Origin of the sequence: Burkholderia semiarida, from assembly GCF_029268935.1 — a bacterium.
Taxonomy (GTDB): domain Bacteria; phylum Pseudomonadota; class Gammaproteobacteria; order Burkholderiales; family Burkholderiaceae; genus Burkholderia; species Burkholderia semiarida.
The window spans coordinates 373,692-428,846 of the sequence record NZ_JAHLCL010000003.1 but is presented as its reverse complement, the minus strand read 5'-3'; the positions used below and the strand labels follow the sequence as shown (position 1 = coordinate 428,846).

Annotated in this window: 51 protein-coding genes and 3 pseudogenes (1 of these 54 cut by a window edge); 26 read left to right on the top strand and 28 right to left on the bottom strand. The window is 68.8% G+C overall.

Features of this window, described 5'->3' with window-relative positions; all coding sequences use genetic code 11:
* Positions 1–749, top strand: partial view of an aldehyde dehydrogenase gene (locus KPB06_RS05740; protein ID WP_059576383.1) — the 3' portion only. Its footprint begins 742 nt before the window's first position; the window shows 749 of its 1,491 coding nt (coding positions 743–1,491); its start codon lies off the left edge, out of view; the stop codon is at positions 747–749.
* A gap of 58 nt (positions 750–807) precedes the next feature.
* Here the strand turns inward: KPB06_RS05740 and KPB06_RS05735 are convergent, their stop codons facing one another.
* Positions 808–1,008 carry a heavy-metal-associated domain-containing protein gene (locus KPB06_RS05735; protein WP_059576472.1) on the bottom strand — a complete coding sequence of 67 codons (201 nt, stop codon included), beginning with the start codon at positions 1,006–1,008 and terminating at the stop codon, positions 808–810.
* Positions 1,009–1,339: 331 nt separating this feature from the next.
* Between KPB06_RS05735 and KPB06_RS05730 the strand changes: the two genes are divergently transcribed.
* Positions 1,340–1,672: a cupredoxin domain-containing protein gene (locus KPB06_RS05730; protein ID WP_006488047.1), complete on the top strand. Its 333-nt coding sequence runs from the start codon at positions 1,340–1,342 to the stop codon at positions 1,670–1,672.
* A 12-nt stretch (positions 1,673–1,684) separates the two neighbouring features.
* Complete coding sequence (locus tag KPB06_RS05725) at positions 1,685–2,521, top strand: FTR1 family iron permease (protein WP_059576386.1); 837 nt, start codon at positions 1,685–1,687, stop codon at positions 2,519–2,521.
* Positions 2,522–2,636: 115 nt separating this feature from the next.
* On the opposite strand, the gene KPB06_RS05720 is transcribed toward KPB06_RS05725, so the two are convergent.
* From KPB06_RS05720 to KPB06_RS05680, 9 genes and pseudogenes are all read right to left on the bottom strand, one after another.
* The gene (locus KPB06_RS05720) at positions 2,637–2,855 is read right to left on the bottom strand and encodes a hypothetical protein (protein WP_006477594.1); all 219 of its coding nucleotides are present in this window, start codon (positions 2,853–2,855) and stop codon (positions 2,637–2,639) included.
* Entirely contained in the window at positions 2,855–3,307 is a 453-nt protein-coding gene (locus KPB06_RS05715) for a hypothetical protein (protein WP_059576388.1), read from the bottom strand. Before KPB06_RS05715 ends, KPB06_RS05720 begins: the two co-directional genes overlap by 1 nt.
* A 69-nt stretch (positions 3,308–3,376) precedes the next feature.
* Positions 3,377–3,697, bottom strand: a complete 321-nt coding sequence (locus KPB06_RS05710; protein WP_059576393.1) for a helix-turn-helix domain-containing protein — start codon at positions 3,695–3,697, stop codon at positions 3,377–3,379.
* Positions 3,693–3,938 (bottom strand): annotated as a pseudogene (locus KPB06_RS05705) (type II toxin-antitoxin system RelE/ParE family toxin); the annotation flags it as partial. The pseudogene KPB06_RS05705 and the gene KPB06_RS05710, both read right to left, overlap by 5 nt.
* A gap of 131 nt (positions 3,939–4,069) precedes the next feature.
* The gene (gene glmS, locus KPB06_RS05700; protein WP_059576396.1) at positions 4,070–5,887 is read right to left on the bottom strand and encodes a glutamine--fructose-6-phosphate transaminase (isomerizing); all 1,818 of its coding nucleotides are present in this window, start codon (positions 5,885–5,887) and stop codon (positions 4,070–4,072) included.
* A gap of 54 nt (positions 5,888–5,941) precedes the next feature.
* Positions 5,942–7,303 (bottom strand): bifunctional UDP-N-acetylglucosamine diphosphorylase/glucosamine-1-phosphate N-acetyltransferase GlmU, encoded by a 1,362-nt coding sequence (gene glmU, locus KPB06_RS05695; protein ID WP_275906066.1) that lies wholly within the window; start codon positions 7,301–7,303, stop codon positions 5,942–5,944.
* 135 nt (positions 7,304–7,438) lie between these two features.
* Positions 7,439–8,434 (bottom strand): tRNA 2-thiocytidine(32) synthetase TtcA, encoded by a 996-nt coding sequence (ttcA, locus tag KPB06_RS05690; RefSeq protein WP_275906067.1) that lies wholly within the window; start codon positions 8,432–8,434, stop codon positions 7,439–7,441.
* Entirely contained in the window at positions 8,431–8,835 is a 405-nt protein-coding gene (locus KPB06_RS05685) for a dihydroneopterin aldolase (protein ID WP_059576406.1), read from the bottom strand. Before KPB06_RS05685 ends, ttcA begins: the two co-directional genes overlap by 4 nt.
* A 75-nt stretch (positions 8,836–8,910) precedes the next feature.
* Positions 8,911–9,654 carry an SDR family oxidoreductase gene (locus tag KPB06_RS05680; protein ID WP_226225899.1) on the bottom strand — a complete coding sequence of 248 codons (744 nt, stop codon included), beginning with the start codon at positions 9,652–9,654 and terminating at the stop codon, positions 8,911–8,913.
* Between the two features lie 13 nt (positions 9,655–9,667).
* Here KPB06_RS05680 and KPB06_RS05675 point away from each other — a divergent pair, with 13 nt between their 5' ends.
* Together KPB06_RS05675 and KPB06_RS05670 are read left to right on the top strand one after the other, a co-directional pair.
* Positions 9,668–10,858, top strand: a complete 1,191-nt coding sequence (locus tag KPB06_RS05675) for a class I SAM-dependent methyltransferase (RefSeq protein ID WP_059576412.1) — start codon at positions 9,668–9,670, stop codon at positions 10,856–10,858.
* A 44-nt stretch (positions 10,859–10,902) separates the two neighbouring features.
* Positions 10,903–11,097: a DUF2905 domain-containing protein gene (locus tag KPB06_RS05670; RefSeq protein WP_011546377.1), complete on the top strand. Its 195-nt coding sequence runs from the start codon at positions 10,903–10,905 to the stop codon at positions 11,095–11,097.
* A 58-nt stretch (positions 11,098–11,155) separates the two neighbouring features.
* Here KPB06_RS05670 and KPB06_RS05665 read toward each other — a convergent pair whose 3' ends face one another.
* From KPB06_RS05665 to KPB06_RS05640, 6 genes are all read right to left on the bottom strand, one after another.
* A complete protein-coding gene (locus KPB06_RS05665; RefSeq protein ID WP_059576415.1) occupies positions 11,156–11,377 on the bottom strand; it encodes a hypothetical protein in 222 nt (73 codons plus the stop codon).
* A gap of 120 nt (positions 11,378–11,497) precedes the next feature.
* On the bottom strand, positions 11,498–12,406 hold the full coding sequence (locus KPB06_RS05660) for a carbohydrate kinase family protein (RefSeq protein ID WP_059641250.1): 909 nt from the start codon (positions 12,404–12,406) through the stop codon (positions 11,498–11,500).
* Complete coding sequence (locus KPB06_RS05655) at positions 12,403–13,683, bottom strand: AGE family epimerase/isomerase (RefSeq protein WP_275906068.1); 1,281 nt, start codon at positions 13,681–13,683, stop codon at positions 12,403–12,405. Before KPB06_RS05655 ends, KPB06_RS05660 begins: the two co-directional genes overlap by 4 nt.
* The gene (locus KPB06_RS05650; RefSeq protein WP_059576424.1) at positions 13,680–14,699 is read right to left on the bottom strand and encodes a LacI family DNA-binding transcriptional regulator; all 1,020 of its coding nucleotides are present in this window, start codon (positions 14,697–14,699) and stop codon (positions 13,680–13,682) included. The genes KPB06_RS05655 and KPB06_RS05650 overlap by 4 nt, the downstream gene beginning before the upstream one ends.
* Positions 14,700–15,069: 370 nt before the next feature.
* Positions 15,070–16,914, bottom strand: a complete 1,845-nt coding sequence (locus KPB06_RS05645; RefSeq protein WP_060010414.1) for an EAL domain-containing protein — start codon at positions 16,912–16,914, stop codon at positions 15,070–15,072.
* A gap of 273 nt (positions 16,915–17,187) precedes the next feature.
* Positions 17,188–18,219 (bottom strand): bile acid:sodium symporter family protein, encoded by a 1,032-nt coding sequence (locus KPB06_RS05640; protein ID WP_059576430.1) that lies wholly within the window; start codon positions 18,217–18,219, stop codon positions 17,188–17,190.
* Positions 18,220–18,566: 347 nt separating this feature from the next.
* Between KPB06_RS05640 and KPB06_RS05635 the strand changes: the two genes are divergently transcribed.
* The 3 genes from KPB06_RS05635 to KPB06_RS05625 all read left to right on the top strand — a co-directional run bounded on the left by KPB06_RS05635 (position 18,567) and on the right by KPB06_RS05625 (position 21,627).
* On the top strand, positions 18,567–19,049 hold the full coding sequence (locus KPB06_RS05635) for a hypothetical protein (protein WP_059576432.1): 483 nt from the start codon (positions 18,567–18,569) through the stop codon (positions 19,047–19,049).
* Between the two features lie 344 nt (positions 19,050–19,393).
* A complete protein-coding gene (locus KPB06_RS05630; RefSeq protein WP_059576435.1) occupies positions 19,394–20,470 on the top strand; it encodes a porin in 1,077 nt (358 codons plus the stop codon).
* Positions 20,471–20,664: 194 nt separating this feature from the next.
* A complete protein-coding gene (locus tag KPB06_RS05625) occupies positions 20,665–21,627 on the top strand; it encodes a LysR family transcriptional regulator (protein WP_059576438.1) in 963 nt (320 codons plus the stop codon).
* A gap of 126 nt (positions 21,628–21,753) precedes the next feature.
* On the opposite strand, the gene KPB06_RS05620 is transcribed toward KPB06_RS05625, so the two are convergent.
* Positions 21,754–22,713: an NAD(P)H-dependent flavin oxidoreductase gene (locus KPB06_RS05620; RefSeq protein WP_059576442.1), complete on the bottom strand. Its 960-nt coding sequence runs from the start codon at positions 22,711–22,713 to the stop codon at positions 21,754–21,756.
* A 239-nt stretch (positions 22,714–22,952) separates the two neighbouring features.
* Here KPB06_RS05620 and KPB06_RS05615 point away from each other — a divergent pair, with 239 nt between their 5' ends.
* Positions 22,953–23,849: an alpha/beta fold hydrolase gene (locus KPB06_RS05615; RefSeq protein WP_060010411.1), complete on the top strand. Its 897-nt coding sequence runs from the start codon at positions 22,953–22,955 to the stop codon at positions 23,847–23,849.
* A gap of 76 nt (positions 23,850–23,925) precedes the next feature.
* Here KPB06_RS05615 and KPB06_RS05610 read toward each other — a convergent pair whose 3' ends face one another.
* The gene (locus KPB06_RS05610; RefSeq protein WP_059576448.1) at positions 23,926–24,417 is read right to left on the bottom strand and encodes an Lrp/AsnC family transcriptional regulator; all 492 of its coding nucleotides are present in this window, start codon (positions 24,415–24,417) and stop codon (positions 23,926–23,928) included.
* 112 nt (positions 24,418–24,529) lie between these two features.
* On the opposite strand from KPB06_RS05610, the gene KPB06_RS05605 reads away from it, so the two are divergent.
* A complete protein-coding gene (locus KPB06_RS05605; RefSeq protein WP_059576451.1) occupies positions 24,530–25,432 on the top strand; it encodes a DMT family transporter in 903 nt (300 codons plus the stop codon).
* A gap of 243 nt (positions 25,433–25,675) precedes the next feature.
* Here KPB06_RS05605 and KPB06_RS05600 read toward each other — a convergent pair whose 3' ends face one another.
* From KPB06_RS05600 to KPB06_RS05585, 4 genes are read right to left on the bottom strand one after another with little or no spacing between them, the layout of a single operon-like run.
* Positions 25,676–25,882, bottom strand: a complete 207-nt coding sequence (locus tag KPB06_RS05600) for a DUF1289 domain-containing protein (protein ID WP_006477621.1) — start codon at positions 25,880–25,882, stop codon at positions 25,676–25,678.
* Positions 25,879–26,385, bottom strand: a complete 507-nt coding sequence (locus KPB06_RS05595; RefSeq protein ID WP_059576453.1) for a YbaK/EbsC family protein — start codon at positions 26,383–26,385, stop codon at positions 25,879–25,881. Before KPB06_RS05595 ends, KPB06_RS05600 begins: the two co-directional genes overlap by 4 nt.
* 26 nt (positions 26,386–26,411) lie before the next feature.
* Positions 26,412–27,344: a hydroxymethylglutaryl-CoA lyase gene (locus tag KPB06_RS05590; RefSeq protein WP_059576456.1), complete on the bottom strand. Its 933-nt coding sequence runs from the start codon at positions 27,342–27,344 to the stop codon at positions 26,412–26,414.
* Between the two features lie 32 nt (positions 27,345–27,376).
* The gene (locus KPB06_RS05585) at positions 27,377–28,318 is read right to left on the bottom strand and encodes a 2-hydroxyacid dehydrogenase (RefSeq protein WP_059576459.1); all 942 of its coding nucleotides are present in this window, start codon (positions 28,316–28,318) and stop codon (positions 27,377–27,379) included.
* Positions 28,319–28,664: 346 nt separating this feature from the next.
* Between KPB06_RS05585 and KPB06_RS05580 the strand changes: the two genes are divergently transcribed.
* Positions 28,665–29,288 carry an RBBP9/YdeN family alpha/beta hydrolase gene (locus KPB06_RS05580; RefSeq protein ID WP_059576476.1) on the top strand — a complete coding sequence of 208 codons (624 nt, stop codon included), beginning with the start codon at positions 28,665–28,667 and terminating at the stop codon, positions 29,286–29,288.
* A gap of 223 nt (positions 29,289–29,511) precedes the next feature.
* On the opposite strand, the gene KPB06_RS05575 is transcribed toward KPB06_RS05580, so the two are convergent.
* Positions 29,512–29,799, bottom strand: a complete 288-nt coding sequence (locus KPB06_RS05575) for a hypothetical protein (protein WP_059576462.1) — start codon at positions 29,797–29,799, stop codon at positions 29,512–29,514.
* Between the two features lie 557 nt (positions 29,800–30,356).
* On the opposite strand from KPB06_RS05575, the gene KPB06_RS05570 reads away from it, so the two are divergent.
* Genes KPB06_RS05570 through KPB06_RS05560 form a run of 3 tightly spaced genes read left to right on the top strand, consistent with a single transcriptional unit; the run spans position 30,357 to position 34,353 of the window.
* Positions 30,357–31,112: a (2Fe-2S)-binding protein gene (locus tag KPB06_RS05570; protein ID WP_059576466.1), complete on the top strand. Its 756-nt coding sequence runs from the start codon at positions 30,357–30,359 to the stop codon at positions 31,110–31,112.
* Positions 31,113–31,129: 17 nt separating this feature from the next.
* Complete coding sequence (locus tag KPB06_RS05565; protein WP_275906069.1) at positions 31,130–32,131, top strand: FAD binding domain-containing protein; 1,002 nt, start codon at positions 31,130–31,132, stop codon at positions 32,129–32,131.
* A complete protein-coding gene (locus KPB06_RS05560; RefSeq protein WP_275906070.1) occupies positions 32,128–34,353 on the top strand; it encodes a xanthine dehydrogenase family protein molybdopterin-binding subunit in 2,226 nt (741 codons plus the stop codon). The genes KPB06_RS05565 and KPB06_RS05560 overlap by 4 nt, the downstream gene beginning before the upstream one ends.
* Before the next feature lie 9 nt (positions 34,354–34,362).
* On the opposite strand, the gene KPB06_RS05555 is transcribed toward KPB06_RS05560, so the two are convergent.
* A complete protein-coding gene (locus KPB06_RS05555; protein ID WP_275906071.1) occupies positions 34,363–35,283 on the bottom strand; it encodes a LysR substrate-binding domain-containing protein in 921 nt (306 codons plus the stop codon).
* A 112-nt stretch (positions 35,284–35,395) separates the two neighbouring features.
* Between KPB06_RS05555 and KPB06_RS05550 the strand changes: the two genes are divergently transcribed.
* Together KPB06_RS05550 and KPB06_RS05545 are read left to right on the top strand one after the other, a co-directional pair.
* The gene (locus KPB06_RS05550) at positions 35,396–36,043 is read left to right on the top strand and encodes a glutathione S-transferase family protein (protein WP_275906072.1); all 648 of its coding nucleotides are present in this window, start codon (positions 35,396–35,398) and stop codon (positions 36,041–36,043) included.
* Between the two features lie 138 nt (positions 36,044–36,181).
* Positions 36,182–38,383 carry a TonB-dependent receptor gene (locus tag KPB06_RS05545; RefSeq protein WP_275906073.1) on the top strand — a complete coding sequence of 734 codons (2,202 nt, stop codon included), beginning with the start codon at positions 36,182–36,184 and terminating at the stop codon, positions 38,381–38,383.
* 42 nt (positions 38,384–38,425) lie between these two features.
* On the opposite strand, the gene KPB06_RS05540 is transcribed toward KPB06_RS05545, so the two are convergent.
* Positions 38,426–39,694, bottom strand: a complete 1,269-nt coding sequence (locus KPB06_RS05540; RefSeq protein WP_104011842.1) for an MFS transporter — start codon at positions 39,692–39,694, stop codon at positions 38,426–38,428.
* A gap of 106 nt (positions 39,695–39,800) precedes the next feature.
* On the opposite strand from KPB06_RS05540, the gene KPB06_RS05535 reads away from it, so the two are divergent.
* The 3 genes from KPB06_RS05535 (at position 39,801) to KPB06_RS05525 (ending at position 41,558) form a co-directional block, all read left to right on the top strand.
* Complete coding sequence (locus tag KPB06_RS05535) at positions 39,801–40,853, top strand: LysR substrate-binding domain-containing protein (protein ID WP_275906074.1); 1,053 nt, start codon at positions 39,801–39,803, stop codon at positions 40,851–40,853.
* A 115-nt stretch (positions 40,854–40,968) separates the two neighbouring features.
* Positions 40,969–41,178 (top strand): hypothetical protein, encoded by a 210-nt coding sequence (locus tag KPB06_RS05530; protein ID WP_060010352.1) that lies wholly within the window; start codon positions 40,969–40,971, stop codon positions 41,176–41,178.
* Positions 41,178–41,558, top strand: a complete 381-nt coding sequence (locus tag KPB06_RS05525; RefSeq protein ID WP_059583178.1) for a type II toxin-antitoxin system VapC family toxin — start codon at positions 41,178–41,180, stop codon at positions 41,556–41,558. Before KPB06_RS05530 ends, KPB06_RS05525 begins: the two co-directional genes overlap by 1 nt.
* Before the next feature lie 56 nt (positions 41,559–41,614).
* Here KPB06_RS05525 and dapA read toward each other — a convergent pair whose 3' ends face one another.
* Positions 41,615–42,508 carry a 4-hydroxy-tetrahydrodipicolinate synthase gene (gene dapA / locus KPB06_RS05520; RefSeq protein ID WP_060966581.1) on the bottom strand — a complete coding sequence of 298 codons (894 nt, stop codon included), beginning with the start codon at positions 42,506–42,508 and terminating at the stop codon, positions 41,615–41,617.
* A gap of 451 nt (positions 42,509–42,959) precedes the next feature.
* Between dapA and KPB06_RS05515 the strand changes: the two genes are divergently transcribed.
* Together KPB06_RS05515 and KPB06_RS05510 are read left to right on the top strand one after the other, a co-directional pair.
* Positions 42,960–43,979, top strand: coding sequence for a sulfate ABC transporter substrate-binding protein (locus tag KPB06_RS05515; protein WP_104011845.1), 1,020 nt, complete (start codon positions 42,960–42,962; stop codon positions 43,977–43,979).
* 164 nt (positions 43,980–44,143) lie between these two features.
* Positions 44,144–45,112: an ion channel gene (locus KPB06_RS05510; RefSeq protein ID WP_275906075.1), complete on the top strand. Its 969-nt coding sequence runs from the start codon at positions 44,144–44,146 to the stop codon at positions 45,110–45,112.
* Positions 45,113–45,144: 32 nt separating this feature from the next.
* Here KPB06_RS05510 and KPB06_RS05505 read toward each other — a convergent pair.
* A pseudogene (locus KPB06_RS05505) lies at positions 45,145–45,758 on the bottom strand (glutathione S-transferase family protein).
* 365 nt (positions 45,759–46,123) lie between these two features.
* Between KPB06_RS05505 and KPB06_RS05500 the strand changes: the two are divergent.
* The 5 genes and pseudogenes from KPB06_RS05500 (at position 46,124) to KPB06_RS05480 (ending at position 53,338) form a co-directional block, all read left to right on the top strand.
* Positions 46,124–46,867 carry a LysM peptidoglycan-binding domain-containing protein gene (locus tag KPB06_RS05500; RefSeq protein ID WP_275906076.1) on the top strand — a complete coding sequence of 248 codons (744 nt, stop codon included), beginning with the start codon at positions 46,124–46,126 and terminating at the stop codon, positions 46,865–46,867.
* Entirely contained in the window at positions 46,855–47,298 is a 444-nt protein-coding gene (locus tag KPB06_RS05495) for a lysozyme inhibitor LprI family protein (protein WP_099316876.1), read from the top strand. The genes KPB06_RS05500 and KPB06_RS05495 overlap by 13 nt, the downstream gene beginning before the upstream one ends.
* Before the next feature lie 49 nt (positions 47,299–47,347).
* Positions 47,348–47,485: pseudogene (locus tag KPB06_RS05490) on the top strand (acyltransferase); the annotation flags it as partial.
* Positions 47,486–49,112: 1,627 nt separating this feature from the next.
* Positions 49,113–49,343, top strand: coding sequence for a hypothetical protein (locus tag KPB06_RS05485; RefSeq protein ID WP_275906077.1), 231 nt, complete (start codon positions 49,113–49,115; stop codon positions 49,341–49,343).
* A 422-nt stretch (positions 49,344–49,765) separates the two neighbouring features.
* Positions 49,766–53,338 carry an indolepyruvate ferredoxin oxidoreductase family protein gene (locus KPB06_RS05480; protein WP_275906078.1) on the top strand — a complete coding sequence of 1,191 codons (3,573 nt, stop codon included), beginning with the start codon at positions 49,766–49,768 and terminating at the stop codon, positions 53,336–53,338.
* A gap of 92 nt (positions 53,339–53,430) precedes the next feature.
* Here KPB06_RS05480 and KPB06_RS05475 read toward each other — a convergent pair whose 3' ends face one another.
* Complete coding sequence (locus KPB06_RS05475; RefSeq protein WP_060010340.1) at positions 53,431–55,098, bottom strand: Na+/H+ antiporter; 1,668 nt, start codon at positions 55,096–55,098, stop codon at positions 53,431–53,433.
* Positions 55,099–55,155 lie beyond the last annotated feature (57 nt).

Sequence of the window (55,155 nt, the reverse complement as noted above, 5' to 3'; positions counted from 1 at the left end):
GCAAGCTGATCATGCAGTACGCGGCGCAGTCGAACCTGAAGCGCGCGTGGCTGGAGCTCGGCGGCAAGTCGCCGAACATCGTGCTGCCCGACTGCCCCGATCTCGACCGCGCGGCGCAGACGGCGGCCGGCGCGATCTTCTACAACATGGGTGAGATGTGCACGGCGGGCTCCCGGCTGCTCGTGCATCGCGACATCAAGGATGCGTTCATCGAGAAGCTCGTCGCGGCCGCGCGCGCCTACGTGCCGGGCAATCCGCTCGATCCGTCGGTGTCGATGGGCGCGATCGTCGACGGCATCCAGCTCGAGCGCGTGCTCGGTTACATCGAGGCGGGGCGCGGCGAAGGCCGGCTCGTTACCGGCGGCGCACGCGTGCATGCGGAAACGGGCGGCTTCTACGTCGAGCCGACGGTGTTCGAGGTGAAGCCCGATGCGAAGATCGCGCGCGAGGAAATCTTCGGGCCCGTGCTGTCGGTGATCGTGTTCGACGACGTCGACGAGGCCGTCAGGATCGCGAACGACACCGAGTACGGGCTGGCCGCGGCCGTATGGACGTCGAACCTGACGACCGCGCACGACGTGTCGCGCCGGCTGCGCGCGGGCACCGTGTGGGTGAACTGCTATGACGAGGGCGGCGACATGAACTTCCCGTTCGGCGGCTACAAGCAGTCGGGCAACGGCCGCGACAAGTCGCTGCACGCGCTCGAGAAGTACACCGAACTGAAGTCGACGCTGATCCGGCTGCGCTGACGTGTGGCCGGCTGCCGGCGCCTCGCCGTTCGGCGGTGCGCCGGCGATCGCAAGCGCGTTACGCGCTGCGCAGCGCGGGATGGAAGCCGGCGGCTTCGATGATCGACCGCACGCGTTCGGCGCCTTGCGCCGACTCGACCTTGACGATCTTCGCCGCGACATCGATGTCGAGCTTCGCGGCGGGATCGGCGGCCGTCACCGCGCGCGTGATCGCGTTGGCGCAACCGCCGCAGGTCATGTCCTGGACTTCGAATTCCATCGTGTGTTCTCCGGATTGGTGGTTGACGAATACGTTCAGCATGAAGCTTGCCACGGTAGGAAGGTCAAGCGCCGCATACGGCGGTGGGCATCGCATCAGCCATTTGTAATGCTGAGGTCTGACGAATGGGCATTTGCATGCGTGCGTCAGTCCGAATCTTTCCCGATTGACGGCCGTGCATTGCCGGAAAAACCCGGCAAAGCCTTGCGCGGCAACGCGCGCGTCGCATCGACGGTGCACGATCTCCATGCCGCGAGTAAGGGTACTTCGGGGTGAAAATGCGAATCGATCTTAGTATCGATTCCCTTCCATATTTCAAACGATTACGCACATGACCCGTTTCGCTATCGGTTTCGCACTGGCCCTGCTGGGCGCGTCGGCCACGTCCGCCTTCGCTGCCGACGACGTCGTCAACCTCACGCTGAAGGACCACAAGTTTTCGCCGGACGGCGTGACGATTCCTGCCGGCAAGAAGGTGAAATTCGTCGTGAAGAACCTCGACGCGACGCCCGCCGAATTCGAGAGCGACGACTTCAAGGCGGAGAAGGTCGTGCCGGCCGGCAAGTCGGTCGAGATCCTCGTCGGGCCGCTGAAGGCCGGGACCTACGAGTTCCACGACGAGTATCACGAAGCGCAGTCGAAGACGCATCTGACCGTCAAGTAAGCCGATACCGACATGCTGTCCACTGCCCTGATCGTCTTTCGTGAAGTGCTCGAGGCCGCGCTGGTGGTCTCGATCGTGATGGCCGCCACGAAGGGCGTGCCGCGGCGCGGCTGGTGGGTGGGCGGCGGGCTGGTCGGCGGCGTGGTCGGCGCCGGCCTGATCGCGGCGTTCGCCGACGTGATCTCGCAATGGGCGTCCGGCATGGGGCAGGAGGTCTTCAACGCGGGCGTGATGTTCGTCGCGACGCTGATGCTCGCGTGGCACTGCATCTGGATGAGCCGGCACGGCCGCGAAATGGCGCTGCACATGGGCGAGGTCGGCCGCGCGGTCGCGGCCGGCCGCCGGCCGCTGACCGGGCTCGCGATCGTGGTCGGGGTCGCGGTGCTGCGCGAGGGTTCCGAGGCCGTGCTGTTCCTGTACGGGATCGCGGCGGGAGACCCGGGGCAGACGCCGCAGATGATCGCGGGCGGGCTGCTCGGCGTGCTCGGCGGCGCGGGCCTCGGCTATGCGATGTATGCGGGCCTGCTGCAGATTCCGCTCAAGCGCCTGTTCTCCGTCACCAACGGGTTGATCGTGTTGCTGGCGGCGGGCATGGCAAGCCAGTGCGTCGGCTTCCTGCTGGCCGCGGGCCTCGTGCCGTCGTGGGGCGATGCGGTGTGGGACACGTCGTGGCTGCTCAAGGAATCGAGCATCGTCGGCAAGGCGCTGCATACGCTCGTCGGCTATACCGCGCGCCCGGCGGGTATCCAGATCGCCGTGTACGTCGCGACGCTGGTGGCGATCGTCGTGCTGGCACGGCTCGTCGGCCGGCCGCGGGAGACGGTGAGGCCGCCGCACGCCGCGGCGTGAGTCGAGGGGTTCGAATGAAAGAAGGGGCGTCGCGGACGCCCCTTCTTCATTTGCGGTGCGCGCCGCACCTGCGCGGCCTCATCGGTGACGGCCGTGGATGCGCGCTTGCGTTCGGTCAGCTGTGGTTGTCGATCCACGCGCGCGCCCATTCGAGCCCTGCATCGCGCGCGTCGTCTTCGGTGTCGAATACGCCGAGCACGCCCGACGCCTCGACCAGCCGGTTGTTCTGCGTGATCGTGCCGCTCGCCGCGAAGCGCTCGGGCTGCATGATCTCGTCCTGCTGCAGGATCGCGTGGCCCCAGATCTGGTAGCCGTGGTAGGTCTGCGCTTCCATTATCGAGTCACCTCCGCGGAGCGGCCGTGCGTGCCGACCTGCAGCACGTTGCCGTCCGGCGTGTATTGACGCGGGATGTCGGAGAACGTGAGCGCATGCGTCGCGTCCGGTGCGCCCGGCTGCATCACCGTGAGATGCCCCGGCGCGGGTTGCGCCACGGGGCGCGGGGCGGCCGGCGTGTCGGTCGCGGTGGCGGCCGGGCGGTGCGGGCCGGCTTTCACGGCCTGCGCGACGCGGCGCTTGTGCGGTTTCGCGGCGGCTTTCGGCGTGGCGCTCGCGTGCTTCTCCGCGCTCTTGCCGGTACGCGCGTCGGCGCCCGGGCGCGCAGCCGGCGTGCGAGCCGCGGGTTGCCGCGCCTCGGGCGGGTTCCAGACCTCGACATAGTGCTCGGCGGCCCAACTCGTCGACGCGAACGTCAGCGCCAGCAATCCGCATCCAAACAGTCTTACCATTGTCTCTCCGTCACATTCGTTGCGGCGCGCGTGCGGCCGGGCCGTGCATGGGCAGTCGGGGAAGCCGGCTCAGGAGAACACCTCGAGCCCGTGTTTTTCGACGATCTGAAGCATGCGCGCGGCGATGCCGCTCGGCCGCTTGTCGCCCTGTTCCCATTGGCGGATCGTCGACGTCGTCGTGTTCAGGTAGAGCGCGAACACGCTCTGGCTGACGTTGACCGACTTGCGGATGCGGGCGATCGCTTCCGGATCGAATTGCGGCGCGGCTTCGATGCAGAGATCGTCGTATTCCCGCATCGTCTTCTTGTCGAGCAGGTTGGCGCGATAAAGCCCCGACGCGGCGCTGTGGATCGCCTCCGTTGCGTCGCTCTTGAATCGACCCTTGGCCATTGCAAATCTCCACAAGCGCTTTCAGTGCGACCGGCGTCGCGATGTCGCTGTCGGTGTGTCGACCTACGTCCGCGGCGAGCTTTCCGAGGCGCCTCTTCCAGACATTGCCGCCGGGATCGACGCCCTGGCCGCGGGCCAGTTCCCGCACCGCGCGGCAGAGCTCGCCATCGGCGATTCCCGCTTTCCCGGCTGCCTGGTGAAACCCCTTCGTCTTGAACACGCGTCGTACGGATGCAGGCATGTCGAGCCGGTCGAGTCAGCACCGGATTATATACCACTACGTGGTACATATTTCGACCTGGCCGAATGGCCTGCCTTGCGCGCGCACGCGGTCGGGACGGCCCGGCGAGGGGGCCATCCCGTCGCGCGGCATTACTCCACTGTCACCGATTTCGCGAGGTTGCGCGGCTTGTCGACGTCGGTGCCGCGCGCGCACGCGGTGTGATACGCGAGCAGTTGCAGCGGCACGACGTGCAGGATCGGCGACAACTGGCCGTAGTGTTCCGGCATCCGGATCACGTGCAGGCCGTCGTCGTTGACGATCTGCGTGTCGGCATCCGCGAACACGTATAGCTCGCCGCCGCGCGCGCGCACTTCCTGCATGTTCGACTTCAGCTTCTCGAGCAGCGTGTCGTTCGGCGCGACCGTCACCACCGGCATCGCTTCGGTGACGAGCGCGAGCGGCCCGTGCTTCAGCTCGCCGGCCGGATAGGCTTCGGCGTGGATGTACGAGATTTCCTTCAACTTCAGCGCGCCTTCGAGCGCGATCGGGTAGTGCAGCCCGCGGCCGAGGAACAGTGCGTTTTCCTTGCGCGCGAATTCCTCCGACCACGCGATGATCTGCGGCTCGAGCGCGAGCACGCTGTTCAGCGCGGCCGGCAGGTGGCGCAGCTCCTTCACGAATTGCGCTTCCTGCGCGGCGTCCACGTGCCCGCGCAGCTTGCCGAGCGTCGCGGCCAGCACGAACAGCGCGACGAGCTGCGTGGTGAACGCCTTCGTCGACGCGACGCCGATCTCGGTGCCCGCGTGCGTCAGGAACTGCATCTCGGTCAGGCGCACCATCGCGCTCGTCGCGACGTTGCACACCGCGAGCGTATGCGTATGGCCGAGCGACTGCGCATGCTTGAGCGCCGCGAGCGTATCGGCCGTCTCGCCCGATTGCGAGATCACGAGCACGAGCTGGCGCGGGTTCGGCACCGACTCGCGGTAGCGGTATTCGCTGGCGATCTCGACCTGGGTCGGGATCTTCGCGATCGATTCGAGCCAGTACTTCGCGGTGAGGCCCGAGTAGTAGCTCGTGCCGCACGCGAGGATCAGCAGGCTGTCGATCTCGGCGAACGCGGCGGGTGCGGCATCGCCGAACAGCGTCGCGTCGAAGGCTTCCGTCTGCGGCACGGTGTCGCCGATCGCGCGCGGCTGCTCGAAGATTTCCTTCTGCATGAAATGGCGATAGGGCCCGAGCTCGACCGCGCCGCCGTACGCGCTGACCACGCGGATCTCGCGCTGCACGGTGGCGCCGTGGCGATCGACGACCGTCACGCCGTCGAGCGACAGCTCGCACACGTCGCCTTCCTCGAGGAACGTGAAGCGGTCGGTGCTGCCCGCGAGCGCGAGCGCGTCGGACGCGAGGAAGTTCTCGCCGTCGCCGTGACCGACGACGAGCGGCGAACCCTGGCGCGCGCCGACGACGGTGTGCGGCTGGTCCTTGTGGATCACGGCGATCGCATACGCGCCGTGCAACTGGTGAACGGCTTCGCGCACCGCGTCGAACAGGTTGCCGCGGTACAGGCTGTGCACGAGGTGCGCGATCACTTCGGTGTCGGTCTGCGACACGAATTCGTAGCCCTTCGCGCGCAGCGTTTCGCGCAGCGTCTCGAAGTTCTCGATGATGCCGTTGTGCACGAGCGCGAGCGCGTTCGACGAGAAGATCGGGTGCGCGTTGTGCGTGACGGGCGCGCCGTGCGTAGCCCAGCGCGTGTGCGCGACGCCGGTCGAGCCTTCGAGGTGCGTCTCGCGCACCTGCGCATCGAGATCGGCGACGCGCGCGACGCTGCGCGCGCGCTTCGGTGCGTCGGGCTCGAGCACGGCGACGCCGCACGAGTCGTAGCCACGGTATTCGAGGCGCCGCAATCCTTCGATCAGCACCGGAACGATATTACGCTGCGCAACTGCGCCGACAATGCCGCACATGAATGGTCAGTCCTGTAAGTCGACGCGGGCGCCGCGCGGGCGCCCGCAAAAGGTTCAGCTCTTCTTCTTGACCGGGCGGACGTAGCCGCTCTTCGCGGTCTGCGTCTTCTCGTTCAACGCGAGGACGCCTTCGGCGACGTCCTTCCAGATCGTCGTGCCGGCGGCGATCGTCACGCCGCGGCCGACGCGCACGGGCGCGACGAGCTGCGTGTCGGAGCCGACGAACACGTCGTCCTCGATCACGGTGCGGAACTTGTTCGCGCCGTCGTAGTTGCAGGTGATCGTGCCCGCGCCGATGTTCACGCGCGCGCCGATGTCGGCGTCGCCGATGTACGTGAGATGGTTCGCCTTCGAGCCGTGGCCGATCACCGCGTTCTTCACCTCGACGAAGTTGCCGACGTGGGCTTCGTCAGCGAGCTGCGCGCCGGGGCGCAGCCGCGCGTACGGGCCGATCACGGTGTTCGCGCCGAGCGTGGCGCCGTCGATGTGCGTGAACGCGTCGATGCGCGTGTCCGCGCCGATCGATGCGTTGCGGATCACGCAGTTCGCGCCGATCGTCACGTTGTCGGCGAGCGTCACGTTGCCTTCGAACACGCAGTTCACGTCGATCGACACGTCGCGGCCGCAGCGCAGCGTGCCGCGCACGTCGACGCGCGCCGGATCGGCGAGCGTGACGCCGTCGGCGAGCAGCGCGTCGGCCACGTTGCGCTGGTGAATGCGTTCGAGCTCCGCGAGCTGCGCCTTGCTGTTCACGCCGAGCGTTTCCCATTCGTCGTCGGGCTGCGACGTGACGACCTCGAAGCCGGCCTCGATCGCGAGTTCGACGACGTCGGTCAGGTAGTACTCGCCCTGCGCGTTCTCGTTCTTCAGCGCGCCGAGCCACATCGACAGCTGGGCCGTCGGCGTGACGATGATGCCGGTGTTGATCTCGGCGATCCTCAGCTCTTCCGGCGATGCATCCTTCTGCTCGACGATGCGCGTGACGAAGCCGGACGCGTCGCGCACGATCCGGCCGTAGCCGGTCGGGTCGTCGAGCGTGACGGTCAGGATCCCGTAGCGGCCCTCGCGCGCGGCGTCGACGAGACGCCGCAGCGTCGACGCGCGCGTGAGCGGCACGTCGCCGTACAGCACGAGCGTCGGTTGCGCGGGATCGAGCAGCGGCAGCGCCTGGCGCACCGCGTGGCCGGTGCCGAGCTGTTCGGCCTGCACCGCGAACTGGACGTCGGGCGCGGCGACGGCGGCCTGGACCTGCTCGGCGCCGTGACCGACGACGACGACCAGCCGGGACGGCTGCAGCGTGCGTGCGGTGTCGATGACGTGGGAGAGGAGCGGCCTGCCGGCCAGGGGGTGAAGCACTTTCGGCAGCGCGGAGCGCATGCGCTTGCCGGTGCCTGCCGCCAAAATCACGATATTCATGGCGCCAGCTTGTCAGAGGAGTTTGAAGCCGTCCATTTTAGCATGCGGCCCCTGGCGCTCCGGGCCTGTCGCGGCGGGGCGACGGCGCCGGAAAGGGCGGCCGGCGCCCGGTTCCGGCGGGTGTTCCGCCCCTGCTTACAGGTCGTCGAACTGGACGATCGAGATCGGCCGGGCGGCGCCCGGCGCCGCCGACTCGTCACCCGACGCGCACGGTTCCTCGTCGAACGCGATGTCGCCTTGCGGGTCGGCCTCGCCCGTCGCGCGCAGCGACTGGAACGGATACAGCGTCGTGTCCATCAGGTGCGACGGCACGACCTTCGCGAGCGCGTTGAACATGTTGTCGACGCGGCCCGGGAAGCGCTTGTCCCAGTCGCGGATCAGCGCCTTCATTTCCGCGCGCTTCAGGTTCGGCTGGCTGCCGCACAGGTTGCACGGGATGATCGGGAATTCGCGCAATTCCGCGTATTTCTCGAGATGGGTTTCCTTCACGTACGCGAGCGGGCGGATCACGATGTTCCTGCCGTCGTCCGACTGCAGCTTCGGCGGCATCCCCTTCAGCTTGCCGCCGTAGAACATGTTCAGCAGCAGCGTCTGCACGATGTCGTCGCGGTGATGGCCGAGCGCGATCTTGGTCGCGCCGAGCTCGCCGGCCACGCGGTACAGGATCCCGCGGCGCAGCCGCGAGCACAGCGAGCAGGTCGTCTTGCCTTCCGGCACGAGCCGCTTGACGATGCTGTAGGTGTCCTGGTTCTCGATGTGGAACGGCACGCCGACCTGCGTCAGATATTCGGGCAGCACATGCTCGGGGAAGCCCGGCTGCTTCTGGTCGAGGTTCACCGCGACGATGTCGAAGTCGATCGGCGCGCGCTCGCGCAGCCGCAGCAGCACGTCGAGCATCGCGTAGCTGTCCTTGCCGCCCGACAGGCACACCATCACCTTGTCGCCGTTCTCGATCATGTTGTAGTCGCCGATCGCCTGGCCGACCTGGCGCACGATCCGCTTGAACAGCTTGTTGTTCTCGTACGCTTCCTTCTGCTCGCGGCGCGTGAGCGCGGGGCGGCCGGCCGACGCGGCGGCGTCGTCCAGCGTGGCGGCGTCGGCCGCCGTGTCGTTCATGTGGGGGGCGTTCATGCGCGCTCCTCGTCCTTGATGCGAAAGACTTCGACGCCGACGGCGTCGCAGTCCGGATAGGCGTCCGGTTTCTCGGTACGGACGCGTACCGCGCGCACGGTGTCGTGCGCCAGCAGGTGCGCGGCGATCGAATCGCACAGCGTTTCCTGCAGGTGGATGTGGCCGCGCGCCAGGCATTGCGCGACGCTCTGCTTCATCAGGTCGTAGTCGACGACTTCGTGCAGCCGGTCGTCGACCGGGGTGGACAGCGCGAGCGGCACGAACAGGTCGATGTTGATGACGACGCGCTGCTCGCCGCGCTTCTCGTGTTCGAAGGCCCCGATGTTGATGTGCACCTCGTAGTCGCGCAGGTAGAGCCTGCGGCAATCCGCGAGGCGGGGGTGCAGGAGAGCGGAAAACATGGTCGTCCCAGTCAAATTGGCGTGCGCGCACGCAAAGCGGCGCGGGCGGCGGCTCTCAGGCCGCGCCCGCGCGGTTCATTCATTCGGGCCGGCGGCGGGCGGCACCAGGTGCTCGCCGCCGTCGACTGTCAGTGTCGCGCCGGTGACGCCGGGCGCGCTCGCGAGATAGCAGGCGGCCGCCGCGATGTCGTCCGCGTGGGGCGCGTGGCCGCGCACCAGCGCCGCGACCCGCACCTTCGGCGCGAGCGCCAGCGCGAGCGCCGACGTCGCGCGGTTCAGTGCGGCCTGCATCAGCGCGTGCGACAGCTGCGCTGGCGCCGGGTGAAACAGGGCCTGATCCAGTACGTGGATCGCGCACGCGCGCAGCGTTTCGTCGTCGCGCGCGGCGTCGGGCGTCGCGTCGGCGAGTGCGCGCGCCAAGGCGAGCGGCGCCGTCACGTTGCGTGCGAGCGCAGCAGCGAGCGACGCGCCGTCCACCGTGTGCGCGTCGTCGGCGCCGGCGCTGGCGCTGACGAACACCGCGCACGCGGGCCGGCCGAGCGCTTCGCCGCACGCGGCGACGAGCGCGGCCGCATCGGTTTCCAGGGCCAGATTGGCGTCGAGCACGGCCGCGCGACGGCCGAGCGCCGCGACTTCGGCGACGAGCGCGTCGGCGGCCGCGCGCGGCGCGCCGTGGCCGCGCTGCAGCGCGACGTCCCAGCCCCGGCGGGCGAAACCCGTCGCGAGCGCACGGCCGATCGACGCGGCGTCGGCCGCGCTGCCCAGGGCGCCCGTGACGAGCACCACGCGTGGGGTCGACGTATCGGCTGAAACGGTCATTTACAATGCCGGGATGAACCCGAAAGCTCACGAACCCGCTAGTTTACCTGCTCCCGGCCCTGACGCGCTCGCGCAGTCCGAAACCCTCGCCGCGCAACTGCGCGACGAGATCGCGACGGCCGGCGGCTGGCTGCCGTTCGACCGCTTCATGGAGCGCGCGCTGTATGCGCCGGGCCTCGGTTATTACAGCGGCGGCGCGCGCAAGTTCGGGCGTCGCGCCGACGACGGCAGCGACTTCGTCACCGCGCCGGAGCTGTCGCCGCTATTCGCGCAGACGCTCGCGAATCCGGTCGCCGAAGCACTGGCGGCGAGCGGCACGCGCCGCGTGATGGAATTCGGCGCCGGCACGGGCAAGCTCGCGGCCGGGCTGCTCGCGGCGCTCGACGCGCCGGGCGTCGAACTCGACGAATACCTGATCGTCGACCTGTCCGGCGAACTGCGCGAGCGGCAGCGCGACACGATCGAAGCCGCGGTGCCGGCGCGGGCCGCGAAGGTGCGCTGGCTCGACGCGCTGCCTGAGCGGTTCGAGGGTGTCGTGGTCGGCAACGAGGTGCTCGACGCGATGCCGGTGCGCCTCTTCGCGAAGGCGGACGGCGCGTGGCGCGAGCGCGGCGTCGCGCTCGACGCGCGGCAGGCGTTCGTGTTCGACGACCGGCCGGTCGGCGCGGCCGCGTTGCCGGCGGTGCTCGCGGGGCTGGACGTCGGCGACGGCTACGTGACCGAAACGCACGAGGCCGCGCTGGCGTTCACGCGCACCGTCTGCACGATGCTCGCGCGCGGCGCTGTGCTGCTGGTCGACTACGGTTTCCCTGCGCACGAGTACTACCACCCGCAGCGCGACCGCGGCACGCTGATGTGCCACTACCGCCACCACGCGCACGACGACCCGTTCGTGTACCCGGGCCTGCAGGACATCACCGCGCACGTCGAATTCACCGGCATCTACGACGCGGGCGTCGCGACCGGCGCCGATCTGCTCGGCTACACGTCGCAGGCGCGCTTCCTGTTGAACGCGGGCATCACCGACGCGCTGGCCGCGATCGATCCGTCCGACGTCCACGCGTTCCTGCCGGCCGCGAATGCGGTGCAGAAGCTGATCTCGGAGGCCGAGATGGGCGAGCTGTTCAAGGTGATCGCGTTTTCGCGCGGGATCGACGGCACGCTCGACGCGTTCGCGCGCGGCGACCGTTCGCACGCGCTCTGACGGGCGCGACACATGTACGTTCCCCATGTAAACGGGCCTCAGGCATGCTGCGCTGGCTATTGACGACGTTCATCGCGGTGATGATCCTCACGCGCTGCTGGCCGTGGCTCGGCAAGCTCGGCATCGGACGGATGCCGGGCGACGTCACGCTGACGCTCGGCGGGCGGCGCTACCCGTTCCCGTTCATGTCGACGCTGGTGCTGACGATGCTGGTATCGATGGTGGCGCGGCTGCTCTGAATCGAGCGGGACGGCGCGTCGCGGTCGCGCCGCGGCGCGCGCGTGAGGGTGCTGCGCGTCACAGCTCGATCTCGCCGAGGATCCGGTGCGCGAGCGCCTTGGCTTCCTCGAACGCTTCTTCCTCGCTCGAACTCGTCGTGTGGACGTCGTAGCGCATGTTTTCCGTCTCGTCGCCGTCGTCCCGCGCCAGGATCACGTAGCCCTGAAACTCGCCGTTGTCCGAGCGGTGCGTATGCGCCTTGGCCGTGTAGATGCCTTTGGTGAACGTGTTCGTGTCCATCGTGCCTCTCCCGCAATAGGACGCTTCATCGTAGCACTGCGGCGCAGCATGGTGAATGCGGTTTATCGGTGACCGATCGGCGGCCGGCCACCGTTCCTTCTTCGCCTCTTCAGCGTGCCTTCACCCTTCAAGCAGCGCGACGACCTCGTCGAGCGTCGGGGCGTGCGCGCCCGTATGCCGGCACGCGGCGGCGCCGGCCGCCACCGCGAACGCGAGATGCTCGCGCCACCCGCGCCGCGGCGCGGCCATCAGGCTGAACAGCAGGCCGCCGATCGACGCGTCGCCCGCGCCGACGGTGTCGGCCACCTCGACGCGCGGCGGGCTGGCTTCGTGCACGTCGCCGTCCGCATGGAGCGTGGCCGCCTGCGCGCCGCGCGTGACGAGCACGGCCGCCCGCGGGTTCAGCGCGCGCACCGCCGCGATCGCGTCGGGGCCGTCGCCGCCGAACAGGTGCCGCAGGTCTTCGTCGGACACCTTGATCAGGTCGGCGAGGGCGGCCATCTTCTCCAGCGTCGGCCGGTACGCGGCCGTCATCAGGTTCCGCACGTTCGGGTCGAAGCTGATCTTCACGCCGCGCGCATGCAGGTCGGCCGCGAGCGCGGCCAGCGTGCTCGCGAGCGGTTCGCGCACGAGGCTGATGCAGCCGAAATGCGCCCATTTCACGTGATCGGTCCAGCCGGCCGGCAGCCGTGCCGGATCGAACGCGAGATCCGCGCTCGCTTCGCCGATGAAGAAGTACGCGGGCGGGCGCGTCTCGTGGACGATCGCGAGCAGCGGCGGCCGCGCGACGCGCTGCAGGAAGCGCAGGTCGAGGCCGGCCGCTTCGCTCGCGCGCCACAGCACGTCGGAGAAGCAGTCTTCGCCGATCGCGCCCGCAAGCGCGCTCGGCACGCCGAGCCGCGCGACCGCGCGCGCGACGTTCCAGCCGGCGCCGCCCGGCACCGACGTCCACTGCGCGTCGCCCGCGCGCACCATGTCGGTCAGGATGTCGCCCGCCGACACGAAAGCCGGAAACGTGCCGCCGCTCATTGCGTCGGCTCGCTGCGTTGCGCGCGCGCGAGGGTCGCGAGCACGTCGTAGCAGGCGCCCATCGTGTGGTAGTCGGTCTTGCCGGCCGGGCTCTTCTCGTCGCTGTACTTGCGGTTGTCGCAGGTGAGGATCCGGTACCACGCGCCGTAGCGGTGATCGACGAAGTGCGCCCAGCTGTAGCGCCAGATCTCGTCGTACCAGTCCCAGAAACGCTCGCTGCCGGTGCGCGCGCCGAGCATCGCGGCCGCCGCGAAGGTTTCCGCTTGCACCCAGAAATACTTGTTGTGGTCGCAGATCGTGAAGTCCGGGCCAAAGCCATAGCAGAGGCCGCCGTGATCGGCGTCCCATGCGTGCGTGAGCGCCGCGTCGAACAGCTCGGTCGCGCGCGGCACGAGCCAGTCGAGCGGGCGGTGCCGCTCGAGGATCAGCAGCAGCTTCGCCCACTCGGTCTGGTGCCCGGGCTGGAAGCCCCACGGGCGGAAGATGTTCGAGCTGTCTTCCTTGTTGTAGTCCCAGTCGACCGACCAGTCCGCATGGTAGTGCTCCCACACGAGCCCCCCCGACAGCGCGGCCTGGCGCTGCGTGATGTGGGTGGCGAGCTTTTCCGCGCGATCGAGGTACGTGAGGTGGCCGGTCGCCTCGTAGGCGGCGAGCAGCGCTTCCGTCATGTGCATGTTCGCGTTCTGGCCGCGATACGTCGATACGTTCCAGTTCGGCGTCGCGTCGTCCGCATAGAGGCCCGCGGCCGCATCCCAGAAGCGGTGCTCGGTGAGCTCGTAGGTGGCCGCGATCAGCGGGCGCGCTTCGTCGATGCCGGCCATCGTCGCGTGGGCGGCCGCGAGCAGCACGAACGCGAGGCCGTAGCAGTGGCGCGTGCCGTCGAGCGTCGCGCGCTTCGCGCCGTCGCGCCAGTCGAGCTCCCAGTCGTAGCCCTGCAGCGCGTCGTCCCAGTGCGCGTCGCGCAGGAAGCGCAGCCCGTGGCGCGCGTATTCCAGGTGGCGCGGATCGCCGAAATGCCGGTACGCCATCGCGTAGTTGAAGACGAACCGGCAACTGCTGACGAGATGGCGCGACGTGCGGTTGTAGATGCTGCCGTCGTCGCGGAAGTAGTGGTAGAAGCCGCCCGTCGGGTCGAATGCGTTGGCCGCGTAGAAGCGCAGCGTGTCTTCGACGTGCGACAGCAGGAACGACGGATCGCGGAAGCTCGCGACGAACGGTGCGGCTGGCGCGTGGCCGGCCGGCGCGGCGGCGCGGGGTTGGACCGGAGGCATGTTCATGATTCTTGGACCGTGGCGGTATCGAGTGCCGGGGAGCCGGCGGGCTGGCTGCTGGCCCGCACGATCAGCTCGACGGGCAGGGAAATCTCGGTGCGCTCGGGCGCTTCGGCGAGCAGCAGCTCGACGCCGCGGCGGCCCAGCGCTTCCTTGTCGACCGCGAGCGTCGTGAGCGGCGGGCTCGCGTGCGCGGCGGCCGGGATGTCGTCGAAGCCGACGATCGCGATGTCGTCCGGAATCCGCAGCCCGCGCGCGATGCACACGCGCTGCGCGGCCAGCGCGGCCGCGTCGTTGTACGCGAACACGGCTTCGGGCCGCGGGCCCGGCGCGTCGAGCAGTTGCTCCATCGCACGCGCGGCGCCCGTGTCGGGGTCGAGCCCGGCGTCGATCGTCACTTCGTACGCGGGATCGAACAGCCGCCCGGCTTCGAAGAACGCGCGCCGATAGCCGATCGCGCGCTGCGCGATGCTGTAGTGCGCGGCCGAGCCGCCGATGAAGGCGATCCGCGAGCGGCCGGTGGCGAGCAGGTGGCGCATCGCGAGTGCCGCGCCGGTCGCGTTGTCGATGTTGACCGAGCGCAGCCCGGGCGCCCACAGGTCGATCAGCACGAGCGGCCGGCCGGTGGCGGCGAGCGCCTCGATCGTCTCGGGCTCGATGAAGCCGGCGACCGCGATCGCGTCGGGCGCGTGCGGGCGCATCTGGCGCAGCACGTCGTCGTTCGGGCCGACCGTGAGCAGCGTCGGGACGATGCCGCGCTCGCGGCACGCGTCCTCGACGCCGTGCAGCACGTGCGAGAAGAACGGGCTCGCGGGAAAGCGGTTGTGCTGCCGGTGCAGCAGGAACGTGAGCCGGCGGATGCGCGGCCGCAACTGGGCGGGATCGTAGCCGAGCTGCTGCGCGATCCCGACGATGCGCGCGCGCGTGGCTTCGGACAGGCCGGGCTGGTTTTTCAGCGCGCGGGAGACGGTGCCGATCGAAACCTCAGCCGCCCGCGCCACATCGCGAATGGTCGTACCCATCGTTCGGGGTCCGGTTTGTTTAGGGTGGAGGCGATTGTATAGTAAAACACATTGCGGAATTCGGGCCGGATAACCGGGGAATACCCGCAAATAGCGGATTTTTAAGCGCTAATCTGCGAAAACACCGTTACTAAAAATACTAAACAAAACGCGAAAAAGGCAAGGTGGGCGTGCGGGTGTCCGGCGGTGCCGACGCAGCGCCGCAAAATGGGCAGTCGGATCGCGCGCCCGTGCGAGCGTGGGGGCGCCGTGGCCGTGACCGATGACGATGAGAGGCCGTTGCGCGACAGCCGAACGTTGCGGCGGCCGGGCATCGCCCCCGTCGCACGGTGCACCGGTTTTCCGTGCGTCGCGGGCGACCGTCCGTCGTTCAGCCGGCCGCCACCGCCACGGCCGGCGGTTCGCCGCGATGCCGCAGCGCGGCGCGGCCGGCATCGAGATCGACGACCGCGAGCCCGTCCGGCTGCTGCTTCGCCCGCCGCTTCGCGAGCGCGGCGACCGACGCGATCTCGTCGCTGCCGTAGCGTTTCGCGCCGTGCGCGCCGGCCGGCACGCCCACCGCGCCGATCGCCATCGTCACGAAGCCGAAGAACGCCGGGTTGCCGTGGCGGTCCTCGCCATGCAGCCCGCCCGCCTGCCGGTCGGCCTGCGTGTAGAAGAGCCGCGCGCCGTCGTTGAAGCGCGCGATCGCGTCGGCGGCGCGCTCGCGCCAGTCGTCGCGCTGGAACAGCACCAGGAAATCGTCGCCGCCGACATGGCCGAGAAAGTCGCGCTGCGGGTCGCATACGCCGGCCAGCACGGTCGCGGCGAACTTCAGCACTTCGTCGCCTTGCCAGTAGCCGTACTGGTCGTTGAACGGCTTGAACTGGTTCAGGTCGACGTAGCACGCATGAAAGCCGGCGTCGCGCTGGAGCAGGCGGTCGATGTGCGCGCTGATCGGGATGTTGCCGGGCAGGAAGGTCAGCGGATTCGCGTAGCGCGCGGCCTCGATGCGCATTTCGGTCACCGTGCGCACCAGGCTCTCGCCGGTGCCGAGCCCGACATAGCGGCCGTGTTCGGTGATCACGAAGCCGTCCGCGAGATAGCGCTGGTCGTGGCTCGCGAGCAGCAGCGCGAGTTGCTCGAAGGTCGTCGCGTTGTCGATCATCAGCGGCGCATCGTTCGCGAACTGCAGGCACGGCTTCTTCCCGAACACCTCGCGGTGATACGGCAGCGCGAAACGGTCGATGAAGCCGCGACGATTGACGAGCGCGACGGGCCGCCCGCGCTCGACGAGCGCGACCGCGTGCAGGTCGGGCATCCGGTTGAACAGGTCGAGCACGTCGTTGCTGGTCGCGTCGCGCGGCAGCGCCGGGGCGGGCACGAGCATCTTCCCGGCGATCGTGCCGGCCGGCCGCACCGCGCGCGTCATGCCGGGAAACACCGCGATGTGCGGCGCGCGGATCGCGTCGCGCGCGGCCGGCGCGACCACCCGCGACGGCTGCGCGTTCGGCCGGCCGAGCAGGAAGCCCTGCACGCAGCAGATGCCCATGTCGCGCACGACGATCAGGTCGCATTCGTTCTCGATGCCTTCCGCGATCAGCTTCGCGCCGCTCGCCTGCGCGAAGTGCTGCATCGCCTTCACGGCCTCGAACTTGAGCGGGTCGCGCGCGATGTCGTGGATGAAGAAGCGGTCGATCTTCACGAGGTCCGGGTGCAGGCGCAGCCACAGGTTCATGCTCGCGTTCGCGGTGCCGTAGTCGTCGAGCGCGAACTGGATGCCGGCGTCGCGCAGCGACGCGACCGCCGGCCCGATGTCCGCGAGATCGGGAATCGCGTTCTGCTCGGTGAGCTCGATCACGATGCGTTCGGCGCCGATGTGCGCGCGGCCGAGGAACTGGCATGCGCGCTCGCGTTCGCTGGCGAGCGTGAGGATGGTGCCCGCGCTGAAATTGAGGAACAGCTTGCCGTCGCAGCCGAGCGCCGCGAACGCGTCGAGGCAGGCTAGCGCGGCCGCCCGTTCGAGCGCGATGGTTTCGCCTTCGCGCGCGGCCTGCGCGAACAGCGCGGCGGGCGGCTCGAGGTCGGTGCCGCGCGGGCCGCGGATCAGCCCTTCGTAACCGACGACCGTCCCCGACCCGAGGTCGACGATCGGCTGGAAGACGGCGGCGAGCGCGCGATCCGCGATCAGGCGCGAGGTGCGGGTGGCGGCGGAACCGGAGTGGGGCGCGGGCATGGGCGAGGGCAGCCGAATCGACGGGACGTCCGGCTTAACGGCATCGCGCGCGGAGAATTGAATGAAGATTTCGTGACATGACCGGCGTTGCCGGTGCATCGCGCCGGATGCGCGTCGGCGCGTGGCCGGAAGGGGCGAGGGACCGAAAACGGGGGGCGATGAGCGGTAGGCGGAAAGCGGAAAGCGGAAGGCGGAAGGCGGAAGGCGGAAGGCGGAAGGCGGAAGGCGGAAGGCGGAAAGCCGCCCGCGGCGGCCATCGCGCCCCCGGACGCGTCAGCGCTTGCCCGCGCTCAGCGCGCCGGACGCGGCCGTCGCGCCGCGCTCGTCGTGCTCGCCGCTCGTGTCGCGCGCGCCCCAGCGCTGCGCGAGCGCCGCGCACGCCATCAGCTGGATCTGGTGAAACAGCATCAGCGGCAGCACGATCGCGCCGACCGCGTTCGCCGAGAAGATCACCTTCGCCATCGGCACGCCGGCCGCGAGGCTCTTCTTCGATCCGCAGAAGATGATCGTGATCTGGTCGGCACGGTTGAAGCCGAGGCGCTTGCTGACGAACGCGGTCAGCAGCAGCGCGATCGCGAGCAGCACGAGGTTGACGACGAGCAGGCCGCCGAGCGCGCGCGGCGGAATCTGGTGCCACAGCCCCTCGTTGACGGCCTCGCTGAACGCGACGTAGACGACCAGCAGGATCGAGCCCTGGTCGACGAAGCGCAGCACGCCGCGATTGCGGTCGATCCAGCCGCCGATCACGGGCCGCAGCAACTGCCCGGCGATGAACGGCACGAGCAGTTGCATCACGATGCTGCCGACGGTGCTCCACGGCGACGCGGCCGCAGCCGACTGCGACGTGATCATCAGCCCGACGAGCGCAGGCGTGACGAAGATCCCGAGCAGGCTCGAAGCGGAGGCCGCGCACACGGCGGCCGGCACGTTGCCCTTCGCGATCGACGTGAACGCGATCGACGACTGGACCGTCGACGGCAGCGTGCAGAGGAACAGCACGCCCGCATACAGCGTCGGCGTGACGAGCGGCTGCAGCACGGGTTTCAGCGCGAGGCCGAGCAGCGGGAACAGCGCGAACGTGCTGAGCAGCACGAGCGCGTGCAGCCGCCAGTGCGTCGCGCCCGCGACGACGGCTTCGCGCGACAGTTTGGCGCCATGCAGGAAAAACAGCAGGCCGACGGCGATGTTGGTCGCCCAGTTGAACGCGTGGGCGGCCGGGCCGCGGCAGGGCACGAGGCTCGCCAGCACGACGGTGCCGACGAGCGCGAGCGTGAAGTTGTCGGGAAGAAAACGGGGACGGGCCATCGGGAACTCGATTCGGAAACGACGAAGGCGCGCGTCGCGCGCGCGGATGGCGTTATTGTCCCGGTTGACGATTCACTACACAAATTCATTGTGCGAATCGATTGATGAATCGGTGGCATGCAACGGCGGCCGCCGTACGAGTCGCGGCGGCGGCCAAAACCGCGGAAGAACGTTCCGTCGCGATCGCGCCCGGAAGTGAAAAAACCTAGCAGTAACATGGTGTTACACCGATGCCGGCGACATAACACTTTTTGGCTCGACACGCTTTCCCCCCGCTCATAAATTACTGCTGAAAGCCTTGGGTCGGCCGAAAGGAGCCGACGGCGGGCGTCGATGGGCACGGAACGATGACGGAACGGGTGAAACGGAAGATCGGACGATGGGCGGCATGCGTGCTCGGCACGCTGCTGATGCCGCTCGCGCTCGCCCAGCCTCCCCACGGCGGTCACGGGTTCGGCAGCCACGGCTTCGGCGGCGGCGACATGCGCGCGTACGGTCAGCCCGCCGGCGGCGCTCCGGTGTGGCGTCGCGTGCCGCCGTCTGCCGGCGTGCGTCCCGGCGGCGTGAGCGGTGCCGGCTCCCGCTGGGGGCTGCGCCCGACACCGTCGTACGGCCATTACGCCGCGCAAAGCCCGTATCGGCCGATCAACGCCGAAGTCCGCCAGATGCCGCGCCCGCCCGGCGGCGGCAACGTCCCGCTGCGAGCCGGCTCGATCCGCGCCGACGTCGCGCGCTACAACGAGGAGCGCGGCGGCCGCCCGATGCCGCCGCCTCGCTCGCAGGAAGAGCCTGCGCACTCGCCGTTTTTCTCCCCGTTCTACCGAAACTGAGCGCCCCGGCGCTCGTCCCCTTGCCGGCTGATGCGAATTCGCCACAGTCGCGCGCAGATTCCCGCTGATTTTCCCGCCGCATTGCGCTATCTTTCGCGCCCGGCACGCCATGCCGCGCCGCCGCCCGCCCGTGCGACCGCGTTCGTGCCGGGCCGCCGCCGTGCGTGCGGCCATGGATACCTGCCGCGAAGTTAATGCCGACGCTATACCCGCAATAAGCGTGCGCAATTTTGACCGGACGAATGATCCGTAAAGATGGCTGCGCCCCATACGACGCAAGCACTCGGCTCCATACAACAACGCTCGCGCCACTTATCGACTATTCGACAAAACCTGGAGATCCCATGAAAGCACTCGCCCGCCGTGCGTCGCGCACGTCCGTCAAGCTGATCGCCGCAGCCGCCTGCGTGGCGGCTGCCGCACCCGTCCATGCGCAGTCGAGCGTCTCGCTCTACGGGCAGGTTGACGAATGGGTCGGCGCCACCAAGTTCCCGGGCGGCGATCGCGCGTGGAACGTGTCGGGCGGCGGCATGTCGACGTCGTACTGGGGCCTGCACGGCGCCGAGGATCTCGGCAGCGGCTACAAGGCGATCTTCACGCTGGAGAGCTTCTTCCGTGCGCAGAACGGCCAGTACGGCCGCTTCCAGGGCGACACGTTCTTCGCGCGCAACGCGTACGTCGGCATCAGCTCGCCGTACGGCACGGTGACGGCGGGTCGCCTGACGACGCACTTGTTCCTGTCGACGATCCTGTTCAACCCGTTCTACGACTCGTACACCTTCTCGCCGATGGTGTATCACGTGTTCCTCGGCCTCGGCACGTTCCCGACCTATCCGAGCGACCAGGGCGCGGTGGGCGATTCGGGCTGGAACAACGCGCTGGGTTACACGTCGCCTTCGTTCGGGGGCCTGAACTTCGGCGCGATGTACGCGCTCGGCAACCAGGCCGGCGACAACCGTTCGAAGAAGTGGAGCGCGCAGTTCAACTACGCGAACGGCCCGTTCGCGGCGACCGCCGTGTATCAGTACGTGAACTTCAACAACGGCCCGCAGGACCTGAGCGCGCTCGTGACCGGCATGAAGAGCCAGGGCATCGCGCTGGTCGGCGCCACCTACGACCTGAAGCTCGTGAAGCTGTTCGGCCAGTACATGTATACGAAGAACGACCAGGTCGCGGGCAGCTGGCACGTGAACACCGCGCAGGGCGGCGTGTCGGTGCCGATCGGCGTGGGCAACGCGATGGCGTCGTATGCGTACTCGCGCGACGCGGGCGGCCTCGACCAGACGCGCCAGACCTGGGCCGTCGGCTACGACTATCCGCTGTCCAAGCGCACCGACGTCTACGGGGCCTACATGAACGATCACATCAGCGGCCTGTCGACCGGCAACACGTTCGGCGCCGGCATCCGCGCGAAGTTCTGACGCGCACGCGCGATCGGTGCGCCGGCCTCGCGTCGATCGCGCGTTCCGGCTGCATGTTTTCCTGCCCGTCATTTTCAGTCCGAAGCGGCGCCGCCACCCGCGGCGCCGTTTTGCCTTTCTTGACCTTTCTGTTTCCCCGCCTTTGTTACCCTATCTCGTAATTGGTCGATTTCCCGGGATTGCGAGCTAGTTCGATGGATACCCTCGTCAGCATGAATGTGTTTCGCTACGTCGTCGAAGTGGGCAGCTTCGTCGGCGCGGCGGAGCGCATGCAGATGTCGGCGGCGATGGCGAGCAAGCACGTGATGCACCTCGAGCAGCAGCTCGGCGCCCGGCTGCTGCATCGCACGACACGACGCGTCGCGCCGACCGAGGCGGGACGCGAATACTACGAGCGCCTCGTGCAGGCGCTGTCCGAACTCGACGAAGCCGGGCAGGCCGTCGGCGCCGCGAGCGTGGTGCCGCAGGGCCGGCTGCGCGTGACGTCGCTGTCCGCGTTCGGGCTGCGGCACGTGATGCAGGCCGTCACCGATTATGCGGGCCGGTTCCCGGACGTGACCGTCGACATGACGCTGTCCGATCGCGTGGTCGACCTGATCGAGGAGGGCTACGACGTCGCGGTGCGCGCGGCGCCGAACGGATTGAAATCGTCGTCGCTGGTCGCGCGCCAGATCGCGACCGCGCACATCCTGCTGGTCGCGTCGCCTGCGTATCTGGAGAAGCACGGCACGCCCCGGACGATCGCCGATCTCGCGAATCACAACTACCTGCGGCGCGATTCGAATTCGACGATGCTCGATTCGCTGGTGATCGACGCGGCCGCCGCGTCGCGCGTGAGCCTGAACGGCAACCTGATCGTGAACCATCTCGAAGGGCTGCGCGCGGCCGTGCTCGCCGGCGCGGGCATCGCGCTGCTCGGCACCGAAGTGGTCGGCGACGACATCGAAGCGGGCCGGCTCGTGCCGGTGCTGCTCGATTCGGTGCCGCCGCACGAGGCGCCGATCTATGCGGTGTACGCGAGCCGTCGTCACGTGTCCGCGAAGGTGCGCTCGTTCGTCGACTTCCTCGCCGCGCGTTTCGAGGGGCAGTCGCTGTGTCCGTCGATCGAATCGCGCCTGCGCGTGCTGCCGATCACGCGGATGAAGCGCGCGGGCTGAGCCGCGTCGTTCCGCCGCGGCGGGGCAATAAAAAAGCGCGAACCGCTGCGGTTCGCGCTTTTTTCGTTGGGGCGACGATCTCGCGCCGATGGCGGCCGATGGCGGCCACCACGGCCGCCGCATCCTTCAGCGCGGGATGCCGAGCCGCGCCTTCGCGTCGTCGTACTCGCGCTTGAGCCGCTCGACGAGCGCAGCCACGCTCGGTAGATCGTCCATCAGGCCGACGCCCTGGCCGGCGCCCCAGATGTCCTTCCATGCCTTGGTTTTGTCGCTGCCGAAATTCATCTTGGTCTTGTCGGATTCCGGCAGCGCGTCCGGATCGAGGCCGGCCTTCTCGATGCTCTCGCGGATGTAGTTGCCGTGCACGCCCGTGAAGAGGTTCGTGTAGATGATGTCCGACGATTTCGCGTTCAGGATCGCGTGCTTGTAGTCGTCGATCGCGTGCGCTTCCTGCGTCGCGATGAAACGCGTGCCCATGTACGCGAAGTCGGCGCCCATCGCCTGCGCGGCGAGGATCGAGCCGCCGTTCGCGATCGAGCCGGACAGCACGATCGGGCCGTCGAAGATCTTGCGGACTTCGCCGACCAGCGCGAACGGCGACGTCGTGCCCGCGTGGCCGCCGGCGCCGGCCGCGACGAGGATCAGCCCGTCGACGCCGGCTTCGAGCGCCTTCTGCGCGTGGCGCAGGTTGATCACGTCGTGCAGCACGATGCCGCCGTAGCCGTGCACCGCATCGACGATCTCGCGCGCCGGCGCGCGCAGGCTCGTGATGAAGATCGGCACCTTGTGCTCGACGCACACGCGCACGTCGTGCTCGAGCCGTGCATTCGACTGGTGGACGATCTGGTTGACCGCGATCGGGCCGATCACCGCGTCGGGATGTTTCGCCTTGTGCTCGGCGAGTTCCGACTGGATTTGCGTGAGCCACTCGTCGAGCAGTTCGGCCGGGCGCGCATTGAGCGCGGGGAACGAACCGACGATGCCCGCCTTGCATTGCGCGAGCACGAGTTCGGGGTAGCTGACGATGAACATCGGCGACGCGATGACGGGGAGCGTCAGGTTCTGCAGGACGGTGGGCAATGCCATGTGATGTCTCCAGTCTCCGGGGGCGTGGCGGTCGAACGGTGATTCGAGTGTAGCCGCGGAACGCATTCGGTCATATTAATACGAACGGTCGTGCGATTCTACGCGAGCTTAGCAAAAGGCGCGGTGTGCCGGCAATCGAGTGAGTGTTCTCTTTCTACGGTTTCGGGCGGTGACCTCGCTGTGAAGACGCGCCGGCACTTTTAAAATAGCCGCCATAACAAACCAACGAGAAACAAACCATGTCGTTTGACGCGTTTGCATCGTTTCGCGTGACGGTGCAGGACACCGACATCTTCGGTGTCAAAGGAGGCGCGGGGCCGCCGCTGCTGTTGCTGCACGGCCATCCGCAGACCCACATGATCTGGCATCGCGTTGCCGCGACGCTTGCGAATCACTTCACGGTGATTGCCACCGACCTGCGCGGCTACGGCGCATCGGGCCGGCCGCCGAGCGACGCGCGGCACGCGCCGTATTCGAAACGGGCGATGGCGGCGGACCAGGTCGCCGTGATGCGGCATTTCGGCTTCGAGCATTTCCATGTGTGCGCGCACGATCGCGGCGCGCGGGTCGCGCACCGGCTCGCGCTCGATCACGCGAATGCCGTCGAGCGGATGATGCTGCTCGACATCGCGCCGACGCTCGCGATGTACGAGAAAACCGATCGCGCGTTCGCGACCGCGTATTTCCACTGGTTCTTCCTGATCCAGCCCGAGCCGCTGCCCGAGACGCTGATCGGCGGGCACACCGATGCGTACATCGAACGCGTGATGGGCAACCGCTCGGCCGGGCTCGCGCCGTTCGTGCCCGAGGCGCTCGACGCGTACCGGGCGGCGCTCGCGCAGCCGGGCGCCGTGCATGCGATGTGCGAGGACTACCGCGCGTCGGCGACGATCGATCTCGAGCACGACCGTGCGGACCTCGAACGCGGCAACAAGGTCGCGTGCCCGCTGCGCGTGCTGTGGGGCGAGCACGGGGTCGTCGGCCGCTGCTTCGATCCGCTCGACGAATGGCGGCGCGTCGCGCGCGACGTCAGCGGCCGCGCGCTCGACTGCGGGCACTACATTGCGGAAGAGGCGCCGGCCGCGCTGATCGACGAACTGCTCGCGTTCTTCGAGGCGCGCGACCCAGCCGCGTGACGGTGCGTGCGGGCGTGCCGCCCGCGGTTCAGTGGTGTGCGCCGCCGACGGCTCGGCGGTATGCGCCGCCAGCGGCTCAGCGACGCGCGTGGTCGTCTTCGACGAGCGGCGGCAGGCGGCGCGGCACGGGCGTCGATTTCACGATCGCGGTGCTCGTCTCCGCGCGCTCCGTCACCTTCGACAGGATGTCGTCGAGGTGCTCGATCGTGCGCAGGTAGAGCCGGCAGATGAAGCAGTCGTCGCCGGTGACCTTGTCGCATTCGACGAATTCCGGAATCCGCCGCAGCAACTCCTCGACCAGATGCAACTGGCCCGGCAGCGGCTTCACGCGGACGATCGCCTGCAGCGTATAGCCGAGCGCGCGCGGGTCGAGCTCGACGGTGAATGCGGCGATCACGCCTTGCGCCTCGAGCCGCCGCACGCGGTCGGCGGTGGCGGGCGCCGACAGACCGATCTGCCGGGCGAGTTCGCTGGTCGCGATGCGTGCGTCGTCGGCCAGCGCGGCGACGATCGCGCGGTCGGTCGCGTCGAGCGACGCGACGGCGGGCGGGGAAAGGCGTTTCGGCATGATTGCTTTGGTTTCGAAGGTGAATCGGCTGATTGGCTTCAGTTTAGCCGTGGTTGTGGCGAAGGCAAGTTTCTAGAATCGAAGTCATCCCCTCTCTTCAACGGAATCCATGATGGCCACGAATGAAATTCGCCGCGGCGCCGCCGAGATGATCGTCGCGATGCTGATGTCCGGCACGATCGGCTGGCTCGTGATGTCGTCGCAGCAGCCGCTGACCAATGTCGTGTTCTTCCGCTGCGTATTCGGCACGGCGACGCTCGCGATCGTCTGCGCGGCGTTCGGCTTCCTGCGCCGCTCGCTGTTCTCGCCGCGGATGCTCGTGCTCGTGACGCTCGGCAGCCTCGCGATCGTCGCGAACTGGCTGCTGCTTTTCGCCGCCTATTCGCGTGCGTCGATCTCGATGGCGACCGCCGTCTACAACACGCAGCCGTTCATGCTGGTCGCGCTCGGCGCGATCGTGTTCCGCGAGCGGATCACCGCGTCGACGGTCGCGTGGCTCGTGCTCGCGTTCGCGGGGCTCGTGTTCGTGGTGCGCGTCGAGCCGGCCGTGCTCGCGGTGCCCGGCGCATATCTGGAAGGCGTCGCGCTGTCGCTCGGCGCGGCGTTCCTGTATGCGATCTCGTCGATCATCACGAAGCACCTGAAGGGCACGCCGCCGCATCTGCTCGCGTTGCTGCAGGTCGGCCTCGGCATCGTGCTGCTCGCGCCGTTCGCGCACTTCGACACGTTGCCGGCGACGGCCGGGCAATGGGCCGACCTGATCGTGCTCGGCATCGTCAACACGGGGCTGATGTACGTGTTGCTGTACGGCGCGGTGCAGAAGCTGCCGACCGCGATGACGGGCGCGCTGTCGTTCGTCTATCCGGTCGTCGCGATCGCCGTCGATCGCATCGCGTTCGGGCAGACGCTCGCGTGGACGCAGATGTTCGGCGCGCTGCTGATCCTGCTCGCGGCGGCCGGCGTGAACCTCGGCTGGCGCATCGTGCCCGCGCGTCGCGAGGCGGTCGGCAACTGATACGGTCGGACGATTCGGCGCGGCTGCGCGGTCGCGCCGCGGCGCGCCGACTGCGCGTGTCGGGAACGGCGATTGCGCGCGAGAGGGCGTCGCGTGCAGCCGCGAAAAGCGCGGCAGGAAGTTGTAGGGAAACACCCGATGCGATGCGGCCGCGTCGCTCGTATGATGCGGGCTGTGACGTTGATCACGTTCACAGGATTCCGATCTCGATGCCGTTCGCCCGTGAGGCTGAACGGCTTTTTTTTATGTCTCGCTGCCCGCGATCAGGCGCCGCCGCGCGTCCAGCCGCGCGAGCAGCGCGCGCCTCGCGTCGTCGTCCGACTCACGCCATCCCTTGATCTCGCCGCGCGTGCGCAGGCAGCCCGCGCACCAGTCGGTGCGCGGATCGATCCGGCAGACGTCGGTGCACGGCGACGCGACCGTGGCGACCGGCATCGTCACGTCGCTCATGCGGACTCCCGCAACGCGACGTCCGCGACGGGCGCGCCCGTCAGCGACACGAGCTCGTGCGGCGACAGGTTGAACACCGCGTGCGGATGGCCGGCGGCGGCCCACAGGCTGTCGAGCGCGAGCAGGTCGGCGTCGATCAGCGTGATCGGTTCGACCAGATGGCCGATCGGGCAGACGCCGCCGATCGCATAGCCGGTGTTGTCGCGCACGAACTTCGCGTCCGCGCGGCCGACCGGGCCGACCTGCGCGGCGACCTTCTTTTCATCGACGCGGTTGACGCCGCTCGCGACGACGAGCACGGGCGCGTCGTCGGCCTGCCGGCGAAACAGGATCGACTTCGCGATCTGCGCGACCGAGCAGCCGAGCCCGGCCGCGGCCTCGGCCGACGTCTTGCCGGTTTCGGCGAGCATCACGATGCCTTTCGCATGGCCGCGCTCGCGCAGCAGCAGCGCGACGCGTCGCGCGGAATCGGGCAGGGAGTCGAATGAAGCGGGTGTCGTCATGTTGGAGAATCCGTGGAGTGGCGCGATCAGACGCAGTTCGCGGCGTCGGCCGCGCTCTGCGCCTTGGCGAGCAGTGCGCGACCGGCGCGCGACACGTTCGCGCGGCCGATCGCGTTGGAGATGAAGTCGCCGGCGGCGACGACCTGCGCGAGATTGATGCCGGTCTCGATGCCGAGGCCCTGCATCAGGTACAGCACGTCCTCGGTCGCGACGTTGCCGGTCGCGCCTTTCGCGTACGGGCAGCCGCCGAGGCCCGCGACCGACGCGTGGAAGATCTCGATTCCTTCGAACAGCGCCGCGTAGATGTTCGCGAGCGCCTGGCCGTAGGTATCGTGGAAATGGCCCGACAGGCGTTCGCGCGGGAACACGCGCGTCACCGCCGCGAGCACTTCGCGCGTGCGCTTCGGCGTGCCGACGCCGATCGTGTCGGCGATGTCGATCTCGTCGCAGCCGAGCGCGGCGAACCGCTCGACGACGTCGACCACCGACGCCACCGGCACCTCGCCCTGATACGGGCAGCCGAGCGCGCACGACACGCTGCCGCGCAGCCGCAGGCCCGCATCCTTCGCGGCCTTCGCGACGGGCTCGAAGCGCGCGATGCTCTCGGCGATGCTGCAGTTGATGTTCCGCTGCGAGAACGCCTCGCTCGCCGCGCCGAAGATCACGACTTCGTCCGCGCGGGCGGCGAGCGCATGCTCGAAGCCCTTCAGGTTCGGCGTGAGCACCGAGTACACGGTGCCCGCGCGGCGCTCGATGCCGGCCATCACGTCGGCGCCGTCGGCCATCTGCGGCACCCATTTCGGCGACACGAACGACGCGGCCTCGACGTTGCGAAAACCGGCGCGCGACAGCCGGTCGACGAGCGCGATCTTCACGTCGGTCGGCACGAAGGTCTTCTCGTTCTGCAGGCCGTCGCGCGGGCCGACTTCGACGATCTTGACGGCGGTGGGGAACGTCATGGTTGTCTCCTGGTTTCTCTTTGTGGCGGAATTCAGTAGCCGCGTGCGTAGTCGACGATGCCGCTGACGGGCGCGCCGCGCTCGAACGCGCGGATCTTGCCGGCGATCTGCTCGACGGCTTCCGCGCGCAGCGTCTCGGCCGAGCTGTGCGGCGTGATCGTGATGCGCGGCGCGCGCCAGAACGGATGGTCGTCCGGCAGCGGTTCGTGCTGGAACACGTCGAGCGTGGCCGCGGCGACCTGGCCGCTCGCGAGCGCGTCGAGCAGGTCGGCTTCGACGAGATGCGCGCCGCGCGCGACGTTGACGACGTATGCGCCGCGCGCGAGCCGCGCGAATGCGCGCGCCGACAGGATGCCGTCGGTGTCGCGCGTGCTCGGCAGCAGATTGACGAGCACTTTCGCGCCGTCGATGCACGCGTCGAACGCGCCGTCGCCGGCGAACGTGGTGACGCCGTCGAGCTGCTTCACGCTGCGGCTATAGCCGCGCACCGGCAGGCCGAGTGCGGCGAGCGCGCGGGCGACCTGCGCGCCGAGCACGCCGAGCCCGAGGACGGCGACGGTGAAGCTTGCGCGCGCGTGCGGTTCGAGCGGCTGCCAGCGGCGTTCGCGCTGGAGCAGGTCGTATTCGTCGAAGCGGCGCAGGTAGCGCAGCACCGCGTGCGTCACGTATTCGACCATCTGCCGCGCCATGCCCGAATCTTCGAGCCGCACCAGCGGCACGTGCGCGGGCAGCGTGCCCGGATGGGCGTGCTCGAGCGCGAGCAGCGCATCGACGCCCGCGCCGAGGTTGAAGATCGCGCGCAGGCCGTCGCGCGGCGTGAAGAACTCGCGCGGCGCGCGCCATACGAGCGCGTAGTCGGCGGCGGCCGTATCGCCCGGCTGCCACGCGCGCAGTTCGGCTTCCGGCAGCGCCCGCGCGATCTCGTCGCGCCATGCGTCGGCTTCCTGATGCGGTGAATGGAACAGGATCTTCATTGCGCGAGGGCGCGCGCGCCGGCGAGGCGCGTCACGGGAACGGTGAGCGGAGCCGGGCGCGGCGCGCCGGCGGACATGGCGGACATCGGGCGTCTCCTGACGGACGGCCCGGCGCGTCGGCGCGGGGCCCGGTTCCGTGTGAAGCTGACGGGAAGCCCACATTCTACGGTTTCGCCGCGCGTTGCGCCGCCGCACGGAGCGTGCGGCCGATGCGGGCCGTCGTCGCGCGGTGGCCGGGCCGCCGGCGGTCATCGCCCCGCGCAAAAGCAAAGCACAAAATATTGGTTCGGTCGCCGCGTACCCGACGCCACAATCGAACCTCGTGTTCAAGCAAGCGAGGGCAATCATGCGCGCATGCAGCAAATCGGCGTGGCCGCCGCGGCTCGTCACCGTTCCGGGCCTGCACGGCAGCGAAGGCGCCCACTGGCAGACCTGGCTCGAGCGGCAGTTCCCGCGCTCGTTGCGCGTCGAGCAGCACGACTGGGACGCGCCCGATCTCGCGGGCTGGGCGCAATCGGTGCGCGCGCTGCTCGATCGCGAGCGCGGCCCGTTCGTGCTCGCCGCGCACAGCTTCGGCTGCCTCGCGGCCGCGCATGCGCTCGCGCAGTGGCCGCACGTGGGCGATGTGGCGGGCGTGCTGTTCGTCGCGCCGGCCAGCCCGAAGAAATTCACGTTTGCCGGACCGTTCGACGCGCGCCGGCTCGCGGTGCCGTCGATCGTGATCGGCAGCGAGACCGATCCGTGGATGCCGCTCGCCGATGCTCGCGCACTCGCGCAGCGCCTGGGCAGCGCGTTCGTGAACCTCGGCGACGCCGGGCACATCAACACGGCGGCCGGCTTCGGGCCGTGGCCGCGCGCGAAGTACTTCATCGACACGCTGGTGCATTGCGCGGCGCCGCTGCGCTTTCGCGACGCGGACGACGGCTTCGAGGCCGCGCGCGTCGACCGCGCGCTCGCGCACGCGGTCTGACGCGCAGGCCGCGCGGTGGCTGTCGCGCCTACGGCGCGGAAACGGGCCTGACGGCGGCCGGGGGCCGAACAGCGGCGCGGCCATGCTCGACACGGCCCGCGAAGCGGCGCGGCACCGTGCCGTTCACGCCGCCATCCACCGTGTCGTCATGCCGGTGGCGGCGCGACGCGAGCGCCCACCGCGCTCCCCGAGCGGTACCGACTCCTGTCAGGCGACAGCGGGATCAGCCCGGCATCGACGCGGCGGCGCTCGACGCGGCCGCGTTCGTGGCGGGCTTCGCATCGTCGTCGTCATCGGGCGGGTAGTGCACGACGGGCGGCGCGAGCGGCGCGGCATCCGACGCGGCGGCGTTCGCGCTCGCGCCGCTGTTGAACGCGCTGGCGGCGCCGTTCGATGCGCCGGCCTGCGGCGCGGCGGCGTCGGTCGCGTTGGCGTCGTGCGGTGCGTCGTCGCTGCAGGCGGCGACGAACACGGCGGCACACAGAACGACGGCGACGAAAACGCGACGCATGACTTCTCTCCTGGCAAGGCTGATCGGGAAACGTTTTCGAGTATGCCGCCGCGATGCGACGTTTCGGTGAATCGTTTGCGATTCCGGCGGCATCGCGACATGTTTTCGTCACGCTGACCGGATGCCTTCGCGGTAATCGGCCGCGGCACGCATGGCGGAATTTTCCAGCGAACGCGGATGCTGCGCGCATTTACACGGCGCGCAACGCCTCGGCCCGGCCGTGGCGACGCGGACGCCATGCGCGGCACGGCACATGCGGCCGGCAATTTGTGACCGATGCGTTGCCGGTCACGTCGAAAAATCCGGGCGTTATTGCCGCTTCGTCAGCGAACGGCCAGCCGTGCGCCAGCGTGGCGTCATGGACGCGCAGTCAGCGACGACCCGACCCGTTTGCCGCCCGGTGCGCGCCACGAGGCGGGGCCGGCATTGCACATGGGCGCTGCTCCCCCGTTTCGCGGCACCGGAATTGCTCTTTGCGCGATGCGCGTGCCGACCGCGCCGCCCTCCGGGCGCGGGCGGCACATCCGCGTCCATCAACCATGGAGCGAGCAGAAGCCATGTCCAGCGATCGATCCGATTCTCCGTCCGCCGAGCCGGCGCGCGACGCCGCCCCGGCGCCGCGCGGGCCCGGCCAGTCAGCGGCGCCGCCGTCGCCGCACGATACGCCGCCCAGCGCCGCGCGGCGCCGCTTCCTGCAATCCGCGGCGGCTGCCGCGACCGTCAGCGCCGCCTCGCACGTTCATCCGCAGCCGCCGCACGCGGCAGCCGCACCTGCCGCGCCCCGCCGCGATTCGGTGCCGGCGCGGCCCGTGCATCTCGACATCAACGGGCGGGCGTACACGCTGCAGCTCGAACCGCGCGTCACGCTGCTCGACGCGCTGCGCGAATACGCCGGCCTCACGGGCACGAAGAAGGGCTGCGATCGCGGGCAGTGCGGCGCGTGCACGGTGCTCGTCGATGGGCGGCGCATCAACGCATGCCTGACGCTCGCGGTGATGCACGAAGGCGAGCGGATCACGACCGTCGAAGGGCTGGCGCGCGGCGGCGAGCTGAGCCCGGTGCAGCGCGCGTTCGTCGAACACGATGCGTTCCAGTGCGGCTATTGCACGTCCGGCCAGCTCTGCTCGGCGACCGCGCTGCTCGACGAGTTCGCGGCGGGCGCCGGCAGCGCCGCCACCGACGACGTGCGGCGCCGCCCCGCGCATCTGTCGGACGACGAGATCCGCGAGCGCATGAGCGGCAACCTGTGCCGCTGCGGCGCGTACCCGAACATCGTCGCCGCCGTGCGCGCCGCGCATGCGGCGCACGGCTAGCGGCGGAGGGCACGGCAATGGAAGCGATCTCCTACGAACGCGCGATGGACGTCGCCGGCGCCGTGCGCGCGGCGCAGCGGCCCGGCACGGCCTTCATCGGCGGCGGCACGAACCTGCTGGACCTGATGAAGGGCGGCGTCGCGCGGCCCGTCGCGCTCATCGACATCACGCGCATCGCGGGCCTCGACGCCGTCGATGCGCTGCCCGACGGCGGCTTGCGCATCGGCGCGCTCGTGCGCAACAGCGATGCGGCCGATCATCCGCGCCTGCGCGCCGACTATCCGCTGCTGTCGCAGGCGCTGCTCGCCGGCGCGTCCGCGCAATTGCGCAACATGGCGACCGTCGGCGGCAACCTGATGCAGCGCACGCGCTGCCCGTATTTCTACGATCCCGCGTTCGCGCAGTGCAACAAGCGCGAGCCGGGCAGCGGCTGCGCGGCGATCGGCGGCCACAACCGGATGCACGCGATCCTCGGCGCGAGCCCGCAATGCGTGGCGGTGAACCCGTCGGACATGAGCGTCGCGCTCGCCGCGCTCGACGCCGTCGTGCAGGTGAGCGGCCCGCGCGGCGCGCGGCAGATTCCGATCGCGTCGTTTCACCGCTTGCCGGGCGATCGTCCCGATCTCGACACGACGCTCGAACCGGGCGAGCTGATCACCGCGGTGGACTTGCCGCCGCCGCGCTTCGCCGACCATGCGCACTATCTGAAAGTGCGGGACCGCGCGAGCTACGCGTTCGCGCTGGTGTCGGTCGCGGCCGCGCTGCGGATGGACGGCCCGCGCATCGCCGATGCGCGGATCGCGCTCGGCGGCGTCGCGCACAAGCCGTTGCGCGCGACGGCCGCGGAGCAGCATCTCGCCGGGCACGCGTTGAGCGATGCCGCGCTGAATGAAGCGGCATCGCTCGCGCTGCGCGACGCAACGCCGCTCGACGGCAACGGCTTCAAGGTCGCGCTCGCGCAGCGCGCGATCGTGCGTGCGGTGAAGACCGCCGCCGGACCGACCGGAGGTGCCGCATGAACACGCTGACCGGACAGCCGCTCGACCGTGTCGACGGCGTACTGAAAGTGACGGGCGGCGCGCACTACGCGGCCGAGTTCCCCGATGTGCGGCTCGCGCACGCGGTGCTCGTGACGAGCACCATCGCATCCGGCCGCATCGAGTCGATCGACACGGCGCGTGCGCGCACGATGCCCGGCGTGCTGCTCGTGATCACGCACGAGAACGCGATGCGGCTGCCCAACGGCGGCCGGCCGCCGCTGTCGCCGCCCGCGGGGCGCCGGCTCACGTTGTTACAGGACGACACGGTGCGCTACAGCAACGAACCCGTCGCGGTCGTCGTGGCCGAAACGCTGGAGCAGGCGACCGACGCCGCGCATGCCGTGCAGGTGCGCTATCGCGCGAGCGATGCCGTGGTGGATTTCGCGCACGCGAAGCGCGGCGCGCGCGTGCCGCCGAAGCAGCAGGGCCGCGCGATGGACACGCAGCGCGGCGACGTCGATGCCGGCTTGCGCGAAGGCGCGGTGCGCGTCGACGCAACCTATACGACGCCGATGCAGCACCACAACCCGATCGAGCCGCACGCGACGATGGCGCGCTGGGACGGCCCGACGCTCACGCTGCACGATGCGACGCAGGGCGTGTCGGGCGCGAGCACGGCCGTGGCCGCCGTATTCGGCATCGCGCCGGAACACGTGCGCGTGATTTCGCCGTTCCTCGGCGGCGGCTTCGGCTGCAAGGGTTCGTCGTGGTCGCACGTGTCGTTGTGCGCGATGGCGGCGAAGCAGGTGGGGCGCCCGGTCCGGCTTGCGCTGACGCGGCCGCAGATGTTCGGCCCGGTCGGCGGGCGGCCGTTCACCGAACAGCGCGTCGTGCTGGCCGCCCGTCGCGACGGCAGACTGACCGCGATGCGCCACGACACGATCGCCACCACGTCAACGTTCGAGGACTGGATGGAGATGTGCGGGATGCCGTCGCGGATCATGTACGCGGTGCCGAACCACGCGACCACGCACCGGATCGTGTCGCTGAACGTCGGTACGCCGACGTTCATGCGCGCACCCGGCGAGGCGTCCGGCTCGTTCGCGCTGGAATCGGCGATGGACGAGCTCGCATGGCAACTCGGCATGGACCCGGTCGCGCTGCGGCTTGCGAACTACGCGGAGGTCGATCCGCAGGACGGCAAGCCGTGGTCGAGCAACAAGCTGCGCGCGTGCTACGAGGTCGGCGCGCGGCGCTTCGGCTGGTCGCGCCGCACCGGCGCGCCGCGCACGATGCGCGACGGCGACACGCTGATCGGTCTCGGGATGGCGGCCGCCACGTATCCGGCGAACCGCAGCGAAGCGTCCGCGCGTGCGCGCATCCTGCCGGACGGCACGGCCGAAGTCGCGTCGGGCACGCAGGACATCGGCACCGGCACCTACACGGTGATGACGCAGGTCGCGGCCGACGCGCTCGGTTTCGCGCCGCGGAACGTGCGCTTCGCGCTCGGCGATTCCAGCCTGCCGCGCGCACCGGTATCGGGCGGCTCGCAGTCGGCCGCGAGCGTGGCGCCCGCCGTGCGCGAGGCCGCGCTGCAGGCGCGTGCGAAGCTGATCGCGCTGGCGATCGCCGATCCCGGCTCGCCGCTGCACGGCGCCGCGGCCGACGACGTGACGGTCGACAACGGCTGGGTCGTGCATCGCGGCGAGCCGTCGCGGCGCGATCCGGCCGCGGCGGTGATCGCGCGGGCGGGCGGCCAGCCGATCGACGCGCAGGCGACGGCGAAGCCCGGCGACGAGAAGTCGCGCTATGCGTCCCATTCGTTCGGCGCGGTGTTTGCCGAAGTGCGCGTCGATGCCGAGCTCGGCACGATTCGCGTACCGCGCATCGTCGGCGTCTACAGCGTCGGCAGCCTGCTCAACGCGAAGACCGCGCGCAGCCAGTTGATCGGCGGGATGGTGTGGGGGCTCGGCACCGCGCTCGAGGAAGGCTCGCATCTCGACGTGCGGCACGGCCGCTTCACGAACGCGAATCTCGCCGAATACCACGTGCCCGTCAACGCGGACATCGGCGAGCTCGACGTGAGCTTCGTCGACGAAAGCGACACGCATTTCAATCCGCTCGGCATTCGCGGCATCGGCGAGATCGGGATCACCGGCGTGCCGGCCGCGATCGCCAACGCGGTCTATCACGCGACCGGCGTGCGCGTGCGCGATCTGCCGATCACGCTCGACAAGGTGGCGATGCCGGTGCGCGCGTGAGCGCCGGCGTCAGCGCCGCGGCGTCCTGCGCCGCACTTCGCTGCGCAGCCAGTCGAGCCACGTGCGGATCGCCGCTTCGCGGGGATGACCGGGGCGCCACACGACGTAGTGCGCATACACGTCGGTGATGCGCACGCTCGACACACGCACGAGCGTGCCGCTCGCGAGTTCGGGCTCGATCAGCGAGCGGCGCGCGAGCGCGACGCCGCGGCCTTGCAGCACCGCGGCGATCAGCGCGTTCGCATCGGTGAAGCGCGGTGCGCGCGCGGATTCGGTAAGGTCGAGCCGCGCGGCCTGGAACCACGGTTCCCACGGTTGCGCGGGATGGCGCAGCAGCGTCGCGCGCACGAGATCGGCCGGCGCGCGCGGGGCGACGCCGTCGCGATTGCGGTACGCGGGGCTCGCGACCGGAAAGATCGTCTCGTTCATCAGCTTCTCGGCGACCACACCGGGCCACGTGCCGGGCCCGTAGCGCAGCGCGACGTCGATGCGGTCGCGCTTGCGCAGCGGCGCGAGCGCCACGTCCGGATGCAGCACGATCGAGATGTGCGGATGCGCGGCCGAGAAACGCGGCAGGCGCGGCGCGAGCCAGCGCTCGGCGACGCTCGGCAGCACGCTCACGTTCAGCGTCGCGTCGCAGGTGCGCGGGCGGCGGCGCACCGCCAGCGCCGGCTCGAACGCGCGTTCGAGCACGCTCAGGCCCTGGCGCACCTGCAGCGCGAGTGCGTGCGCGGCGTGCGTCGGCGTCGCGCCGTTGCGTTCGCGCGTGAACAGCGGATAGCCGAGCTGCGCCTCGAGCGCGCGGATGTGCTGGCTGACCGCGCCTTGCGTGAGCGCGAGCTCGTCCGCCGCGCGCGTGAAGCTCTGCAGCCGCACGGCGGCTTCGAACGCGCGCAGCGTCTGCAGCGGAGGGAGATGGATGCGTCGCATGCGGGTATTAGTAACACTAATGCTCGAGCACGACAATTCATCGTTTGCTGCGTGCCGGCATGCGTTCCTACACTCGGTTCCGTCTTCCACAGCCCCGTCGGCCCCCACCGCCATGACCGCCTATCGTCTCTATCTTTCGCCGGGCGCCTGCTCGCTCGCCGCTCACATCGCGCTGGAGGAAACCGGCGCGCCGTTCGACGTCGAGATCGTCTCCGTGAAGCAACGGCAGAACCTCGAAGCGCGCTACCTCGCGATCAACGCGAAGGCGCGCGTGCCGGTGCTCGCGATACCGGGCGAGCCGCGCGTGCTGACCGAAACGCCGGCGATCCTCACGTATCTCGCGCGCCGCTATCCGGACGCGCAATTGCTGCCGCTCGACGATCCGCTGCGCGAGGCGCGCTGCCACGAATGGCTCGCCTGGCTGGTCGGCTGGGTGCACGGCGTCGGCTACGGCGCGCTGTGGCGGCCGGGCCGTTTCATCGACGATCCGGCGCTGCACGGCGCGATCAGCGCGCATGGGCGCAGCACGATCGAGGCCGCGAACGCGTCAATCGAAGCCCTGCTGGCCGACGGCCGCACGTGGGCCGAGCCGGGCGCGCATTCGATCGTCGATCCGTTCCTGCTCGTGCTGTATCGCTGGGGCGTCGCGATCGGGCTCGACATGACGCGGCATCCCGCATGGACCGCGCATGCGCAGCGCGAGGCCGAACGGCCGGCCGCGCGGCGCGCGCTGGCGCGCGAGGCCGCGCAAGCGACCTGAGCGGCCGACGCGCGACGCGCTGCTCCGGCGTTTCGGTCGCGCGTTCGTTCGGACCGCGAAGTTCGGACGTGTCCAATTGCGGCGTCGACGCCATTCCATTTAAATGAGAATTATTCTCATCAATGGAATGGAGTGAGCATGAGCAGTTGCATTTTGTCGAGCGCGACGCCGCCGCGTCGCGCGACCGCGTCCGTCGCGTTCGCGATGATCGCCTGTGCGGCCGCGCCGGCGTGTGCGGAAGAAGGCGAGCCGGGGCAGGCGCCGCACCTCGATCCGATCTTCGTTCGCGGCGCGCACGACGCAGGCTCGCGCGTCGATCGGTCGGGCTCGGCCAAATATGCGACGCCGCTGCTCGACGTGCCGCAGACGATCACCGTCGTGCCGCGCGCGGTGCTGGACGAACAGCAGGCGCTGAGCCTGCGCGAAGCGCTGTCGAACGTCGCCGGCATCACGTTCAACGCCGGCGAGGGCGGCGGGGGCTCGGGCGACAGTTTCAATATCCGCGGTTTCGGCGCGAACGCGAACATGCAGCTCGACGGGCTGCGCGACAGCGCGCAGAACAATCGCAGCGACCTGTTCAACATCGACGCGGTGGAGGTGATCAAGGGGCCGAACTCGGTGTTCGGCGGCGCCGGCACCACGGGCGGCTCGGTGAACCTGGTCAGCAAGACGCCGAAGGCCGGCGCGTTGACCGAAGCCGGCGCGGTGCTCGGCACGTCCGACTACCGCCGCGTGACGCTCGATACGAACCAGCCGCTGCCCGGCGCCGACGGCAAGGCGGCGTTCCGCCTGAACGCGATGGCGCACATCAACGACGTGCCGGGCCGCGACGACATTCGCAAGCGGCGCTGGGGCGTCGCGCCGTCGCTCGCGTTCGGCCTCGGCACGCCGACGCGCGTCACGCTCGGCTATTTCCATCAGTACGACAACAACCTGCCCGATTACGGGCTGCCCGCGCGCGACGGGCAGGTGCTGGCCGGCGTGTCGCGCGACAGCTACTTCGGCTGGCGCAATCTCGATCGCGAACGCATCATGTCCGACACGTTCACCGTCAAGGCCGAGCACGACGTGTCGCCGCACCTGAAGGTGCAGAACCTGAGCCGCTACACGCACCTGAATCGCGATACGGTGGTGTCCGCGTCGCACGCGAATCTGCAGGGGCTGCCACCGGGGCGCTACAAGCCGGCCGGGCCGCAGGGCTACGGCCGCGATGCGTCGACGGCGATGTGGGCGAACCAGACCAACGTCACGAGCGAATTCGCGACGTTCGGCATCGGGCACACGCTCGTCACGGGCTTCGAAATTTCGCGGGAAACGTACGGTCGCACCACGTATTCCTACGGGCTCAACCGTTTCTATCCGGCCAACGGTTTCGCGCTCACCGCGCCGCCCGGCGTGTGGCTCGGCCCCGCGAAGCGCGAGAACAGCGCGCGCAGCGATACCGAGCTCATCGTGAAGGCGCTGTACGCGTTCGACACGCTCTCGCTCGGCCGCTACTGGGACATCGACGTCGGGCTGCGGCACGACTGGATCGACGGCTGGGCCGAAAGCACGCCGGCCGGCAAGCCGACCGAGCGCGCGGCGAACAGCGACCGCCATCTGAGCACGCGCGCGGGGCTCGTGTTCAAGCCGACGGAGAACGGCCGCGTGTATTTCTCGTATGGCACGTCGTTCAATCCGTCCGCCGAATTTCTCGTGAGCAACGGCTCGGGCCTCAACGCGGCGACCGAGTCGCTCGCGCCCGAGAAAAACGAGAGCTTCGAGCTCGGCACGAAATGGGAAGGGCTGGCCGGCATCGCGCTGAACGGGGCGCTGTTCCAGACGGAGAAGAAAAACGCGCGCGAGCGCATGGCCGACGGCAGCTACGCGCTCGTGGGCCGGCAGCGCGTGCGCGGCATCGAGCTCGGCGCGGCCGGCAAGGTGACGCCGCAGTGGGACGTGTTCGCGAATTACACGTACCTGGCGAGCGTCACGCTCAGTTCGCCGGCCACGCCGCGCCGCGATGGGCAGGCGCTCGGCAACACGCCGCGGCACGCGCTCAACCTGTGGACGACCTATCGGCTGCCGGCAGGCTGGACGATCGGCTACGGCTCGCACTTCGTCGGCCGGCGCAACGTGACGTCCGAAGGCGGCAGCCAGCTCGGCGCGTATTGGGTGCACAACCTGATGGCCGGCTACGAAGTGAACCGCCGGCTGCGTTTCCAGCTGAATATCGACAACCTGTTCGACCGCGCGTATGTCGAGCGCGTGCGGCAGGTGTTGGGAAGCGAGTCGCGATCGTCGGCCGTCGAGTTCGGCGACGGCCGCTCGGCGATGCTGTCGGCCGTGTACAAGTTCTGACCGTCTCGCGCATGCTGCCGCGAACGTTGCCGCGTCGGCCCGCTATCGCGCGAACAGCGGGTAGGTCGCGGCGGCGATCAGCGCGGTCGCGAGCCACACCACGCTCCACGAACTGACGGCCAGCAACGGAGGAATCGCGAGCGGCGTCGCGAACAGCCCGAGATACACGACCGTATTCGCCATCCCGAGCGCGGTGCCGGCGTGGTTCGCACCCGCGAGCGTTGCGAGCTCGGTGTACGCGACGCCGTGCCACGCCGATACGCAGATGCCCGCGAACACGAGAATCGCGACGATCGCCGCGAGCGGCACGTGCGGGCTGCCGGCCGTCGCGGCCGCGAGCAGCGCGAACGACCCGGCCGCGACGCACACCGACCCGCGCAGGTACGCACGCCGGTTGCCGTACCGGTCGGTATGGCGGCCGCTCCACACGCGCATCACCATTGCGCCGACCTGCAGCGCGACCATTGCCGCGCTGATGCCGGCGAGGCCGAGCCGGCCGAAATCGTGCAGGAACACGGTCGCGAACGTGAGCACCGCGAACTGCGGGGCGCACAGCGCGCCGATGCCGAGCACGATGCGCCACACGCGGCCGCTCGCGAGCGGGCTGCGCATCGGTGCGGCCGGCGGTGGCGGCGCGAGGGGGCGGCCTGCGGTGGCGGGCGTCGCAGTCGTCGCATCGGGCGGCTCGTGCAGCCAGCGCCAGGTCAACGCGGCCGAGCCGGCGCACAGCAGCATCAGCGCGCCGTACACCGCGGCGAAGCCCGCATGCGACGCAAGCGACGGCAGCAGCGCCGCGCCGAGGCCGCCGCCGAGCGGCACGGCCGTCTGGCGGATGCTCATCGCGAGCCCGCGTTCGCGCTCGCCGAACCAGCGCATCACCGCACGTCCGCTCGAGCCGTTCACGCTGCCGCCGAGCAGGCCGACGCAGCACATGGCAGCGACGACCCGCATCAGCGGCGGCACCGCGTGCGCGGTCGGGACGATCGTGCCCACCATCAGCGCGAGCATCGCGGCCGTCGCGACGAGCCCGGTCAGCAGCACGCGGCGGTCGCCGAAGCGGTCGGCGGCGATTCCCCAAGGCAGCTCGGACAGCGCGACGCCGAACCCGAGCGCGCCGAGCACGAGGCCGAGCGCGCCGTTGTCGAGGTGATACGCGGCGCGCATCCAGACGGCCGTGGTCGGGATGCCGGCCGCGGCGGCCGAAAAGCTCATGTTCGCGGCGACGCCGGCGGCCAGCACGCGCCAGCGATGGGCCGGCCCGCGCCCGTCGCGGGCAGGCGAAGAGGGGGAAGCGATGCACGAGGTATCCATGACGGCAGGCCCGGTTCGAAGTTGACGTCCACAGTCTGGCGGTCTACATTCATCCTGAAAATCGGAAAGTTTTTGATGAATCGTTCGATAAATCAGGATAGTTGAGATGGCCGGACAAGACACTTCGCGCGATGGCGGCGAGGCCGTCGCGGGCGCCGATGCCGCGCTCGCGCGGCCCAACTTCGACGTCGCGGCGTTGCGCAGCCTCGTCGCGGGCGTGGATCTCGGCAGTTTCGCGAAGGCGGCCGATCGCGTCGCGCGCTCGTCGTCGGCGGTGAGCGCGCAGATCCGCAAGCTCGAGGAGCAGGCCGGCACGCCGCTGTTCGTGAAGGCCGGGCGCGGGCTCGCGCTGACCGACGCCGGCGACGCGATGCTGCGCTACGCGCGGCGGATGATCGAGCTGAACGACGAGGCGGCCGCGGCCGTGCGCGGCGTGAAGCTCGACGGCTGGGTACGGGTCGGGCTGCAGGAGGATTTCGGCGAAGCGATCCTGCCGGACGTGCTCGGGCGGTTCGCGCGCGCGCATCCGAAGGTGAAGATCGAGGCGCGCGTGGCGCGCAACGCCGATCTGCTCGACCGGCTCGATGCGAACCAGCTCGATCTGGCGCTCGTGTGGGGCGATCCGGTGTCGGCGGCGCTCGTGTCGCGGGCGGGAATCGACAGCGAAGCGATCGCGCACGTGCCGATGCAATGGATCGGCGCGGTGGCGGGCGGTGGTGTCGGCGTGCCGGATGGCGGCGGGGACGCGGGCGCGCAGGGCGGTGCGAGCGGCGGCGACGAAACGCGCGATCGCGCCGTGCGCGCGGCGGGCGAGCCGTTGCCGCTCGTCGTGTTCGACCGGCCGTGCCGGTTCTTCGGCGCGGCGACCGATGCGCTGGACCGCGCGGGCGTGCCGTGGCGCGTCGCGTTCACGACGCCGAGCCTGGCCGGGCTATGGGCGGCCGCGGCGGCCGGCCTCGGGCTCACGGTGCGCTCGCATTACGGGCTGCCCGCGTCCGTGCGAGGGCTCGATGCGGCGTCGTGCGGGCTGCCGGCGCTGCCGAGCCTGCCGCTGATCCTGCTGCGGCGTACGTCGTCGGCGACGCCGACGGTCGATCGGCTCGCGCGGATCGTCACGCAGGCGGTGCGGGGGGCGACGGAGGGGGCGGTGGCGGCGTGATGAAACGCTCGATTGCCGTCGCGGGCCGCGGTTCGGTCGTCCCTCTGCCGATCGGCCGAATGGATCGATCGGGCAAACCTGACTACAGTGATGATCACTTGAAACGGAGGTCATCATGCAAAACGCAAATACACCGGGCGCCAGCGCGGTCGATCCGGCGCAAAGGGCGGAAGCCTCGATCCGCGACGGCGGGCCGTCAGCCGATTGCCCCGTGCCCGTCAATCCGCCCGTTCGGTTCGGTGTCCTGCAAGGGCAGGCGTGGATCGCGGACGACTTCGATGCCCCGCTGCCCGATGGCTTGCTGGATGCATTCGAAGGGCGCTGATGCGGCTGTTGCTCGATACGCACATATTTTTGTGGATCGTGACGAATGACCCCAAGCTCAGCGCACGAGCGCGCAGCGTGATCTCGGCCGCCGACGAGCGTTTCGTCAGCAGCGCAAGTATCTGGGAGGCTGCCATCAAGGCCGGACTGGGCAAGCTCGATATCGACGTCGGCGAGCTGATGCGGGCGATCGGGCCGAGCGGGATCCGCGAACTGCCGGTTCGGGCGGCGCATGGGGCCGCGGTCCGCGATTTGCCGCATCACCATCGTGATCCCTTCGATCGTTTGCTGGTTGCCCAGGCGCGGCTCGAGCCGCTTCAGCTCGTGACGGCCGACGCTCATCTTGCACGGTATGACCTGTCTCTCGTTTTGACAGTTTGAAGCAATCTGTCGGTGCACGATCCATCGGTCGCCTGCACGTCACGTAGCGTTGCGGTTCATGCGACGGCGATGTCCGGCTCGATTTCATGCAGTTCCGCGGAAATGGCTGCCAGTCGCGCCCGCAATCCCTCGCTCGCCGGCACGAACGGCAGCCGCAACCCGTCCTCGCACCATCCTTGCGCGGCGAGCACGGCCTTCACCGGCGCCGGGTTCGGTTCCGCGAACAGCGCCGCGACGAGCGGCTGCAGCGCGACCGCCAGGCGCCGCGCGTCGGCGAGCCGCCCGTCGCGCAGCCACGCGTGAATCCGCACGTGCCATTCGGGCAGCACGTGCGCGCTGCTCGCGATCGCGCCGTGCGCGCCCGCGCACATCGCCGCGAAGTTCTGGTTGTCGTCGCCGGACAGGATCGCGAGCGGCGTGTCGTGCACGAGCCGGCTCATCCGGTCGAGCGTGCCGCCGCATTCCTTGATGCCGGCGACGCGCGAGTCGCGCGCGAGCGCCTGCAGCGTGTCCAGTTCGACGTTCACGCCCGTGCGGTACGGGATGTTGTAGACGAGCACCGGCAGGTCGGCCGCGTCGACGATCGCTTCGACATGGCGGCGGATGCCGTCCTGCGTCGGCCGCACGTAGACGGGCGGCGTGACGAGCAGCCCGTCGGGGCGCAGCGCCGCGAGTTCGCGCGCGCGGGCGGCCGCGAAGTGCGTCGCGCTCGCGGTCAGCCCGACGACGATCGGCAGCCCGGGCGCCGCGTCGCGCAGCGTCGCGAACACCGCGTCCTGTTCGCGCGCGTCGAGCAGCACGCCTTCACCGGTCGTCGCCCCCGCGACGAAACCCGCGATGCCGGCGGCCGCATAGTGGCGCGCGAGCCGCGCGAGCGCCGCATGGTCGACCTCGCCGCGGTGGAACGGCGTGATGATCGGCAGCCAGATACCTTCGAAACGTGTGTTCATGCAAAGCCTCATGGTGGAAACGGAGTGGGAAGGAACCGTTCCGCCGGCGGCGTGCCGGAGCGAGGCGTGCATGCAAGGAGAAAGAAACGACCTGCGGGTATCCCGTCCGGCATTCGCCTGACGGGACGCGACGTCCCCGTCAGTCGAGGAGTCGTTTTTTCAGTTTCAGCCCGGCCGCGCGCGCACCTGCCGCGACGGCGGCGAGGATCGAGGGCGAGCGCAGGGTAGCGGACATGGATGAACCGTGAATGGGCTGAGCGGCGATCTTAACACCGGAGCGGCGGCGCGTGCGAGCCGCGGCCGTCGTTTAGCAGAATTAGAGATTTGCTTTCCACGACTGATTGGAAGGCGCGCTGCGGCCGGCCGCTAGAATGCCCGCTTACGTTTCGATGACAGCACGTACGCGTACGGTCACGCACATTCACCACCACTGGAAACGGGGCATATCACGATGGCAAGCATCAAGGGGATCGGCCGCTGGCTGCACACGGGCGCGACGGCGGCGCTGGTCGTGGCGGCGACCGCCGCGCACGCGGACACGTCGATCCTGAACGTGTCGTACGACGTGACGCGCGAGCTGTACAAGGACATCAACGCGAGCTTTGCCGCCGCCTACAAGCAGAAGACAGGCGAGTCGGTCACGATCAAGCAGTCGCACGGCGCGTCGAGCGCGCAGGCGCTGTCGGTGCTGCAAGGGCTGCAGGCCGACGTCGTGACGATGAACCAGCCGAATGACATCGACCTGCTCGCCGAGCGCGGCCAACTGCTGCCGAAGGACTGGCGCGCGCGCTTCCCGGACAACAGCTCGCCGTACTCGACGACGATGGTGTTCCTCGTGCGCAAGGGCAACCCGAAGGCGATCAAGGACTGGAGCGATCTCGCGAAGCCGGGCGTGCAGGTAATCATCGCGAACCCGAAGACGTCGGGCAACGGCCGCTACGCGTATCTCGCCGCGTGGGGCTTCCAGAAGCAGAAGGGCGCGACCGACCAGCAGGCGCTCGACTTCGAGAAGGCGATCTTCCGCAATGTGCCGGTGCTCGACTCGGGCGGCCGCGGCGCGACGACAACGTTCACGCAGCGCGGCATCGGCGACGTGCTCGTCACGTTCGAGAACGAGGTCGCGCTGATGGACACGGGCGCGTCGGGCGCGCAGTTCGACGCCGTGTATCCGTCGGCGAGCATCCTTGCGGAGCCGCCCGTCGCCGTCGTCGACAAGGTGGTCGACAAGAAAGGCACGCGCAAGGTCGCGCAGGCGTATCTCGACTACCTGTACACGCCGCAAGCGCAGGAGATCATCGCGCAGCATCATCTGCGCCCGCGCGACGCGGCCGTGCTGCAGAAGCATGCGGCCGAGTTCAAGGCGCTGAAGACGTTCAGCGTCGAGCAGGTTTTCGGCAGCTGGGCGAACGCGCAGAAGACCCATTTCGCCGACGGCGGCACGTTCGACCAGGTAATCGTCGACCGCAAGTGAGCGCGGCGCGCGCCACGCGCGGGCTCGCATGACGACGCAGCCGGCCGCATGTGCGGCCGGTTTTTTTATGACGACGCGGCGGATTGCCGTGCCGAACCGGTCCGCATTCCCGGCCGCCGCCGCGCGTGCTACGCTCATCGCCTTCCTGCAACCGGCGCCGCGCGATGAACGTCGATTCGTCCTCCCCAGCCTCCCGCGGCCGTGGCCGCAAGATCTGGTCGGGCACCCGCCCGGTGATCGCGTACGGGATGCCGCCGCTCGGCTGGCGCGATTTCTATCACCGCGCGCTGACGGTGAGCTGGCCCGTGTTCTTCCTGTCGCTCGCGGTGCTGTTCCTGCTGCTCAACAGCGGCTTCGCGGCGCTCTACCTGCTCGGCCAGGCGCCGATCGCGAACCAGTCGCCGGCCGGCTTCGGCGGCGCGTTCTTCTTCAGCGTCGAGACGCTCGCGACCGTCGGCTACGGCGACATGCATCCGCAGACCGTTTATGCGCACCTCGTCGCGACGTTCGAGATCTTCGTCGGGATGTCGAGCATCGCGCTCGCCACGGGGCTCGTGTTCGCGCGGTTTTCTCGGCCGCAGGCGAAGATCCTGTTCGCGCGCCACGCGATCGTGCGGCCGCTGAACGGCCGGATGACGCTGATGGTGCGCGCCGCGAATGCCCGCCAGAACGTGATTGCCGAGGCGCAGGCGAAACTGCGGCTGATGCGCGTCGAAGGCACGCACGAGGGCTACTCGCTGCGCAAGATTCACGACCTGCCGCTCGTGCGCAACGAGCATCCGATCTTCCTGCTCGGCTGGAACCTGATGCACGTGATCGACGAGTCGAGCGCGCTGTTCGGCGAGACGCCCGAATCGCTCGCCGCGCGAGATGCGCAATTGCTGATCACGATCGAGGGATCGGACGAGACGACCGCCCAGGTCATGCAGGCGCGCCATGTGTGGGTGCATGGCGACATCCGCTGGCATCACCGCTACGTCGACCTGATGCACGACGAGGACGGCATCACGCACATCGATTACACGCATTTTCACGACGTCGTGCCGATCGACGCCGATACCGACGAGCGCGGTTCGCCGGGCGTGGTGATCGACGCGGGTGCGTTGGCGCCGGGGCCGGGCGCACAGGCGTGATCGACGGTGGCCGGGCGCCGCTCCGTTGCGCGTCACGCGTGCAGCGGGCGTGACGCCTCGCGCTGTTCGATCGCGATCGCGCGGCGGAACGCGTCGCGGTCCTCGGCGCGCGCGACGTAGTCGCCGAGCACGCCTTCGTGCGGCAGCAGATGCGCGTCGAACGCGATCTTCAGAGTGCTCGCGAGCAGCAGGTCGGCCGCGGTGAAGCGCTCGCCGACGAGCCAGCGGCCGTGGGCGAGCGCCTGCGCGAGGGCGCACTGCACGCGCCCGATGTTGCCCCAGCCGAACGCGACCGGATTCCCCGACGCGCCGGTGAATTTCTCGACCATCGCCGGTTCGAGGCAGGTCGGCGTGAAGAACATCCACTGGAGGAAACGGCCGCGCAGCGGATCGTCGGGCGCGACGCCGAGCCCGGCGCGCGGGCAACGGTCGACGAGATGGAGCAGCACGGCGCCCGATTCGGCGAACCGGGCGCCGCCGTCGTCGAGCGCGGGCAGCTTGGCCATCGGGTTGACCTGCACGAACGCGTCCCTGCCCTGTTCGTGCGAGCGCAAGTCGATCGGCACCAGTTCGTACCCCACGCCTATTTCCTCGAGCATCCACAGCGCCCGGAATGCCCGGTCGTCGGCCAGTAGTAGAGCTTCATCGCGTGCGCCCTATATGCGGTGACGGTCCAGTGTAGTCGAGTCGGTTCGCCGAATGTGTCGTTCGTTATGTGACCGAGTGTGCGACGCGTTCGGTGGAACGCGCGCCGCTTGGGTATCGCTACCGGGCAACGGCTGTTGACGTTTTGCAACTTTTTTTTCGCGTCTATCTGGCTTTGAGTGCTTTCCCGCTGTCGTTCTGTTGTTTAAAAGCTATCTCGAAAATTGAAATACAAACGGCGACCGTGCATCGTTTCTAGCGTTTTATTTCGGTGCTGACGTGTCGGGTATGGGTCGGACGCGTATGCAACTACCTGTCTTGTGCTGGACGCGAACAACCTAACCAATTCAATCGGAGGGTGAAAATATGCCGGTTCAAGAGCCAGCGAAGAGCGGCTTCGAAAAATGGCAGGATGGTATTGGCGCGGCTGTTGGCGATGTCAAATGGGATATATGGGATTGCGAAATTCAGATGGCAGTGAGCGAATACAATCGACATTTGTCAGGCGCTGCCGGCTACAGGCCGCTGGATTGGCTTCTGATCAAGGCAATGCTGTGGGTTGAAACCGGGGCAAATAGCTCGGAGTGGAAGATCAAACCATTGCAGATTGGCGTATCGGGTGACCCGGGTTTGACGTCGTTTCTTTCGGGCGAAGAAGGCGGCGACTTGATTCTGCCTTCCGCGTGGAGAGCGCAACTGACTGTGGGATCGGCGAGAACGAACCCTGCGCATAATCTCAGGGCAGGAATCGGCTATCTGCTGATGCGCATGGCGACCTTTGAGCACCGTAGTGTGCCCAATGCAGACGCTAGGGTGTATGAGGTCACAGTCAAGCCGGGCGATAGCTTCGACAAAATCGCGAAAGTACATGGCAGCACAACCGACGTGCTGACGAAACTGAATCCGATGATCACGGTGTTGCGACCAGGGCAAGTCTTAAAGTATCAGAAGGCGTCGATTCAACGTGTCATTACAGGATGGCGGCCGTTCTCTGCGACGTCAGTGGCGTTACGTTACAATTCAATGCGTCGAGATCCGAACTATGCAAGGAAACTAGATTTTGCATGGGGCATCGTGCGAAAGGGACAGGAGACTTCATGCGTGCAATAAGAAGTATCGGCTTTGGGCTTGCGCTATCGTTTCCGTTACTCTCGATCGCCGCATCTGACAACACCATCAATACCGAGAAGGGGCTGTACGAGCAGTGCGGTGCTTATTCGCAGGCTGGAATGAAGGATTGTCTTGCGAAGAAGGCCAGTGAAAGTCGAGAGTATTTAAAAAAGGCCGAAGACGATGCGCTCGCTGTCATAAAGAAATGGGATGAGGGTAATAAATATATTCATGCATCCGAGGAGGCTTTGGCGGCATCGAACAAGGAATTCGCAAAGTATCGCGCGGCTCAATGTGAATTCTCCGCTTCGCTGAGCGGCGGTGGAGCGGGTAACGCCCACGAAATGGGGCGCTTGGCCTGTGTCGCGGCACTCAACGGCGCACGCGTTGAGCAACTGCGCAACGCCGTATCCGACTTGCCGTCGAAGTAGCGCCGAAGCTTACGCCGGCCGGCCCGGCCGGACGACATGCGAACGGACCGGTGCGACGATCGGCGGCGGCGCGACGGTCGGCGAGAATGCCGTGGTCGGCGCGAGTTCGGTCGTGACGCGGGAGGTTCCGCCGGCTACGCTGCTCGGTGGAAATCCGGCGCAGATCATTCGATCGATTACCGAGTGACGATGGCTGACGGCCTCTTCAGCGGCGACGTGAATGTGGACAACCGGCCCGCCGACCACTCTGAACGCTGTGGATGCGAACGGTGAGTGTATGGCTGGAGCCAGCATTGGCGGGACTTCCCGGCATTCGACACCGATCGAGGGCAGACGCATGAGCCGACGTTGCCGATGCGCTGGCCGCACATTCCTGCGCGGCGTCGGTTGTGGATATCCCGGCCCCGAATCACTCGCCACGCTGTGCTTTCCATCGGTGAGCGCGATGCAGGGTGTGGACAACCGCGCCCTGAACGACGAGAAATGCGGTGCTTTCGAAGGGTGAGTGTCGGCGACCGATTGCGGGTGAGGCTTGCCTGGTGCGGATTTCCGGGCGTCGAGCGCGCGTCGCGCGGGAATGCGGGGGCGCCGCGCATTCTAACGGCACGCGCGGGTCGGCGATAGATCTGGATGCGTATCGCGGTGTGGATATCTCGTGGCCGAATTCACTCGCAACGCTGTGTATTTCAATGGTGAGCGTCGGAGGGGCGACCGAATGGCGTGTCCGTTCGTGATCTTCGGCACCGCTTCGAGCGGTTGCGCATTCTAACCGCACATGCGATCGCACGTTCCGTTCGAGTTCGTGCACCGATGCGGATAGCCGGTCGCCGAAGCCAGTCGACCTGCTGTGTATTTCAGCGGTGAGGGGCGCGCGCATGCGGCGCGGCGCGTCTGCGCGGATCCCGGTCCACGGAGCGCAGCGTGGGCGGGGGGGCGCGGCTGTTCGCGCCGAGGCGCCGCCTTCGTGCGACCGGACGCCCATGCTCACCGTTGAATTTCACAGCGTCTCGACTGGCCTCGGGCGCGGTTGTCCACACTCGGATCGGCACCCTGGTTGGATCGTCGCGCGTCGCTCACCGCTGGAACTCACAGTGTTCGGTGTCGTCGCAGGGTCGAGCGATTCGCGCCCGAGCCGGCGCACTCGTCTAATCGTTTGCCGTCACTCACCACCGAAATTCACAGTGTTCAGGGTCGTCTCGGGGCGATCTGTCCACATCCGAATGGGTACCCTTGTTCGAACGCGTGCCGTTGCTCACCATTGAAATTCACAGTGTTCAGAGTCGTCGTGGATCGGGCGGTCCACGCCCGAATTGGCCCCCTTGTTCGAACGCGCGCCGTCGCTCACCGTTGAAATTCACAGTGTTTGGAGTCGTCGTGGATCGGGCGGTCCACGCTCGAATTGGTACCCTTGTTCGAACGCGTGCCGCCGCTCACCATTGAAATTCACAGTGTTTGGAGTCGTCGTGGAGCGGGCAATCCACGCCCGAATTGGCCCCCTTGTTCGAACGCGCGCCGTTGCTCACCGTTGAAATTCACAGTGTTTAGAGTCGTCGCGGATCGGGCGATCCACGCCTGAATCGGCGCCGTTGTTTGTGCGCTGTCGATGCCCACCATTGGGATTCACAGCGTTTGGAGTCGTCGCGGATCGGGCTGTCCACCCCCGAATCGGCACCGTCGTTCGAGCGCGTGCCATCACTCACCGTCGAAATTCACAGGGCTTCGAGTGTCTGCGGGTGGGTGATATCCACACCCGTACCGACCTCTCGTTCGACTACCCAACGGCACGCACGAGGCACGCACGAAGGGACGGACATGTGGATATCCTGCCGCCGAGCCGACTCGCGCCCCTGTACATCCGGAAGCTGAGCGCCAACGTCGCGGCGGCGACGCAGGCATCCGGCGGTGTGGATATCTCCTGCCGGCATCGACTCGTCGCGCTGTGGATTTCGATGGTGAGCGTCGCCGTCCGCATGTGCGGCGGACAGATCGAGGTGTGGACATCCGGCACCCGACGCGACTCGAAACGCTGTGCGATCGAACGGTGAGCGCGATCACCCGCTCGGCCGACAGCCCCGGCATTGTGGACATCCCGCGCCCTCACTCCAAATGCTGTGCATTCCATCGGTGAGCGCGCCGCCGTTTCCCGGCCCCAACCCTTGTCGCACGGGCCCCGAGCGAGCGCCGCCGGGCCCGCGGCCGGCGTCCCGCTCGTCACCCGCGATGTCGACGCAAGCGCTCCCCCATCCCGCCCAACCCCCGACCGCCACCCGCCACCCCGCGCGAAAACTCTCTCAAATCCCGGCAAAAACCTGCGCGGTTTTTCTCGCCGTGCACCGGTCCGAGCAAGATGAGGAAAAACATTCTCGGCCGCGCGCGAAAAAATAGAGCCATTCGCTGCCGCACTCATGCGTCACCCGGCGCCCCGCCGCGCACGGCCCAGAACAGCACCATCCGGAGACTTCCCCCCATGACCGCCCGCCTGCCCGTCGACGGCACGCCTGCCCTGTCCGACTACCGCCTGACCGACAACCTGACCGCGACGCGCGGCCGGATCTTCCTGACCGGCACGCAGGCGCTGATCCGCCTGCTGTTGATGCAGCGCACGGTCGACACCGAGCAGGGCCTCGACACGGCCGGCTTCGTCAGCGGCTATCGCGGCTCGCCGCTCGGCATGGTCGACCAGCAATTGTGGAAGGCGAAGAAACTGCTCGACGCCAGCGGCGTGCGCTTCCTGCCGGCGATCAACGAGGAACTCGGCGGCACGGCCGTGCTCGGCACGCAGCGGGTCGAGGCCGACCCCGAGCGCACGGTCGACGGCGTGTATGCGATGTGGTACGGCAAGGGCCCGGGCGTCGATCGCGCGGGCGACGCGCTGAAGCACGGCAACGCATACGGTTCGTCGCCGCACGGCGGCGTGCTGGTCGTCGCGGGAGACGACCATGGCTGCGTGTCGTCGTCGATGCCGCACCAGAGCGATTTCGCGATGATGGCGTGGCACATGCCGGTCGTGAACCCGTCGAACATCGCCGACATGCTCGAATTCGGCCTGTACGGCTGGGCGCTGTCGCGCTATTCGGGCGCGTGGGTCGGCTTCAAGGCGATCTCGGAAACGGTCGAATCGGGCTCCACCGTCGACCTCGATGCGTTGCAGACGCGCTGGCCGGCGCCGGAAGGCTTCACGCCGCCGGCGGGCGGCCTGCACAACCGCTGGCCCGACCTGCCGAGCCTGACGATCGAGGCGCGCCTCGCGGCGAAGCTCGACGCGGTCCGCCATTTCGCGCGCGCCAATAGCATCGACAAGTGGATCGCGCCGAGCACGCACGCGAACGTCGGCATCGTCACCTGCGGCAAGGCGCACCTCGACCTGATGGAAGCGCTGCGCCGCCTCGACCTGACGGTGGCCGATCTCGACGCGGCCGGCGTGCGGATCTACAAGGTCGGCCTGTCGTATCCGCTCGAAATGACGCGCATCGAGACCTTCGTCGACGGGCTCGCCGAAGTGCTGGTGATCGAGGAGAAGGGCCCGGTCATCGAGCAGCAGATCAAGGATCACCTGTACAACCGCACCGAAGGCGCGCGCCCGCGCGTGCTCGGCAAGCACGACGCGGCCGGCGCGTGCCTGCTGTCCGAACTCGGCGAACTGCGTCCGTCGCGCATCCTGCCGGTGTTCGCCGACTGGCTCGCGCGGCACAAGCCGGCGCTCGACCGGCGCGAGCGCGTCGTCGATCTCGTTGCGCCGCGGATCCTGTCGAACGAGGCCGACGCGGTGAAGCGCACGCCGTACTTCTGCTCGGGCTGCCCGCACAACACGTCGACGAAGGTGCCCGAAGGCTCGATCGCGCAGGCCGGCATCGGTTGCCACTTCATGGCGTCGTGGATGGAGCGCGATACCACCGGCCTGATCCAGATGGGGGGCGAGGGCGTCGACTGGGCCGCGCACGCGATGTTCACCAACACGAAGCACGTGTTCCAGAACCTCGGCGACGGCACCTACTTCCACTCGGGTATCCTCGCGATCCGCCAGGCGGTCGCCGCGAAGGCGAACATCACGTACAAGATCCTCTACAACGACGCGGTCGCGATGACGGGCGGCCAGCCGGTCGACGGCAGCATCTCGGTGCCGCAGATCGCGCGGCAGGTCGAGGCCGAAGGCGTGTCGCGCTTCGTCGTCGTGTCCGACGAGCCGGAGAAGTACGACGGTCATCACGGGCAGTTCCCGACGGGCACGACGTTCCATCACCGCAGCGAACTCGATACGGTGCAGCGCGAATTGCGAGAGACGCCGGGCGTCACCGTGCTGATCTACGACCAGACCTGCGCGGCCGAGAAGCGCCGCCGCCGCAAGAAAGGCGAATTCCCCGACCCGGACAAGCGTCTGTTCATCAACGATGCGGTGTGCGAAGGCTGCGGCGACTGCGGCGTGCAGTCGAACTGCCTGTCGGTCGAGCCGCTCGAGACGCCGCTCGGCCGCAAGCGCCGCATCGACCAGTCGTCGTGCAACAAGGACTATTCGTGCGTGAACGGCTTCTGCCCGAGTTTCGTGACGGTCGAAGGCGCGGCGCTGAAGAAGGCGGCCGGCGCCGCGTTCGACGAAGCGGCGCTCGCCGCACGCGTCGACGCGCTGCCGGTGCCGGCGACGCACCTCGACGCGGCGCCGTTCGACATGCTCGTGACGGGCGTCGGCGGCACCGGCGTCGTGACGGTCGGCGCGCTGATCAGCATGGCCGCGCACCTCGAAGGCAAGAGCGCATCGGTGCTCGACTTCATGGGCTTCGCGCAGAAGGGCGGCTCGGTGCTGTCGTTCGTGCGGATCGCGTCGAGCGACCGCTGGCTGAACCAGGTGCGCATCGACACGCAGCAGGCCGACGTGCTGCTCGCGTGCGACATGGTCGTCGGGGCGAGCGCGGAGGCGCTGCAGACGGTGCGCCACGCGCGCACGCGGATCGTCGTCAACACGCATCGGATCCCGAATGCATCGTTCGTGCAGAACCCCGACGCGAACCTGCATGCGGACGCGCTGCTCGAGAAGATGCATCACGCGGCCGGCGACGGCTACCTGTCGAGCTGCGACGCGCAGGCGCTCGCCGCGAAGTTCCTCGGCGACTCGATCGGCGCGAACATCCTGATGCTCGGCTACGCGTGGCAGCTCGGCCTCGTACCGGTGTCGCTCGCCGCGATGATGCGCGCGATCGAGCTGAACAACGTCGCGGTGCCGATGAACAAGCTCGCGTTCTCGATCGGCCGGATGGCGGCCGGCGATGCGGCGGGCCTCGACGCGCTGTGGAACGCGCGTCATGCGGTGGCCGCGCACGCCGCGCCGGAGACGCTCGCCGAGCTGATCGCCGATCGCGAAGCGCGTCTCGACGCTTACGGCGGCGCGCGCTACGTCGAGCGCTACCGCGCGCTGGTGAACGCGGCGCAGGCGAAGGGCGACGACACGCTGACGCGCGCGGTCGCGACGACGTTCTACCGGCTGCTCGCGGTGAAGGACGAATACGAAGTCGCGCGGCTGTACGCGGACGACGCGTTCCGCACGGCGCTCGAAGCGCAGTTCGAAGGCGTGCCGGGCCAGACGTACCGCGTGAAGTTCAACCTGGCGCCGCCCGCGGTCGCGAAGGCCGGCAGCGACGGCAGCACGCCGAAGAAGCGCGTGTTCGGCCAGTGGATGTGGCCGGTGCTCGGCATGCTGGCGCGCGTGCGCGGCCTGCGCGGCACGTGGCTCGATCCGTTCGGCCGCACGGTCGAGCGGAAGATGGAGCGCGCGCTGGCCGACGACTACGAGACCACGCTCACGCGTGCGTTCGCCGCGATGACCCCCGGCAATGCCGCGCAGGTCGTGCAACTGGCCGACTTGCATGCCCGCGTGCGCGGCTTCGGTCACGTGAAGGTGCGCAATCTGGCCGGCGTGAAGCGCGCGGAACGCGAGCTCGCGTTGCAGCTCGGCATCGACGCGGCGACGAGCGCGGCCGTGCAGCATGCGCTCGACGAGATGAAGGGCGCGGGGATGCTGAAGGGGATTCCGGTCGTCGTCGCGAAGTAACGCGAGCGTGAGTGGACGTGAAAACGGCGACGCGGGTGCGTCGCCGTTTTTTTATGCCCGTCGGCAGCTGCGCGCGGGCCGCGGTCGATCCTTCAAAGAATGCCTTTCTTGCGCGTCGACAGCGCGGTTTCCGACAGATCGATCTCGCGAAGCAGCTTCGTCAGCGTTTCGTCGGAAATCTTGCTGTCGCTGCGCAGCCGGTACAGCGCCGAGCGTTCCGCGCGCACGGCCGCGATCCGCATCTGCAATTCCATCGTTTCGGCCTGCTTCGCTTCCGCGCGCGGCGTGGGGCCGTCGTCGGCGAGCGCGGCGAGCCGGCGGCGATATTGGTCCATCACGCGTGCGGAGATGTCGGCGCAGCGGGCCGCGCCCGATTCGTCGAGCTCGGCCGAAATGGCATCGTGCGACGAATCGATCGCGCGGATCGCGGCCTGCGCGGCGGCCGAGCGAGCGATGCGCTCCTCGTCGCCGAGCGGGTTGCGCGACGAGCGCACGCCGCGCAGCAGCAGCGGCAGGCCGATCACCGCGACGATCAGCGAGCCGAGGATCACGGACGACGCGATGAAGATCGCGGTGTCGCGGCCCGGCAGCGGTGCGCCGTCGGACAGCGCGACCGGGATCGACAGCACGCCGGCGAGCGTGACCGCGCCGCGCACGCCGCCCACCGTCATCACCGCGATCGTGCGCACGCCGGCCATCGTGCCGGCGAGGCCGCGACGCGCGGCGCGGCGGCTTGCGAACCAGCGCAGCAGCCATACCCACAGGAAGCGGATCGCGTACAGCGCGAGCATCATCGCGCCCACGTTGAAGATCATGCGGCCGACCAGCACGTCGCTCGTGTGGTGCGCGTCGACGAGCGCGCGGCCGATGATGTGCGGCAGCTGCAGCCCGAGCATGATGAACACCATGCCGTTGAACACGAACTCGATCATCGCCCACGTGCTTTCGGCACGCACGCGCGACGCGACGGTGCTTTTGCGGGAGAAGCTCGTGTAGTTCATCATCATCCCGGCCGACACGGCCGCGAGCACGCCCGACAGGTCGAGATGCTCGGCGAACAGGTAGGCCGCGAACGGCACCAGCAGCGTCATCACGATGCCGGGCGCCGGGTCGCCTTCCTGCTCGGCGTTCAGGAAGCGCGTCGACAGCGCGCTGAACAACCACGCGACGATCGCCCCCGTCGCGAGCCCGCCGGCCGCGACGATCACGAACGTGACCGACGCGGCGCGCAGCGAGAACACGCCCGTCAGCGCGGCCGCGATCGCGAACTTCAGTGCGACGAGGCCCGACGCGTCGTTCATCAGCGCCTCGCCTTCGAGAATGTGCATCAGTTGCGGTGGAATGCGACCCTTGCCGGCGATGCCCGACAGCGCGACCGCGTCGGTCGGCGACAGCACGGCCGCGAGCGCGAACGCGATCGGCAGCGGCAACTCGGGAATCAGCCAGTGTGCGAAGTAGCCGACCGCGAGTACCGTCATGAACACGAGCCCGAACGCGAGCATCAGGATCGCGCGGCGCTGCAGGTAAAGCTCGCGCTTCGGAATCCGCCAGCCGTCCGCGAACAGCAGCGGCGGGATGAACAGCAGCATGAAGATCTCGGGGTCGAACGTGACGTGCAGGTTCAGCTTCGGCCACGCGAGCATCGCGCCGAACGCGATCTGCATCAGCGGCAGCGGCAGTTGCAACGGGAGGATGCGCGTGACGGCGCCGGATAGCGCGACGGTCAGCAGCAGAATGAGGACGGTGAAGACGATTTCCATCGAGACGGCGGATGCGGGGAATGAAACGATCGTACGGAGTGTAGCGTGCCGACGTAA

Bases quoted from the DNA above. Each gene is read 5' to 3' on its own strand.
- KPB06_RS05735 (WP_059576472.1), bottom strand. From the start codon at position 1,008: ATGGAATTCGAAGTCCAGGACATGACCTGCGGCGGTTGCGCCAACGCG.
- KPB06_RS05730 (WP_006488047.1), top strand. From the start codon at position 1,340: ATGACCCGTTTCGCTATCGGTTTCGCACTGGCCCTGCTGGGCGCGTCG.
- KPB06_RS05725 (WP_059576386.1), top strand. From the start codon at position 1,685: ATGCTGTCCACTGCCCTGATCGTCTTTCGTGAAGTGCTCGAGGCCGCG.
- KPB06_RS05720 (WP_006477594.1), bottom strand. From the start codon at position 2,855: ATGGAAGCGCAGACCTACCACGGCTACCAGATCTGGGGCCACGCGATC.
- KPB06_RS05715 (WP_059576388.1), bottom strand. From the start codon at position 3,307: ATGGTAAGACTGTTTGGATGCGGATTGCTGGCGCTGACGTTCGCGTCG.
- KPB06_RS05710 (WP_059576393.1), bottom strand. From the start codon at position 3,697: ATGGCCAAGGGTCGATTCAAGAGCGACGCAACGGAGGCGATCCACAGC.
- glmS (WP_059576396.1), bottom strand. From the start codon at position 5,887: ATGTGCGGCATTGTCGGCGCAGTTGCGCAGCGTAATATCGTTCCGGTG.
- glmU (WP_275906066.1), bottom strand. From the start codon at position 7,303: ATGAATATCGTGATTTTGGCGGCAGGCACCGGCAAGCGCATGCGCTCC.
- ttcA (WP_275906067.1), bottom strand. From the start codon at position 8,434: ATGAACGCCCCCCACATGAACGACACGGCGGCCGACGCCGCCACGCTG.
- KPB06_RS05685 (WP_059576406.1), bottom strand. From the start codon at position 8,835: ATGTTTTCCGCTCTCCTGCACCCCCGCCTCGCGGATTGCCGCAGGCTC.
- KPB06_RS05680 (WP_226225899.1), bottom strand. From the start codon at position 9,654: ATGACCGTTTCAGCCGATACGTCGACCCCACGCGTGGTGCTCGTCACG.
- KPB06_RS05675 (WP_059576412.1), top strand. From the start codon at position 9,668: ATGAACCCGAAAGCTCACGAACCCGCTAGTTTACCTGCTCCCGGCCCT.
- KPB06_RS05670 (WP_011546377.1), top strand. From the start codon at position 10,903: ATGCTGCGCTGGCTATTGACGACGTTCATCGCGGTGATGATCCTCACG.
- KPB06_RS05665 (WP_059576415.1), bottom strand. From the start codon at position 11,377: ATGGACACGAACACGTTCACCAAAGGCATCTACACGGCCAAGGCGCAT.
- KPB06_RS05660 (WP_059641250.1), bottom strand. From the start codon at position 12,406: ATGAGCGGCGGCACGTTTCCGGCTTTCGTGTCGGCGGGCGACATCCTG.
- KPB06_RS05655 (WP_275906068.1), bottom strand. From the start codon at position 13,683: ATGAACATGCCTCCGGTCCAACCCCGCGCCGCCGCGCCGGCCGGCCAC.
- KPB06_RS05650 (WP_059576424.1), bottom strand. From the start codon at position 14,699: ATGGGTACGACCATTCGCGATGTGGCGCGGGCGGCTGAGGTTTCGATC.
- KPB06_RS05645 (WP_060010414.1), bottom strand. From the start codon at position 16,914: ATGCCCGCGCCCCACTCCGGTTCCGCCGCCACCCGCACCTCGCGCCTG.
- KPB06_RS05640 (WP_059576430.1), bottom strand. From the start codon at position 18,219: ATGGCCCGTCCCCGTTTTCTTCCCGACAACTTCACGCTCGCGCTCGTC.
- KPB06_RS05635 (WP_059576432.1), top strand. From the start codon at position 18,567: ATGACGGAACGGGTGAAACGGAAGATCGGACGATGGGCGGCATGCGTG.
- KPB06_RS05630 (WP_059576435.1), top strand. From the start codon at position 19,394: ATGAAAGCACTCGCCCGCCGTGCGTCGCGCACGTCCGTCAAGCTGATC.
- KPB06_RS05625 (WP_059576438.1), top strand. From the start codon at position 20,665: ATGGATACCCTCGTCAGCATGAATGTGTTTCGCTACGTCGTCGAAGTG.
- KPB06_RS05620 (WP_059576442.1), bottom strand. From the start codon at position 22,713: ATGGCATTGCCCACCGTCCTGCAGAACCTGACGCTCCCCGTCATCGCG.
- KPB06_RS05615 (WP_060010411.1), top strand. From the start codon at position 22,953: ATGTCGTTTGACGCGTTTGCATCGTTTCGCGTGACGGTGCAGGACACC.
- KPB06_RS05610 (WP_059576448.1), bottom strand. From the start codon at position 24,417: ATGCCGAAACGCCTTTCCCCGCCCGCCGTCGCGTCGCTCGACGCGACC.
- KPB06_RS05605 (WP_059576451.1), top strand. From the start codon at position 24,530: ATGGCCACGAATGAAATTCGCCGCGGCGCCGCCGAGATGATCGTCGCG.
- KPB06_RS05600 (WP_006477621.1), bottom strand. From the start codon at position 25,882: ATGAGCGACGTGACGATGCCGGTCGCCACGGTCGCGTCGCCGTGCACC.
- KPB06_RS05595 (WP_059576453.1), bottom strand. From the start codon at position 26,385: ATGACGACACCCGCTTCATTCGACTCCCTGCCCGATTCCGCGCGACGC.
- KPB06_RS05590 (WP_059576456.1), bottom strand. From the start codon at position 27,344: ATGACGTTCCCCACCGCCGTCAAGATCGTCGAAGTCGGCCCGCGCGAC.
- KPB06_RS05585 (WP_059576459.1), bottom strand. From the start codon at position 28,318: ATGAAGATCCTGTTCCATTCACCGCATCAGGAAGCCGACGCATGGCGC.
- KPB06_RS05580 (WP_059576476.1), top strand. From the start codon at position 28,665: ATGCGCGCATGCAGCAAATCGGCGTGGCCGCCGCGGCTCGTCACCGTT.
- KPB06_RS05575 (WP_059576462.1), bottom strand. From the start codon at position 29,799: ATGCGTCGCGTTTTCGTCGCCGTCGTTCTGTGTGCCGCCGTGTTCGTC.
- KPB06_RS05570 (WP_059576466.1), top strand. From the start codon at position 30,357: ATGTCCAGCGATCGATCCGATTCTCCGTCCGCCGAGCCGGCGCGCGAC.
- KPB06_RS05565 (WP_275906069.1), top strand. From the start codon at position 31,130: ATGGAAGCGATCTCCTACGAACGCGCGATGGACGTCGCCGGCGCCGTG.
- KPB06_RS05560 (WP_275906070.1), top strand. From the start codon at position 32,128: ATGAACACGCTGACCGGACAGCCGCTCGACCGTGTCGACGGCGTACTG.
- KPB06_RS05555 (WP_275906071.1), bottom strand. From the start codon at position 35,283: ATGCGACGCATCCATCTCCCTCCGCTGCAGACGCTGCGCGCGTTCGAA.
- KPB06_RS05550 (WP_275906072.1), top strand. From the start codon at position 35,396: ATGACCGCCTATCGTCTCTATCTTTCGCCGGGCGCCTGCTCGCTCGCC.
- KPB06_RS05545 (WP_275906073.1), top strand. From the start codon at position 36,182: ATGAGCAGTTGCATTTTGTCGAGCGCGACGCCGCCGCGTCGCGCGACC.
- KPB06_RS05540 (WP_104011842.1), bottom strand. From the start codon at position 39,694: ATGGATACCTCGTGCATCGCTTCCCCCTCTTCGCCTGCCCGCGACGGG.
- KPB06_RS05535 (WP_275906074.1), top strand. From the start codon at position 39,801: ATGGCCGGACAAGACACTTCGCGCGATGGCGGCGAGGCCGTCGCGGGC.
- KPB06_RS05530 (WP_060010352.1), top strand. From the start codon at position 40,969: ATGCAAAACGCAAATACACCGGGCGCCAGCGCGGTCGATCCGGCGCAA.
- KPB06_RS05525 (WP_059583178.1), top strand. From the start codon at position 41,178: ATGCGGCTGTTGCTCGATACGCACATATTTTTGTGGATCGTGACGAAT.
- dapA (WP_060966581.1), bottom strand. From the start codon at position 42,508: ATGAACACACGTTTCGAAGGTATCTGGCTGCCGATCATCACGCCGTTC.
- KPB06_RS05515 (WP_104011845.1), top strand. From the start codon at position 42,960: ATGGCAAGCATCAAGGGGATCGGCCGCTGGCTGCACACGGGCGCGACG.
- KPB06_RS05510 (WP_275906075.1), top strand. From the start codon at position 44,144: ATGAACGTCGATTCGTCCTCCCCAGCCTCCCGCGGCCGTGGCCGCAAG.
- KPB06_RS05500 (WP_275906076.1), top strand. From the start codon at position 46,124: ATGCCGGTTCAAGAGCCAGCGAAGAGCGGCTTCGAAAAATGGCAGGAT.
- KPB06_RS05495 (WP_099316876.1), top strand. From the start codon at position 46,855: ATGCGTGCAATAAGAAGTATCGGCTTTGGGCTTGCGCTATCGTTTCCG.
- KPB06_RS05480 (WP_275906078.1), top strand. From the start codon at position 49,766: ATGACCGCCCGCCTGCCCGTCGACGGCACGCCTGCCCTGTCCGACTAC.
- KPB06_RS05475 (WP_060010340.1), bottom strand. From the start codon at position 55,098: ATGGAAATCGTCTTCACCGTCCTCATTCTGCTGCTGACCGTCGCGCTA.